The 56231-nt window shown below is 67.0% G+C and carries 50 protein-coding genes and 7 tRNA genes (1 of these 57 only partly in view); 32 read left to right on the forward strand and 25 right to left on the reverse strand.

Annotated elements, in window-relative coordinates; all coding sequences use genetic code 11:
- From dld to AC5P7E_RS16770, 6 genes are all read right to left on the reverse strand, one after another.
- Positions 1 to 1020, reverse strand: the 5' portion of a protein-coding gene (dld, locus tag AC5P7E_RS16745) for a D-lactate dehydrogenase (RefSeq protein WP_049475964.1). The gene continues 681 nt to the left of window position 1, outside the view; only the first 1020 of its 1701 coding nucleotides appear in the window; its start codon is at positions 1018 to 1020; the stop codon falls past the left edge of the window.
- Positions 1017 to 2156, reverse strand: a complete 1140-nt coding sequence (lldD, locus tag AC5P7E_RS16750; RefSeq protein WP_111174156.1) for an FMN-dependent L-lactate dehydrogenase LldD — start codon at positions 2154 to 2156, stop codon at positions 1017 to 1019. The genes dld and lldD overlap by 4 nt, the downstream gene beginning before the upstream one ends.
- 4 nt (positions 2157 to 2160) lie before the next feature.
- Positions 2161 to 2925, reverse strand: coding sequence for a transcriptional regulator LldR (lldR, locus tag AC5P7E_RS16755; RefSeq protein WP_005410034.1), 765 nt, complete (start codon positions 2923 to 2925; stop codon positions 2161 to 2163).
- Between the two features lie 53 nt (positions 2926 to 2978).
- Positions 2979 to 4637: an L-lactate permease gene (lldP, locus tag AC5P7E_RS16760; protein ID WP_114619061.1), complete on the reverse strand. Its 1659-nt coding sequence runs from the start codon at positions 4635 to 4637 to the stop codon at positions 2979 to 2981.
- A 224-nt stretch (positions 4638 to 4861) separates the two neighbouring features.
- Entirely contained in the window at positions 4862 to 5314 is a 453-nt protein-coding gene (locus tag AC5P7E_RS16765) for an MgtC/SapB family protein (RefSeq protein WP_005413774.1), read from the reverse strand.
- Between the two features lie 126 nt (positions 5315 to 5440).
- A complete protein-coding gene (locus tag AC5P7E_RS16770) occupies positions 5441 to 6199 on the reverse strand; it encodes an SDR family NAD(P)-dependent oxidoreductase (protein WP_114619060.1) in 759 nt (252 codons plus the stop codon).
- 447 nt (positions 6200 to 6646) lie between these two features.
- Here AC5P7E_RS16770 and AC5P7E_RS16775 point away from each other — a divergent pair, with 447 nt between their 5' ends.
- On the forward strand, positions 6647 to 7600 hold the full coding sequence (locus tag AC5P7E_RS16775) for a helix-turn-helix transcriptional regulator (protein WP_005413776.1): 954 nt from the start codon (positions 6647 to 6649) through the stop codon (positions 7598 to 7600).
- Between the two features lie 218 nt (positions 7601 to 7818).
- On the opposite strand, the gene AC5P7E_RS16780 is transcribed toward AC5P7E_RS16775, so the two are convergent.
- From AC5P7E_RS16780 to AC5P7E_RS16790, 3 genes are all read right to left on the reverse strand, one after another.
- Entirely contained in the window at positions 7819 to 9729 is a 1911-nt protein-coding gene (locus AC5P7E_RS16780; protein WP_062607261.1) for a CocE/NonD family hydrolase, read from the reverse strand.
- A gap of 221 nt (positions 9730 to 9950) precedes the next feature.
- A complete protein-coding gene (locus tag AC5P7E_RS16785; protein ID WP_088430775.1) occupies positions 9951 to 10337 on the reverse strand; it encodes a DUF4440 domain-containing protein in 387 nt (128 codons plus the stop codon).
- On the reverse strand, positions 10337 to 11695 hold the full coding sequence (locus AC5P7E_RS16790) for an MFS transporter (RefSeq protein ID WP_088430773.1): 1359 nt from the start codon (positions 11693 to 11695) through the stop codon (positions 10337 to 10339). Before AC5P7E_RS16790 ends, AC5P7E_RS16785 begins: the two co-directional genes overlap by 1 nt.
- Before the next feature lie 105 nt (positions 11696 to 11800).
- Here AC5P7E_RS16790 and AC5P7E_RS16795 point away from each other — a divergent pair, with 105 nt between their 5' ends.
- Positions 11801 to 12697: a LysR family transcriptional regulator gene (locus AC5P7E_RS16795; protein ID WP_062607268.1), complete on the forward strand. Its 897-nt coding sequence runs from the start codon at positions 11801 to 11803 to the stop codon at positions 12695 to 12697.
- A 101-nt stretch (positions 12698 to 12798) separates the two neighbouring features.
- Here AC5P7E_RS16795 and AC5P7E_RS16800 read toward each other — a convergent pair whose 3' ends face one another.
- Positions 12799 to 15594, reverse strand: coding sequence for a beta-glucosidase family protein (locus AC5P7E_RS16800; protein WP_114619059.1), 2796 nt, complete (start codon positions 15592 to 15594; stop codon positions 12799 to 12801).
- A 337-nt stretch (positions 15595 to 15931) separates the two neighbouring features.
- Between AC5P7E_RS16800 and AC5P7E_RS16805 the strand changes: the two genes are divergently transcribed.
- Together AC5P7E_RS16805 and AC5P7E_RS16810 are read left to right on the forward strand one after the other, a co-directional pair.
- Complete coding sequence (locus AC5P7E_RS16805) at positions 15932 to 16366, forward strand: VOC family protein (protein ID WP_005410044.1); 435 nt, start codon at positions 15932 to 15934, stop codon at positions 16364 to 16366.
- 287 nt (positions 16367 to 16653) lie between these two features.
- Positions 16654 to 17358: an AraC family transcriptional regulator gene (locus AC5P7E_RS16810; RefSeq protein ID WP_114619058.1), complete on the forward strand. Its 705-nt coding sequence runs from the start codon at positions 16654 to 16656 to the stop codon at positions 17356 to 17358.
- A gap of 9 nt (positions 17359 to 17367) precedes the next feature.
- Here AC5P7E_RS16810 and AC5P7E_RS16815 read toward each other — a convergent pair whose 3' ends face one another.
- Positions 17368 to 18246 carry a sterol desaturase family protein gene (locus AC5P7E_RS16815; RefSeq protein WP_223846425.1) on the reverse strand — a complete coding sequence of 293 codons (879 nt, stop codon included), beginning with the start codon at positions 18244 to 18246 and terminating at the stop codon, positions 17368 to 17370.
- Between the two features lie 142 nt (positions 18247 to 18388).
- On the opposite strand from AC5P7E_RS16815, the gene AC5P7E_RS16820 reads away from it, so the two are divergent.
- The 7 genes from AC5P7E_RS16820 to AC5P7E_RS16850 all read left to right on the forward strand — a co-directional run bounded on the left by AC5P7E_RS16820 (position 18389) and on the right by AC5P7E_RS16850 (position 27193).
- Positions 18389 to 19339 carry a LysR family transcriptional regulator gene (locus tag AC5P7E_RS16820; RefSeq protein ID WP_181453421.1) on the forward strand — a complete coding sequence of 317 codons (951 nt, stop codon included), beginning with the start codon at positions 18389 to 18391 and terminating at the stop codon, positions 19337 to 19339.
- A gap of 92 nt (positions 19340 to 19431) precedes the next feature.
- Positions 19432 to 20082 (forward strand): DsbA family oxidoreductase, encoded by a 651-nt coding sequence (locus AC5P7E_RS16825; protein ID WP_012480588.1) that lies wholly within the window; start codon positions 19432 to 19434, stop codon positions 20080 to 20082.
- 35 nt (positions 20083 to 20117) lie between these two features.
- Positions 20118 to 21125, forward strand: coding sequence for a cyclase family protein (locus AC5P7E_RS16830; RefSeq protein ID WP_005410050.1), 1008 nt, complete (start codon positions 20118 to 20120; stop codon positions 21123 to 21125).
- Between the two features lie 219 nt (positions 21126 to 21344).
- Positions 21345 to 21959, forward strand: coding sequence for a translesion DNA synthesis-associated protein ImuA (gene imuA, locus AC5P7E_RS16835; RefSeq protein WP_005413787.1), 615 nt, complete (start codon positions 21345 to 21347; stop codon positions 21957 to 21959).
- Between the two features lie 9 nt (positions 21960 to 21968).
- Positions 21969 to 23378 (forward strand): Y-family DNA polymerase, encoded by a 1410-nt coding sequence (locus tag AC5P7E_RS16840; protein WP_114619057.1) that lies wholly within the window; start codon positions 21969 to 21971, stop codon positions 23376 to 23378.
- 6 nt (positions 23379 to 23384) lie between these two features.
- Positions 23385 to 26495: an error-prone DNA polymerase gene (locus AC5P7E_RS16845; protein ID WP_114619056.1), complete on the forward strand. Its 3111-nt coding sequence runs from the start codon at positions 23385 to 23387 to the stop codon at positions 26493 to 26495.
- A gap of 191 nt (positions 26496 to 26686) precedes the next feature.
- The gene (locus AC5P7E_RS16850; protein WP_005410054.1) at positions 26687 to 27193 is read left to right on the forward strand and encodes a hypothetical protein; all 507 of its coding nucleotides are present in this window, start codon (positions 26687 to 26689) and stop codon (positions 27191 to 27193) included.
- Between the two features lie 32 nt (positions 27194 to 27225).
- Here the strand turns inward: AC5P7E_RS16850 and ptsJ are convergent, their stop codons facing one another.
- Positions 27226 to 28512: a MocR-like B6 salvage transcription factor PtsJ gene (gene ptsJ, locus AC5P7E_RS16855; RefSeq protein ID WP_005413790.1), complete on the reverse strand. Its 1287-nt coding sequence runs from the start codon at positions 28510 to 28512 to the stop codon at positions 27226 to 27228.
- A 76-nt stretch (positions 28513 to 28588) separates the two neighbouring features.
- Here ptsJ and AC5P7E_RS16860 point away from each other — a divergent pair, with 76 nt between their 5' ends.
- From AC5P7E_RS16860 to AC5P7E_RS16900, 9 genes are all read left to right on the forward strand, one after another.
- Positions 28589 to 29362, forward strand: coding sequence for a YggS family pyridoxal phosphate-dependent enzyme (locus tag AC5P7E_RS16860; RefSeq protein WP_005413791.1), 774 nt, complete (start codon positions 28589 to 28591; stop codon positions 29360 to 29362).
- On the forward strand, positions 29359 to 30060 hold the full coding sequence (locus AC5P7E_RS16865; protein ID WP_005410057.1) for a glutamine amidotransferase: 702 nt from the start codon (positions 29359 to 29361) through the stop codon (positions 30058 to 30060). The genes AC5P7E_RS16860 and AC5P7E_RS16865 overlap by 4 nt, the downstream gene beginning before the upstream one ends.
- Positions 30057 to 30281, forward strand: coding sequence for a hypothetical protein (locus tag AC5P7E_RS16870; RefSeq protein ID WP_005410058.1), 225 nt, complete (start codon positions 30057 to 30059; stop codon positions 30279 to 30281). Before AC5P7E_RS16865 ends, AC5P7E_RS16870 begins: the two co-directional genes overlap by 4 nt.
- A 94-nt stretch (positions 30282 to 30375) precedes the next feature.
- Positions 30376 to 30882, forward strand: a complete 507-nt coding sequence (locus tag AC5P7E_RS16875) for a hypothetical protein (protein WP_024956788.1) — start codon at positions 30376 to 30378, stop codon at positions 30880 to 30882.
- A gap of 124 nt (positions 30883 to 31006) precedes the next feature.
- Positions 31007 to 31516: an RNA polymerase sigma factor gene (locus AC5P7E_RS16880; protein WP_049460409.1), complete on the forward strand. Its 510-nt coding sequence runs from the start codon at positions 31007 to 31009 to the stop codon at positions 31514 to 31516.
- On the forward strand, positions 31513 to 32439 hold the full coding sequence (locus AC5P7E_RS16885; RefSeq protein WP_114619055.1) for a FecR family protein: 927 nt from the start codon (positions 31513 to 31515) through the stop codon (positions 32437 to 32439). Before AC5P7E_RS16880 ends, AC5P7E_RS16885 begins: the two co-directional genes overlap by 4 nt.
- 64 nt (positions 32440 to 32503) lie before the next feature.
- Positions 32504 to 34975: a TonB-dependent receptor gene (locus AC5P7E_RS16890; RefSeq protein WP_114619054.1), complete on the forward strand. Its 2472-nt coding sequence runs from the start codon at positions 32504 to 32506 to the stop codon at positions 34973 to 34975.
- Positions 34962 to 35762 (forward strand): ChaN family lipoprotein, encoded by an 801-nt coding sequence (locus AC5P7E_RS16895; RefSeq protein ID WP_197596221.1) that lies wholly within the window; start codon positions 34962 to 34964, stop codon positions 35760 to 35762. Before AC5P7E_RS16890 ends, AC5P7E_RS16895 begins: the two co-directional genes overlap by 14 nt.
- A complete protein-coding gene (locus AC5P7E_RS16900; protein ID WP_114619052.1) occupies positions 35755 to 36468 on the forward strand; it encodes an energy transducer TonB family protein in 714 nt (237 codons plus the stop codon). The genes AC5P7E_RS16895 and AC5P7E_RS16900 overlap by 8 nt, the downstream gene beginning before the upstream one ends.
- Here AC5P7E_RS16900 and AC5P7E_RS16905 read toward each other — a convergent pair.
- The 8 genes from AC5P7E_RS16905 to AC5P7E_RS16940 form a co-directional block, all read right to left on the reverse strand.
- Positions 36465 to 36899 carry a RidA family protein gene (locus AC5P7E_RS16905; RefSeq protein ID WP_114619051.1) on the reverse strand — a complete coding sequence of 145 codons (435 nt, stop codon included), beginning with the start codon at positions 36897 to 36899 and terminating at the stop codon, positions 36465 to 36467. The two genes, AC5P7E_RS16900 and AC5P7E_RS16905, sit on opposite strands and share 4 nt — an antisense overlap.
- A gap of 180 nt (positions 36900 to 37079) precedes the next feature.
- Complete coding sequence (locus AC5P7E_RS16910) at positions 37080 to 37982, reverse strand: cation diffusion facilitator family transporter (RefSeq protein WP_005410066.1); 903 nt, start codon at positions 37980 to 37982, stop codon at positions 37080 to 37082.
- A 28-nt stretch (positions 37983 to 38010) separates the two neighbouring features.
- The gene (locus AC5P7E_RS16915; RefSeq protein ID WP_114619050.1) at positions 38011 to 40299 is read right to left on the reverse strand and encodes an Orn/Lys/Arg family decarboxylase; all 2289 of its coding nucleotides are present in this window, start codon (positions 40297 to 40299) and stop codon (positions 38011 to 38013) included.
- Between the two features lie 20 nt (positions 40300 to 40319).
- Positions 40320 to 41672 carry an arginine/agmatine antiporter gene (adiC, locus tag AC5P7E_RS16920; RefSeq protein ID WP_005410068.1) on the reverse strand — a complete coding sequence of 451 codons (1353 nt, stop codon included), beginning with the start codon at positions 41670 to 41672 and terminating at the stop codon, positions 40320 to 40322.
- A gap of 76 nt (positions 41673 to 41748) precedes the next feature.
- Entirely contained in the window at positions 41749 to 43182 is a 1434-nt protein-coding gene (locus AC5P7E_RS16925) for a DcaP family trimeric outer membrane transporter (RefSeq protein WP_100438624.1), read from the reverse strand.
- A gap of 512 nt (positions 43183 to 43694) precedes the next feature.
- Entirely contained in the window at positions 43695 to 44537 is an 843-nt protein-coding gene (gene dsbG, locus AC5P7E_RS16930) for a thiol:disulfide interchange protein DsbG (RefSeq protein WP_005410070.1), read from the reverse strand.
- Positions 44538 to 44567: 30 nt separating this feature from the next.
- Positions 44568 to 45371: a TlpA disulfide reductase family protein gene (locus AC5P7E_RS16935; protein WP_329761722.1), complete on the reverse strand. Its 804-nt coding sequence runs from the start codon at positions 45369 to 45371 to the stop codon at positions 44568 to 44570.
- 80 nt (positions 45372 to 45451) lie between these two features.
- Positions 45452 to 46519: a GlxA family transcriptional regulator gene (locus AC5P7E_RS16940; RefSeq protein ID WP_114619070.1), complete on the reverse strand. Its 1068-nt coding sequence runs from the start codon at positions 46517 to 46519 to the stop codon at positions 45452 to 45454.
- Between the two features lie 187 nt (positions 46520 to 46706).
- Here AC5P7E_RS16940 and AC5P7E_RS16945 point away from each other — a divergent pair, with 187 nt between their 5' ends.
- The 7 genes from AC5P7E_RS16945 to AC5P7E_RS16975 all read left to right on the forward strand — a co-directional run bounded on the left by AC5P7E_RS16945 (position 46707) and on the right by AC5P7E_RS16975 (position 48041).
- On the forward strand, positions 46707 to 47117 hold the full coding sequence (locus tag AC5P7E_RS16945) for a heavy metal-responsive transcriptional regulator (protein WP_043034671.1): 411 nt from the start codon (positions 46707 to 46709) through the stop codon (positions 47115 to 47117).
- Positions 47118 to 47206: 89 nt separating this feature from the next.
- Positions 47207 to 47282: transfer RNA gene (locus tag AC5P7E_RS16950), tRNA-Ala, on the forward strand.
- Positions 47283 to 47336: 54 nt separating this feature from the next.
- Positions 47337 to 47412, forward strand: a tRNA-Glu gene (locus AC5P7E_RS16955).
- Positions 47413 to 47596: 184 nt separating this feature from the next.
- A tRNA-Ala gene (locus AC5P7E_RS16960) sits at positions 47597 to 47672 on the forward strand.
- 49 nt (positions 47673 to 47721) lie between these two features.
- Positions 47722 to 47797 (forward strand) — tRNA-Glu (locus AC5P7E_RS16965).
- A gap of 45 nt (positions 47798 to 47842) precedes the next feature.
- Positions 47843 to 47918 (forward strand) — tRNA-Ala (locus AC5P7E_RS16970).
- Between the two features lie 47 nt (positions 47919 to 47965).
- Positions 47966 to 48041, forward strand: a tRNA-Glu gene (locus tag AC5P7E_RS16975).
- Between the two features lie 165 nt (positions 48042 to 48206).
- On the opposite strand, the gene AC5P7E_RS16980 is transcribed toward AC5P7E_RS16975, so the two are convergent.
- Positions 48207 to 48623, reverse strand: a complete 417-nt coding sequence (locus AC5P7E_RS16980; RefSeq protein WP_005410074.1) for a GNAT family N-acetyltransferase — start codon at positions 48621 to 48623, stop codon at positions 48207 to 48209.
- A 77-nt stretch (positions 48624 to 48700) separates the two neighbouring features.
- On the opposite strand from AC5P7E_RS16980, the gene AC5P7E_RS16985 reads away from it, so the two are divergent.
- Positions 48701 to 49657, forward strand: coding sequence for an SOS response-associated peptidase family protein (locus AC5P7E_RS16985; RefSeq protein WP_049459243.1), 957 nt, complete (start codon positions 48701 to 48703; stop codon positions 49655 to 49657).
- 10 nt (positions 49658 to 49667) lie between these two features.
- Here the strand turns inward: AC5P7E_RS16985 and AC5P7E_RS16990 are convergent, their stop codons facing one another.
- Complete coding sequence (locus AC5P7E_RS16990) at positions 49668 to 50048, reverse strand: response regulator (RefSeq protein ID WP_005410076.1); 381 nt, start codon at positions 50046 to 50048, stop codon at positions 49668 to 49670.
- Positions 50049 to 50180: 132 nt separating this feature from the next.
- Between AC5P7E_RS16990 and AC5P7E_RS16995 the strand changes: the two genes are divergently transcribed.
- Positions 50181 to 50266: transfer RNA gene (locus tag AC5P7E_RS16995), tRNA-Leu, on the forward strand.
- Positions 50267 to 50466: 200 nt separating this feature from the next.
- Positions 50467 to 51900 (forward strand): GGDEF domain-containing protein, encoded by a 1434-nt coding sequence (locus AC5P7E_RS17000; protein WP_114619048.1) that lies wholly within the window; start codon positions 50467 to 50469, stop codon positions 51898 to 51900.
- Here AC5P7E_RS17000 and AC5P7E_RS17005 read toward each other — a convergent pair.
- Positions 51897 to 53723 (reverse strand): methyl-accepting chemotaxis protein, encoded by a 1827-nt coding sequence (locus tag AC5P7E_RS17005; RefSeq protein WP_033833936.1) that lies wholly within the window; start codon positions 53721 to 53723, stop codon positions 51897 to 51899. The two genes, AC5P7E_RS17000 and AC5P7E_RS17005, sit on opposite strands and share 4 nt — an antisense overlap.
- A 254-nt stretch (positions 53724 to 53977) precedes the next feature.
- Positions 53978 to 54283 (reverse strand): GNAT family N-acetyltransferase, encoded by a 306-nt coding sequence (locus AC5P7E_RS17010; protein WP_223846494.1) that lies wholly within the window; start codon positions 54281 to 54283, stop codon positions 53978 to 53980.
- A 228-nt stretch (positions 54284 to 54511) separates the two neighbouring features.
- On the opposite strand from AC5P7E_RS17010, the gene AC5P7E_RS17015 reads away from it, so the two are divergent.
- Complete coding sequence (locus AC5P7E_RS17015; protein WP_114619047.1) at positions 54512 to 55600, forward strand: DUF5694 domain-containing protein; 1089 nt, start codon at positions 54512 to 54514, stop codon at positions 55598 to 55600.
- 61 nt (positions 55601 to 55661) lie between these two features.
- Positions 55662 to 55952, forward strand: a complete 291-nt coding sequence (locus AC5P7E_RS17020; RefSeq protein WP_012480608.1) for a putative quinol monooxygenase — start codon at positions 55662 to 55664, stop codon at positions 55950 to 55952.
- Here the strand turns inward: AC5P7E_RS17020 and AC5P7E_RS17025 are convergent.
- The gene (locus AC5P7E_RS17025; RefSeq protein ID WP_012480609.1) at positions 55894 to 56196 is read right to left on the reverse strand and encodes a hypothetical protein; all 303 of its coding nucleotides are present in this window, start codon (positions 56194 to 56196) and stop codon (positions 55894 to 55896) included. The two genes, AC5P7E_RS17020 and AC5P7E_RS17025, sit on opposite strands and share 59 nt — an antisense overlap.
- Between the last annotated feature and the right edge of the window lie 35 nt (positions 56197 to 56231).

A 56231-nucleotide genomic window follows, 5' to 3' on the forward strand; every position in this document is an offset into this window, starting at 1 on the left:
GCTCTTCAATGCGAACGCGGCAGGTACACGTGCGGTGCCGAGGCGATCGATCAGCAGGAAGCTGTCCTTGCCGTAGCGCTCGCCGATGTCATAGGCATCGCGGTGGATGTACTCACCGGCAATCGGCACGCGCTCGAAGCCGGTCAGCAGCTCGCGACGGATCGCCGTGAGGCTGTCGGTGCGGTTGCTGCCGATGTAGAAGACTTCGGCGGCCTCCCTTTCGAAGGTATCCAGGCGCACCGCGAACACCGCCAGCTTGCCGGCCGAACCGGCAGCCTCGTAGTGGCGGCTGGGATCAGCATTGAAGCGCGCCGGGGTATCGGCGTCGACCTTGCGCACTTCGTCGGCGTAGCGCGGATCGGAGGCTGCGCGGCCGTCGCCGTCCCCCACATCCGACGCACTGTAGTCGCCGGCCTGCAGGCGCTGCAGGATCTGCTCGGGCGTATCGCCCAGCGCGATGCCGAGATGGTTGACCAGCTGCAGCTGGCCCTGCGCATCGACCCGCGCGTACAGCGCCAGCTCGGTGTAGGCCGGGCCACGGCGCACCAGCGCGCCGCCGGAGTTGTTGCAGATGCCGCCCAGCACCGAGGCGCCGATGCAGGACGAGCCGATCACCGAATGCGGTTCACGGCCCAGCGGTGCCAGCGTCTGCTCCAGGCGGTCGAGCGTGGCACCGGGCAGGCAGAGCACCTGGCGGCCTTCGTTCAACAGCTGGATGCCGGTCAGGCGCAGCGTGCTGACCAGCACGATCGGCCGGCCGTAGTCATCGCCGTCCGGGGTCGAGCCACCGGTCAGCCCGGTATTGGCCGCCTGCAGGATGATCGCCGCCCCACCCTGCACCGCTGCCTGCAGCACGCGCCACAGTTCCAGCAAGGTACCCGGGCGCACCACTGCCAGTACCGGGCCATCGCCGAAGCGGTAGCCGCGACGGAAGCGGCGCGTGGCCTTGTCGCCGGTCAGCACATGGCGGCTGCCGACGGCGTCGCGCAACTGTGCCAGCACGGCATCGTGGCCACTCATGGCAGGCTGACCAGCGAATCGCGGCCGATGTCGGCGATGCGACGCGCGCCGGTCAGTGTCATCGCCACGCGCATTTCCTTGGCGATCAGGTCCAGCAGGTTGGCAACGCCGGCCTCGCCCTGCGCGGCCAGCGCATAGACGAAGGCACGCCCCAGCAGCACGGTATCGGCACCGAGCGCCAGCATGCGCACCACGTCCAGGCCGGTACGGATGCCCGAATCGGCGAGAATCTCCAAATCACCCTGTACCGCGTCGGCAATCGCCGGCAGTGCGCGTGCGGTGGACAGCACGCCGTCCAGCTGGCGGCCACCGTGGTTGGAGACCACGATGCCATCGGCACCGAACCTGACCGCATCACGCGCGTCATCCGGGTCAAGGATGCCCTTGATCACCATCGGGCCCTTCCAGAATTCGCGGATCCACTCCAGGTCCTTCCAGGAAATGGAGGGATCGAAGTTGCTGCCCAGCCAGCCGATGTAATCCTCCAGCCCGGTCGGGTTGCCACGGTAGGTGGAGATGTTGCCCAGATCATGCGGACGGCCGAACAGTCCCACGTCCCACGCCCAGTGCGGATGGGTGATGGCCTGGCCGATACGGCGCAGCGAGGCATTCGGGCCGCTCATGCCGGAGTGTGCATCGCGGTAGCGCGCGCCCGGCACCGGCATGTCAACGGTGAACACCAGCGTGGTCACGCCGGCGGCCTGCGCCCGCTCCAGCGCATTGCGCATGAAGCCACGGTCGCGCAGCACATACAGCTGGAACCACATCGGCCGCTGGATGGCCGGTGCCACTTCCTCGATCGGGCACACCGATACGGTGGACAGGGTGAACGGGATGCCGCGGCTGTCGGCCGCGCGCGCCGCCTGTACTTCACCACGCCGGGCATACATGCCGGTCAGGCCGACCGGCGCCAGCGCCACCGGCATCGCCAGCTTTTCGCCGAACAGCTCGGTTTCCAGGCTCAGGTCGGACATGTTGCGCAGGATGCGCTGGCGCAGCGCGATGTCGGACAGGTCGGAAACGTTGCGCTTCAGCGTGTGCTCGGCATACGCGCCGCCATCGATGTAGTGGAACAGGAACGGCGGCAGCCGCCGTTCGGCAGCAGCACGGTAATCGGTGGAGGCGGAGATGATCATGGGGTCAACCGTGTGGGGAAGGTAGACGCGAGGCCCGCGCACGCCGGGCTTCGTTGTCATCGAGCGTGCGCAGCGTGGTGTGCACGAACTCGAGGTGGGCATGCGCGGCGGCGCGCGCGCGTTCGGGGTCGCCGGCCAGCACCGCGTCCATCATCTCGCGGTGCTGGTCGGACAACGGCGAGAAGGTCCTCGCCGAGGTATAGAGCTTCTCGCGGCTCTGCGAGATGTTGGTCTGCAGCAGCTCGAACAGTCCGCGCATCACCTGCAGCAGCACCAGGTTGTGCGAGGCCTCGGCAATGGACAAGTGGAAGGCCGCGTCGGCCTCCGCTTCACCGGTGGGGTCGTTCTTGCCGTGCGCGTCCATCATGGTCTGGAAGGCCTGCGCGATGCGCGTGCGGTCCTCGTCGGTGGCTCGCAGCGCCGCATGCCAGGCGGTGGCACCTTCCAGCGCGTGGCGGATCTCCAGCACGTCGAAGCGGTATTCCGGGTCGCCCTGGAACAGCGGCAGGTACGGCGCCAGCGGTTCATCCAGCGCCTGCCGCGCGCGCGCCGCCGGTTCGGCCACGTAGGTGCCGCCACCGACCCGTGCGGTCAGCAGGCCCTGGCTGGCCAGCTGCGCGATGGCCTCGCGCAACGCCGTTCGCGAGACCCCCAGCTGCACCGCCAGGGTGCGTTCGGCCGGCAGCCGGTCGCCCGGCTGCAGCCGCTGTTCCTGCACCAGGCCGCGCAGCTGTGCGGCCACCTTGTCCGAGATACGTTGCGTGCTCATGGCGCCATTGTGGCCCGAAGCGCGTAACAGGGGGTCAGGCCGCGCGGCATGGCTCAGGGAATCATCCATGTCAGCCAGTAGGCCTGGGCCAGGGTGATCAGGCCGACCATGGTGGTGAAGACCAGGCTGTGCTTGACCGTGAAACGGAACAGGTCCGATTCCTTGCCGGCCAGGCCAACCGCCGCGCAGGCAATGGCGATCGACTGCGGCGAGATCATCTTGCCGGTGACGCCGCCGGTGGTGTTGGCCGCCACCAGCAGCACGTCGGACACGCCGATCTGCTGTGCGGTGGTCGCCTGCAGCGCCGAGAACAGCGCATTGGACGAGGTGTCCGAGCCGGTCAGGAACACGCCCAGCCAGCCCAGGAACGGCGAGAAGAACGGAAAGGCGTCGCCGGTGTGCGCCAGTGCCAGCGCCAGCGTTGCCGACAGGCCCGAATAGTTGGCGATGAACGCGAAGGCCAGCACCATGCCGATCGAGTAGATCGGCATGCGCAGCTCACGCACGGTTTCGCCGAAGGTCTGCAGCGCCGACCGGGCCGGCATGCGCAGCGCGATGATCGCGATCACCGCCGCGAGGATGATCGAGGTGCCGGTGGCCGAGAACCAGTCGAACTTGTAGACCGCCTCATAGCTGAGCGGCGCGTCCACGATCGGCGGCATCTTCTGCACCCTCTGGTCCAGGCCCGGCACCGGGAGCTTCAGCACCCAGCTTTCCAGCGGGCCGCCTGCCGCGAACAGCGACTTGAACGGCTTGATGCTCCACAGCGTGACCATCGCGGTGAGGATCAGGAACGGCGACCACGCCTTGGCGATCTGGCCGACGCTGTAGCGCGGCGCCTCCAGTGCCTGTGCGGTCGCCTCGGCGCTGGTTTCGGTATCGAAGCGGAAGATCCGTACCGGCTTCCAGCGGCGCAGGAACAGGGTCAGGCAGACCAGCGACGCCAGCGAGGCGGTGATGTCCGGCAGTTCCGGACCGATGAAGTTGGAGGTCAGGTACTGCGCGATGGCGAAGGAGCCACCGGCCACCAGCACCGCCGGCCAGGTTTCCTTGATGCCACGCCAGCCATCCATGATCGCCATGATCCAGAACAGCACGATGACGGTCAGGAACGGCAGCTGGCGGCCGGCCATCTGGCCGATCTCGAAGGCATCCAGGCCGGTGACCTGCCCGGCCACGATGATCGGAATGCCCATTGCACCGAACGCCACCGGCGCGGTGTTGACGATCAGGCACAGGCCGGCGGCATACAGCGGCTTGAAGCCCAACCCGACCAGCAATGCCGCGGTGATCGCCACTGGCGCACCGAAACCGGCCGCGCCTTCCAGGAAGGCACCGAAGGCGAAGCCGACCATCAGCATCTGCAGGCGCTGGTCTTCGGTCACCGACAGGATCGAAGCGCGGATGATGTCGAACTGACCGGTCTTGACCGAGACCTTGTAGAGGAACACCGCGCCGATGATGATCCAGGCAATAGGCCAAAGGCCGTAGACGAAGCCGAAGCCGGCCGCACCCAGCGCCTGGCTCAGCGGCATGCGGTAGAACAGCAGGGCCACGCCAAGCGCGATGGCCACGGTGATCGTGCCGGCCAGCCAGCCTTTCATGCGCAGCACGGCCAGGGCAACGAAGAAGAACGCGATGGGCAGCAGCGCGATCAGGCTCGACAACCACAGGTTGCCGGCGGGGTCGTACAGGTGTTGCCAGGGCTGCATGAAGACTCTCGACTGGATGCGGAAGGTGCCCCACCGCAGGCGGTGGATCGCCGTGGCTGTCGATTATTGGTCGTACCAATAATGGTTTCGATCAGACCACTTACAGCGGATTTAACCGCCACTCCGGCGAGGAACCTATTAGACCATAGGGCTAGATGCCATATTGGTCCGACCATTTAGTCCGCATGGTAGTGCCGGCCGCTGGCCGGCAATTCGAGATTCCCCTACGAGATCCGTTTCTCCAGCCGCCGCATCACCGCCAGCACCAGCACGCACAGCACGCTCACCCCGATGGCGATCACGTACTTGCTGATCCCCACCGCAATCCCGATGGCCGCTGCCATGATCAGCGAGCTGGCCGTGGTCAGGCCGCTGACCTGGTCCTCGCGTGACCCACGCAGGATGGTGCCAGCGGCAACGAAGCCGACACAGGCCACCACCGCTTCGATCAGGCGCACCGGATCAACCTGCAGCAGGTCGCGGTAGCGCTCCTGCTGGAAATGCTCGGCCACCGAGTCGCCAAGGCCGACGATCAACGCGGCGGCCCCTGCGATCAGCATGTGCGTACGCAGGCCAGCGGCGTGCTTGCCCATCTCGCGCTCGACGCCGAGCACGCCGCCGAACAGCATCGCTGCGGCAACGCGCAGCAGGATCGAGACATCCTGGGTAAGTTCCATGGGAAAGCTCCGGAATTTTCCCGGAGCGTCGCGCGGCGATCGTGGGACGGCGGTGAAGGCGATGGCACGCCTTCTTCACCGCACGCATTCATCCACGCATGGCGTGGATCTACTGACCGCATTCGCTCACTGCGCCAGGTAGCCACCATCGATGGCGTAGTACGCGCCGGTCGCGAACGACGCATCGTCGCTGGCCAGCCAGGCCACCAGCGCCGCCACTTCCTCGGCCGTACCCAGCCGCTTCAAGGCGTGACGGCCTTCCAGCGTGGCGCGCACCTTCGGGTCCATCTTCTCCAGCAGCGGTGTGCTGATGAAGCCCGGGCCGACCGCGTTGACACGAACGCCGTCGGCGGCATGTTCCCAGGCGGCGGTCTGGGTCAGCCCGACCACGCCGTGCTTGGCCGCCGCATAAGCGGTGGAACCGGCATACCCCACCTGGCCCAGGATCGAGGCCATGTTGATGATGCTGCCGCCGCTTCCAGCGGCTCGCATTGCCCGGATCTGCGCACGCTGGCACAGGAACACGCTGGTCAGGTTGACGTCGATGACCCGCTGCCAGCCATCAATCGGATAGTCACCGCTGCTGGCGGCCGGCCCGCCGATACCGGCGTTGTTGACCGCCACATGCAGGCCGTCGAGTTCCTTGATCGTGCGCTGCACCGCCGCCTCCACCGCTGCGTCGTCGGTGACGTCCAGCGCGATGCCAATCGCCTGTGCACCGGCATCGCGCAACTGCGCCACGGTGGCATCCACCGCATCCTGCTTCAGGTCCCAGACCGAGATCCGCGCGCCGGACGCCGCCAGGGTCTGCGCCACGGCCAGACCAATGCCGGACACGCCGCCGGTCACGATCGCGGTCTTGCCGGTGAGTTGGTAATCAATCATCTGCGTTCTCCATCAGTGGGGGTATCGGAGTGGCCTGCAGCAGCCAACTACCCCACCCTACGCGCGTGCCTGTGATGGCCTGGCTGACACCGCGTCTACGGGTGATCGTTCCAGCCATGAAACCTCAACTCAAGTTGATGTATGGAATTACGTACGGATATGAATGCAAAACGCCGGCGTATGCTCGGCGGCATTCTCACTTTGGCCGTAATCGTCAATCGTTTTGACCCTATTGGAATCAAAAGCGCGCGAATCGAGGCGACAATGGGAAACGTTTCCAGTTTCTTCGACACACTCCATTCAACCTGGCGTTTCCCTAGCCATCCAGAGTGCCCACGCCACTGCTTCCCAGCATGCCTGCGCGGGTAACGACCGGATCCGCATCTGCGTTGCAGAGCGCGTGGGCGAGGTAGTGCCAGCGTCCACCTCCAAAGTACGTGCCGAGCGATGTCCCGATACTTCACTTTTGCCGATTACCGCCGCTTCGGCCACCGTCATGGCTTCGATTACCGCGCTGACCCGGAACACCTGCGCGACGACCAGTGGGCCGGCCATGGCGAGGTCAACGAGCAGTTCCTGCGCGGCGGCATGAGCCTGATCGCCTCCGACGTCCATAATCGCTTTCCTTATGTAGCGACCGCCCAGCAGAGTCCCGGCCTGGCCATCCGCGTGATGCTGCAGGGCCAGGTCGATGTGCGCATTCCGCGACGCGGTGGTTTCACCCTGCGCGCCGGCACCGCGATGACCGCGCACCACCGCGAGCAGGTCGAGATGACCGGTGCGCATCCCGGCGAAACGCGCATGCGCGGCGTCAGCGTCATGGTGCCAGGCCAGATCGATCCGGATCTGTTCCATCTGCCGCAGCTGGAGACCGCGCTCAACAGCCACCTGGAATGCCGCCACTGGGCCATTCCGCATACCCTGCTGCCGGTACTCGGCCAGTTGTTCGACAGCCCATGGGAAGATGGCATCGACGCCTTGTGGCGCGAGGGCGTTGCTCTGCAGCTGCTGGCCGTTGGCCTGAAGGCCGAGGATCTGCAGACCGACCCTGTACGAACGCTGCGGGCCGGCCAGCGCGAGCGCCTGGAGCGCGTGCGTGCCTACCTGCATGACGACCCCAGCCACGCCCACAGCCTGGTCGAGCTGGCCCAGCTGGCCTGCATGAGCCCCAGCTCGCTGCGCCGTCATTTCGCCCAGCAGTACGGCTGCTCGGTGTTCGACTACCTGCACGAGCAGCGCATGCGCCACGCCGAACAGGGCCTGCGCGAGGACGGCTGGACGGTCGAGCAGGCCGCCGCCGCCAGCGGCTACCGCCACCCCAGCAACTTCGCCGCGGCATTCCGCAAGCGTTTCGGCCTGGTCCCCAGCCGCTGGCGCACGGGCCCCTCGAAGGTGGGGTGAGGTGCCTTGGTAGGTGCCGACCTTGGTCGACACGCTCCCGCGCCATCGCGGATGCCGGCCAGCGGCCGGCACTACCGCAGCCGCCTGAATCGAAGTGCCATGGCCCAGCCTTGGTAGGTGTCGACCTTGGTCGACACGCTCCTGCGCCATCGCGGATGCCGGCCAGCGGCCGGCACTACACGTGCTGCCGGGCTATGCCCGGCGTCATCCTCTCCGCCTCAATACACCGGCAGATCGATGTAGCTCGCCTGCGCCGCGCTGTGCCAGACCCGCTGCGTGGCCTTCTGGTAATCGCCTGGCTTGGCCAGGTAGATGTTCGGCACGTAGGTCTGCGGGTTGCGGTCGTACAGCGGGAACAGGCTGGACTGCACCTGCACCATCACCCGGTGGCCCTTCTGGAACGTGTGGTTGGCATTGGGCAGGCCGAAGCGGTACGGCAGCACCTGGTTCGCCGCCAGCGGCTTCGGATCGCTGAAGCTTTCGCGGTAGCGGCCACGGAAGATCGCCAGCGACACAGGCAGCTCGTAGCCACCCATCTCCGGCGTCGACGCTTCCTGGTCCGGATACACGTCGATCAGCTTCACCACCCAGTCACTGTCGGTGCCACTGGTCGAGGCCTGCAGGTGCACTACCGGCGCGCCGCCGATGCGCAGCGGCGCGGTCAGCGGTTCGGTGATGAAGGTCAGCACGTCCGGGCGACCATCGACAAAGCGCTGGTCCTTGACCAGCCAGGTGGTCCACATGTCGCGGTCACCGAAGCGGACCGGACGCGGCACGAACGGCACCGGCTTGGCCGGGTCGGACACGTACTCCTCGAAGTCGCCCTCGCCCGCCGCCGGCGCCTGGAATGCCAGCTTGCCGCCGGCCCGCAGGTACAACGGCTTGCTGCTGGCAGCACAGCCCTTGTCGCAGCTGCGCGGCCAACCCTTCAGGCGATCCCAGTGGTTTTCGCCGGTGTTGTAGACCAGCACCGGCGGCGTGTCGGCCTTCGGCGCGCCATCCACCAGGTACTGGTCGAAGAACGGCTTGAGCACATCACGGCGGAACTGCAGCGCGGTATCGCCGTCGAACTTCAGCGCGCCCAGTTCGCTGCCGCTGTAGTTCACCTGGCTGTGCCGCCACGGCCCCATCACCAGGTAATTGCGGTTGTTGCCGCTGTCGCGCCCTTCCATTGCCTGGTAGGCGTGGTTGGCGCCCCACATGTCCTCTTGGTCCCACAGGCCCTGCAGCCACATGGTCGGCACCTTCAACGGTGTTTTCGCCATCACCGCGTCCAGCGCCTGACCCTGCCAGAAGCCGTCATAGGCCGGGTGCTCGACCAGCTTCTTCCACCAGGTCAGCTGGTCCACGCCGGTGAAGCGCGCGTAGTCGCCAGCCGAACCGATCCGCAGGAAAGTGCTGTAGTCGTCATAGCCGAGGCTGGGCAGCGGCGTACCCTTGCCGCGCTTCTCGGTCTGCATCGCGAAATAGTTGAAGTTGACCTGGCGGAACGCACCGTAGTTGAGCCAGTCGTCGCCCATCCAGCCATCGACCATCGGGCTCTGCGGTGCGGCCACCTTCAGCGCCGGATGCGGGTCGGTCAGCGCCATCACCACGGTGAAGCCCTCGTACGACGAGCCGAGCATGCCGACCTTGCCATTGCTCTCCGGCACGTTCTTCACCAGCCAGTCGATGGTGTCCCAGGCGTCGGTGGAGTGGTCGACTTTGGTGTTGTTCAACGGCCCGCGCAACGGCCGGGTCATCACGTAATCGCCTTCGGAGCCGTACTTGCCACGGATGTCCTGGAACACGCGGATGTAACCGCCGTCGACGAACACCTCGTCGCCCTGCGGCAGCAGGTCGCGCATGCGCGGCGAATCACTGCGGCTGGCGCGGCCAGCGGCATCGTAGGGCGTGCGGGTCAGCAGGATCGGGGCATTGCGGGCGCCCTTGGGCACCACGATCACCGTATACAGCTTGGTGCCATCACGCATCGGCACCATCACCACGCGCTTGTCGTAGTCACGACCGACATCGGGGGCAACGAAGGGCTTGCCGCTGATGTCCGGGGTCATCGGCGGGGTATCGGCGGCCAGCACGGTGCTGGACAGGCAAAGGGCAATGGCTACAGCGACGGCACGCACACGCATGGACAACCCCTCCCGGCAGGAAAGCCTCAAGCCTACTCCTGCCTCGAGCCGTGAGGTGTGGGCGGGCTTTGCATTCTGCGGCGGATGCAGGCAGGACTGATGGCACATGTGCCCGCGGTGCCGCCGCGCTCGCCAACGACCGGTAGTGCCGGCCGCTGGCCGGCAACTTCATGATCCTGGGGCGCGTTACGCGGTTGCCGGCCAGCGGCCGGCACTACCGGTCAGGCCATCGGCACTTCGTGCAGCGCCAACCAGCGCCAGCGACCCTGCTCCCGCCGCAGCACGGCCAACGATTCGCGCCATGTGAGCTGGCCGCTATCGAGCGAATGCCCTTCGCGATAACGCAGCACCGCCAGCGGTGACAGCGCATCCACCGCCTGCACGGCTTCGATGGAAATCTGCAGCCCTGGACGCGCGCCATGACCACCCGCGAACAGTGCCTGCACGGCATTCCGGTCCAGCCTGCGACCCGCGATGCCGACCATGCTGAAGTCCGCGCAGAAATGCGCCATCAGATCGTCCAGCGCATCGGCGCCGACATCGGCACGGAACCAGGCCTGCAGCTTGTCGTGCAGGTGGTGGACTTCATGTTCTGCGGTGGTAGCCATCAAGTGTTCTCCGGTTGCGAAAGGGTGAGCAACTGCGGCCAGCGCAGCAGCGCCATCGGCAGCAAGGTCAGTACCGCGGCCAGACCCAGCGCCATGCCGGTGGCGTGGGCCGGCAGCCATTGCATGGCCAATGCGAGCAACAGCGCAATGGCGGCAGTACCAAGGCAGAAACTGAGCTGACGGTTGAGGTTCCAAAGGGCACTGGCATCGCCCAGCGCTTCGCCCTCCACGCCGTGGAACGCCAGCGCCTGCGCGGTGCTGCTGCACAGGCTGCCGCCGGCGCCCATCAGCGCGAACAGCAGCCCGGCCAACGCGAAGGCCGGCTGCGGCAGCAGCGCCATCAACAGCAGGCCGCTGGCCTGCAGGAGCATGCCCGCACGCAGTACCGTGGCCGGGCCGAAGCGCGCCAGCAGGCGCTTGCTGGCCGTGATCGCAATGGCCGAGGCCAGCGCCCAGGGCAGCATCAACCCGCCGATGCGTGCCGCGCTGTAACCGGCCTGGTGCAGCTGCAGGGTACTGACCAGCTGACTGCCGATGAACACACCGGGCACTGCCAGATAGACCAGCATCGCCAGGCGCAGGCCCCGATGGGACAGCAGCGACCAGCGCAGCAGGGGCTGCGTCTGCTGCCGTGCATGCCGCAGGTGGGCCGCCGCCAACAGCATTGCGATCAACAGCATTACGGCACCGGCGGCCCGATGGCCGGGTTCACCCAGCCAGGTCAGCGCCAGCAGCAACGCGCCCAGCGCCAGCATCGCGGTAGACAGCGCATAGGCCTGCAGGCGCGGCGCACTGCGCGCGCCATCGGCCGGCATCCAGGCCAGCACCAGCCCGATCGCCACCACGGCCAGCGGCAGGCTGGCCCAGAGCACACCGCGCCAGGACAACCACTGCACCAGCAGCCCACCGAGCGCGGGCGCCAGTGCCGGCACCAGCAGCGCCACCAGCAGGATGCGGCGGGTCAGCGCGCCACGCTGGTCGGACGTGCATTGTCGGTACGCTGCCGCCTGTGCCACCGGAATCAGCAGGCCACCGGCCAGCCCCTGCAGCAGGCGCCAGCCCAGCAGCCAGCCGATACCCGGTGCGGCGCCGGCCAGCACAGCGGCAACCGCGAACAACAGCAACGCCACCAGCAGCAGGCGACGCTCACCACAGCGCGCGGCCAACCAAGGCGCCAGCGGAATCACCACGCTCAGGCCCAGCATGTAGGCGGTGCCCACCCAGGCCAGGGTACCGACATCAGCGTGCAGTTCCGCTGCCAGTGCCGGATAGGCCACCGTGGCGATGAACATGTTGACCAGATCCAGGGCGAACGCCAGCAGGAAGATCGCCTCATGGCGCAGGCGGGGGGACGGCATCGGCGGCGCTCCAGCAGGGAAGCGGCCAGCATGCCGTGCGGGCCTTGTTGGAAAAACACGACAGCAACTGCAACACTGTCAAATCCACTTTGACAATGAATTGCCATGGTCAGCCTCGATCGCTTCGATATCTTCCGCGCCGTGGTCGAGGCCGGCAGCCTCACCGCAGCAGCTGATCGGCTCGGCCTCAGCCGCGCGGTGGTCAGCTTCAACCTGAAGCGGCTGGAGCAGGAGCTGGGCGTGACCCTGCTGTTGCGAAGTACCCGCCACTTGGCCCTGACGGACGCTGGCGAGCAGTTCCTGCAGCACTGCGTGCAGGCGCTGGATGCCGCACAGGCAGCGATCGATGCCGCGCGCCGCGACCAGCACCAGCTTCAGGGCGTGCTGCGCCTGACCACCACCCCGGAGTACGCGCAGCTACGCTTGATTCCTGCGCTGGAGGCGTTCCGTGCGCGGCACCCGGCGCTGCAGCTGCACCTGTCCACGTCTCCCGCGCCGGCGGACCTGATTCCCGAGCGCTTCGACCTGGCGATCCGTCTTGGCCGTCTGCCCGATTCGGGCCTGCACGCCAGCGAACTGGAACGCCATCCACTGTGCCCCGTGGCGGCTCCGTCCCTACTGGCACGCCTGCCCTCTGCCGATGCTGCCGATGACCCCGTGCAGCTGGGCACCCTGCCCCGCCTGGGCTACCCACGCCTGGCCGACGTGCCGGTGGTGGCGCCGGATGGCAGCGACGCCCTGTTTGCCACCAACCCGGGCAATGCGGTGGTGCGCGTAGATGGTGCCAGCAGCCTGCGTGCCTTCGCCGTGGCCGGCGCCGGGGTCACCGTGCTGCCACGCTGGCTGATCGAGGACGACCTGGCCCAGGACCGGCTGCGCCCGGTGCTGCGCCAGCACCGCTTCCCGCAGCAGAGCGTATACGCGGTCTACCCGCACAGCACGCAGCCCTCACCGAAGGTGCGGCAGCTGATCGATTTCCTGCGCGGGTGGTTTGGCAAATGAAAAAAGGGGACGGAGGGGATTAAGTCGTTTGTGCATAAGCGACTTAATCCCCTCCGTCCCCTTTTTCAGACACGGCCCTGTGCGGGCCGTGTCTTCAGGCATCAGCGCAGCACCTGCTCCACCAGCCGCACGTCCACCGTCTGCAGCGGCTCGGCGGCGTTGCGCGACAGCTGCACCTGGTAGGTGCCGCCGTCGATCTTCCACTGGCGCGCCTGTGCATCGTAGTGGGCCAGGGTCTTCGGCTCGGCTTCGATGCGGATGCGGCGCTGTTCGCCCGGCTGCAGGTTCACCTTGTCATAGCCGATCAGGCGGATCGGCGTGGTGCTGCCGGCCGGCAGCTTCAGGTACAGCTGGGCCACGTCGGCACCGGCACGCTTGCCGGTGTTGCGGATGTCGACGCTGGCGACCAGGCGCGAGCCCTCCACGCTCACCTTCAGATTTTCATAGGTGAACGAGGTGTAGGACAGCCCGTGGCCGAAGGCGAAGGTCGGGGTCAGGCCCTTGGCCGCCATCCACTTGTAGCCGACGTTGGCGCCTTCGATATCGAAATCGAACACATCACCAAACGGCTTGGCCGGCATGAAGCCGAGGCCGTCGATATGCGGGCGTGGCAGCTGCGATTCATCCACCACCCAGGTCACCGGCAGGCGACCCGACGGATTGACCTGGCCGGTCAGCAGCGCGGCGATGCCTTCGCCACCGCGGATGCCCGGGTACCAGGCCTGCAGCATCGCCGGCACCTGCGCCAGCCACGGCGTGCGCACCGGGCCATTGGTTTCCAGCACCAGCACGGTCTTCGGGTTGGCCTTGGCCACTGCCGAGATCAAGGCATCCTGGTTGTCCGGCAGCTGCATGTCCGGCAGGTCCACCGATTCGGCGGCCCACTGGGTAGCGAACACGATGGCCACGTCGGCCTGCGCGGCGGCCTTGGCCGCAGCGGCGGCATTGGTCCCGTCCACATACGCAATGGTCGCGTCCGGGCGCGCCGCACGCAGCGATTCCAGCGGCGAGGACGGGTGGAAGATCACCGGGCCCGGCCAGGTGGTCGGCATCACGCCCGGCACCGCATTGGTGCCCTTGGCGGTGACACCCACCATCGACGAACCACCGCCGCCGATCACGCCCTTGTCGGCATGGCCGCCGATGATGACGATGCGCTTCACGCTGTCGGCCAGCGGCAGCAGGTTGCCCTCATTGCGCAGCAGCACGCTGCCCTCTTCCACCGTGCGCTGGGCAACGGCGAAGCCGGCCTCGGCATCCACCTTCTGGTGCTGCGGCGGGTTGTCGAAGTTGCCATGCAGGAACATCGTGCGCAGGATGCGCGCCACCATGTCGTTCAGGCGCGCCTGCGGCACTACGCCGCCGTGCACGGCCAGGCGCAGCGGTTCGTCGAAGAACACCGCCGCGTCGAACACTTCACCGGCCGACTGCTGATCGAGGCCAGCCAGCGCCGCCTTCGAACCACTGTGCACGCCGCCCCAGTCGGACATCACGAAACCGGGGAACTTCCATTCCTGCTTCAGCACCTGGTTCATCAGGTAGCCGTTCTCGCAACCGTAGGTGCCGTTGATCTTGTTGTACGAGCACATCGCCACGCCGGGGCGACCGGCTTCAAGCGCGATCTCGAAGGCCAGCAGGTCCGACTCGTGCATGGCCTGTTCGCCGATGCGCACGTCGTGAAAGTTGCGGCGGGTCTCCATGTCGTTCAGCGCGAAGTGCTTCATCGAGGAGATCACGTGCTGGCTCTGCACGCCCTGGATCAGCGCGCCAACCATCGAGCCGGCCAGCAGCGGATCTTCACCGGCATATTCGAAGTTGCGGCCGTTGCGCGGGTCGCGCTGCAGGTTGACGCTGCCCGACAGCAGGATGTTGAAGCGCTGCTGCCATGCCTCGCGGCCCATCGTGGCGCCACCGGCGAAGGCGACTTCACGGTTCCAGCTCGATGCGGTGGACGGGCCCGACGGCATCGCCGTGGCGAAATCGCCCGGGCGGATGCCACCCGGATTGGTCACGCCGACGCCGGCATCGGCCGACTGCTGCGACGGAATGCCCAGCCGTGCCACGCCCGGCACGAAACCGGCCGAACCGACCGCGCCTTCCGGCAACGGGCCACCGTCCTTGCCCAGCCCGAAGTAGCTGTGCAGCATCTGGAACTTCTCATCCTCGGTCATCGCCTTCAGCAGCAGCGCAGCGCGTGCATCGGCGTTGAGGGTGGTGTCCATCCACGGCGTGTCGCCGTGCTTGTCGGCGGCATAGGCCAGGGTCAGCAACGTGGCGCGCAGCGTGCTGCCGGCCACCTTGAACGGCGCACTGCTGGCGGCCTGGAAACCGTCGCTGAAATAGCTGACATCGGCTTCCAGCGCCACACGCGCCGGATCGAAGCCTGCGGCCTTGGCCGATTCACCAGCCACCGCGCCGAGCAGCACCGCCGGTGCACCCAGCCGCGAACGGGTGACCAGTGCCGGCAGCTGCGCTGCACCTGCACCGGCATCGGTATAGACCGCCACGGTGTGGCGGCCGTCGTCCAGGCGCAGGTAGTTCAGGCCCGGCTGGTCGGGGCCGGATTCAGCGGCGATCGGCAGCCGGGTCAGCACGGCCTGGCCGCGCTGGGTCTGGCCATCGTCCTTGCCCGCAGCAATGAAGCGGTACGCGTAGCCCAGGCCGTCGGCCAGCACCTGCAGCGGATCGACCTGGCCGATGCCGCGCTGCACCTGGCGCACGCTCACCGCGTCCACCTGCAGGGTCTTCAGCTGGGCGGCCAGGGCCGGCATCGCCTCGGCGGTCGGGGCCTGTTCCAGGGTCAGCACAGTGAACGCGGCGGGGTCGGCCCAGGCCGGGGCGGCCAGTACGGCAGACAGGGCCAAGGACAGTGCAAGCGGCTTTGTAAACGTTTTCATCGGCAGGCGTAATTCCGTTGCCAAGGCAATCGGTCCAGGGAAAGTGCCGCCGAAGGGTGCAGCGTTCATGCCGCGCAGGGGTTGCCAGGCAACGTCCCGCAGGCCGATGGACGAGCCGGTCTGCGCGCGGGACCCTCCTCCCGGCGTGACAACCTGCCTGCCCGGGCCGCGCAGGGCGACCCAATCCTGTGAAGATTGTGCGAGGGCGTTCACACCTGTCAACAGGACCTAAGTCACAGGGGCAACCCGGCCAGCGGTTATCAGGCCATCACCGGCGGTCATCAGCGCGCCGCGCGAGGCTGCCGATAATGAGGGTCCCTGGCCACGAACCGAGCCCATGACCGTCCATCGCGACTTCGACCATCTCTGGCGCGACCGCTGTGACACCTCCAGCCAGCGCGCGCCGCGCGTGCTGATCCGGGTGTTCGTGGCACCCGGTGAGCTGGAACGCAGTGTGGCCTTCTACGAGCAGCTGCAGGGCGTGGTGGCCGATGCGGGGTTCCCGTTTCCGGAGGCCGGGCTGCGTCTGGCGATGGTCGGTGCGTTCCTGTTGATCGAGGGCAGCGAGACGGCGCTGGCGCCGTTCACTTCGACCACGGGAACGCTGCTGGTCGACGATGTTCGGCCCTATCACGACAAGCTGGTGGCGGCGGGCGCCGAGATCATTTTCCCGTTGCAGGTGGTACCCACTGGGGCGGCGTTCAACGCGGTGCATCCCGATGGCACGGTGGTCGAGTACGTGCATCACCGGCCGGATCCGCACGGCCGGTGAGGGTGCGCACGGCCGGGCTGCGCCCGGCACCCGCAGAGGCAACGGCCAATGCAACAGCAGAAGCAAAAGCTGGGCTCCTGTGGGGTGGCGGGGTAGGTCCGGTTGCGGGGGACGGCGCAAGTACGTCCATGTAGCCTCGGTCGCGCCATCCATGGCGCTCACGCCCCCGCAACCGGACCCACCCCGCCTTCGACAATTCGCCGCAATCTGCAGTAGATCCACGCCATGCGTGGATGCTCTTCGATCAATCGTCGAATTAATCGATTTCGATGGAGATTCATCCATGTATGACGTGGATCTACAATCCCTCCATGTCCTCCCTCGCCCTGCCCTGGAATGGCACGCTGCTGCTGGATGCTCACGTGGCGGTGCTGCAGGGCCATGCCGGTGACAGCAGCGTACATGCGCACTACGCCCATCAACTGCTGCTGAGCGACGGTACGCCCTGGCAGGTCGAAGTCGATGGCGTACGGCAGCAGGGCCAACGGCTGTGGCTGCCGTCCTTCCAGCCGCACGCGATCCTGTCGGCGCCGGAAGCGGGCTGTACGGTGTTCCTTGAGCCGGCGCATGCCGACCTCGAACAGATCCAGCAGCACCTGCACTCGCTGCCCGGCACTGCGATGGAACTGCACGACTGGCTGCCACGGTTGAGCCGCCCACAGCCGCTGGACCGCCGCGTGCAGGCGGCGTTGGCCCGTATTGCCCAGCACCTGCCCGGCCCGGTGCCGGCTGCCGACATTGCCGAAGCCGCGCACCTCTCGACCAGCCAGCTGCACCGGCGTTTCCAGTCCGAGCTGGCGGTGACCCTGCGCGGCTGGGTGCTGTGGCAACGGTTGCGCCGCGCGCTGATGCATCATCTGAGCGGTCACAACCTGACCGACAGTGCGCATGCCGCTGGATTCGCCGATCTGGCCCATCTCTCGCGCAGCCTGCGCCGCATGTTCGGCATCGGTGCCGCGCAGCTGCAGGGCCTGCAGCTGCACGCGGCCTGACATGTTCAATCATTCGCGCCTGCGCAGGCCTTCCGGCAACTCCGGCACCTCGCCATGCGGCAGTTCGCGGAACGGCGCCAGCAGCTGCCCGGGATAATCGCGCGGATAGTCCGGCTGGCTGCCGATGCCAAGGTCGCGTTGCTGCAGCCGATAACCCGGCGCATCGAAGGCGGTCCCCAGCAGATGGTCCCAGGCGGTCAGGAACAGGCCGAAGTTGACGTCGCCCGCGGTGCCGTAACGCATGTGGTGGAAGCGGTGCAGCGGCGCCCAGGCCATCACCCGGCCGAGCACGCCGGGACGCATGTCCACGTTGGAGTGCTGCAGCAGCAGCTGGATGGCAATGGCGAAAGCCAGCACCGCAGCCACCGGCATCGGCAGGCCCAACAGCAGCAGCGGCAGCACGCCGCCCACCGCTTCGGCCGCCTGATGCAGCGGGTGTTTCATCAGCCCGTTGAAGCCGTACATGCGGGTGACGCTGTGATGCACCGCATGCAGCCGCCACAACCAGCCGATGCGATGGCTGGCGTAGTGCACCAGGGTGATGCCGAGATCAGCGCAGACGATGGCCAGCAGCACCTGCAGCGCGAATGGCCACTGCACCGGCCACAACTGCCACGGAATGATTGCCGCCAGCAGCGGCACCGCCGCGATCGACAGCAGGTTCAGGCTTTCGTTGACCAGTGCATGCAGGGTGTCACGCAGGCTGTCGCCGTGGTCGTGGTTGAACGCGGGGTCGTACGGCCAGGCACGCTCGGCGGCGAACGAGAGCGCGATGGCGGCCGCCAGCAAGGCCAGCAGCCACAACGGATCACCGTGGCAATGGCCGACCCAGACGACGGCAGTGGCAACGAAGCCCAGCAGGAACAGCGGGGCATACAGGCGGAGCATCCAGTGCTTCATGGGCAACCCGGAAAGTGAGGGGCCTGCATGCTGGCGTGGCATGCCGGTTACGGGCTTGAACAAACAGCGCAACCCGCGCGCACCGGGTAGACGCCGACCTTGGTCGGCGCCGCGTTTCCCACATCCACGCATGGCGCGGCTCTACAATGGCGCCCTCATCGCGCCCGGGGCCGGCATGGATTCCTTCAACCTGATGCGTGCCTTCCGCCGCATCGTCGAACGCGGCGGGCTGGCCCGCGCTGCCGAAGACCTGGGCATGTCGCCCGCCGGCCTGAGCAAGCAGCTGCGCACGCTGGAAGCGCATCTGGGCGTGGTACTGCTGCAGCGGACCACGCGGCGCATGAGCCTGACCGAGACCGGCCACGCCTATTACCGTGAATGCTGCCGCCTGCTCGACGAGCTGGACGCATTGGAACGTGGCATCGCCGAACAGCGCGGCGACGTAGCCGGGCGCCTGCGCGTCAATGCGCCGCAGTCGTTCGCACTGAGCACGCTGTCGCCGCTGCTGCCGCGCTTCCTGCAGCAGCATCCACAGCTGTCGCTGGACCTGGTGATGGAAGATCGCCTGCTCGATGCAGTCGGTGAGGGTTTCGATGTGTCGCTGCGGCTGCGTGCCGAGCTGGATGATTCACGCCTGGTGGCGCGCCGGCTGGCGTCGCTGCAGCAGGTGCTGTGCGCGGCCCCGTCCTACCTGCGGCAGCATCCGGCACCGCAGGCGGTGGACGATCTGCAGGCGCACAGCGTGCTGGCCTACAGCCTGTCCGACTCACCGGGCAGCTGGCCGCTGCTCGGCCCCGATGGCCAGGTGACGATCACCCTGCCAGCGCGCGTCACCGTCAACAACAGCCTGCTGCTGCGCGACCTGCTGGTGGCCGGCATGGGCATCGGCGCCCTGCCCTCGTTCCTGGCGGCACCCGCACTGGCCCGTGGCGAACTGCAGCAGGTGCTGCCCGACCACCGCTATCCGCCGCGCTTCGTGCATGCGGTCTACCCGACCTCGCGCCACCTGCAGCCCAAGGTGCGTGCCTTCATCGATTTCCTGCACGCCGAGCTGCCCGGCTGCGCCGGCCTGGATTCGTAACCGCCAGCGAAAACTGAGCTGCCCGCGGCGTGCTGTTTCGGCCACGCCGCGCTGCCTAATCTGCCGCCTCCCCTCTCACCGATGGCAGGCAGATGTCTTCCGTTCCTTCCCCCGCCACCGCCGCGCCGGTGGTCGATTTCTTCCACGACGTGGTCTGCGGCTGGTGCTTCGTGCTGGCCCCGCGCCTGCAGCAGGTCTCGGCCGAACTCGGCATCCAGGTGCGCCACCGCAGCTTCGTGCTGCAGGACTCGCGCGCGCAGATGGTCGAGGTGTTCGGCTCGATGGAGCGCGCCAAGGCGATCATCCTGCGCCACTGGACCGACTGCGCCGCGCATGAAGACACCGCGCGCATCGATATCGAAGGCATGCGCGCACAGGACTTCGAGTATCCGTCCGGCTGGCTCGGCGCACTGGCCTGCCAGGCCGCCGGCATGCTCGGTGGCAACGACGCCCATGGCGCGATGTTTGATGCCGTGCAATGGGCGCACCTGCACCAGCACCGCAACATCGGCGACGCCGAAGTACTGCTGGATATCGCCGAATCGCTGGGCCATCCACGTGGCGCCTTCGCTGACCACATGCGCAGCGACGCAGTACGCCAGCGCGTGCAGGCCGATCGTGCCGAAGCCGCTGCCCTCGGCATCCGTTCCATACCCACCGTGATCGGCGGCAACGGCCTGCGCCTGCAGACCCTGCCGCTGCCACACCTGCGCCAGGCCCTGGCGCCTTTGGTCGCGGCCTGAGCCGCACCCTCCCCCACCCTGCAAGGAGATTCCCCATGACCCCACGTACCCTGGCCACCGCGCTGGCCCTGCTGCTGGCCGGCACCGCCGCGTCCACCACCGTGTCCGCACACGAACGCGTTCCCTCCGGCCAGCAGGTCGGCACCAGCCCCTGGGGGCCGAAGGACGAGATCGGCCGCCTCAACCTGATCACCGAAGCCTCGCGTGCGGCGATCCTGTCACGGGTCAGTGGCGGCAAGGCCTATGACCTGGCCACCGAATACTACGTCGGCATGCCCAGCTGGCAGGATGCCGGCGACCCGCACTACCAGTTCTGGATGACCCACACCCCGCGCGGCACGGTGATGGACGACCCGATGGGCGTGGGCGAAACAATGAACCTCACCCGCAGCTACACCGGCACCGCATTCTCGATGTACAGCCACACCGGCACCCACATCGATGCGCTGAACCACTTCGGCATCCACGGGAAGATCTGGAACGGCTTCGAGGCCGACAAGCACCTCGGCGATCGTGGCTGGAATGTCACCGGCATCGAGAAGTTCCCGCCGCTGATCGCGCGTGGCGTGCTGATCGACGTGGCCGCCGCCAAGGGCGTGGACATGCTGCCTGACAGCTACCGCGTCACCCGCCAGGACCTGAAGGATGCGCTGGCACGCCAGAAGGTGAAACTGCAGCAGGGCGACGTGGTGCTGATCCGCACCGGCCGCATGCGCCTGTTCGAACAGCCCAAGGCCTACATGGCCAACCCGCCGGGCATGGGTCTGGACGCGGCACGCTTCCTGGTCGAGGACAGCGGCGCGATGATCGTCGGTGCCGACAACCTCAGCTTCGAGACCTTCCCCTCGGAGGTGTCCGACGACTACGTGCCGCTGCACACCTACCTGCTGGCCCAGCAGGGCGCGCCGATCATCGAGCTGGTGGCGCTGGACGAACTGGCCCGCGACAAGGTCTACGAGTTCGCCTTCATCGGCGGCCCGCTGAAGATCCGCGGCGGCGATGCCGCGCCGCTGCGCCCGGTGGCGCTGCCGGTACGCCCGTAACCAGGGCCTGTGGGTGCCGACCTTGGTCGGCACTCCTTTACCCCTTCAGCAACCTGAAACCGGACCCTCCGATTTCATTAGTAATTCTACTCACAAGACGAGTAGCATGTCTGGTCTCAGCCCCTGATACCGGCCCGTCGATACTCGCGCCATGCCCGCTGTTTCCGCCCGTTCCTGCCGTTTCCAGCCCGCCCGGCGCCTCCCCTGGAGGGCCGGCTGATGGGTGCCGTCGTCGCCCTCGACCGGCTGCTGGACGGGCGCCAGCTGTGGCGCGGCCCGGCCCGCCAGGGGCCGGCCAGCGACCACCTGGCCAGCGGCCACCCGGCACTGGACGCACGCCTGCCCGGCGGTGGCTGGCCCACCAGCGGGCTGTGCGAGGTACTGCAGGCGGCGCCCGGGGTGGGTGAGCTGGCGCTGGTCTGGCCGGCGCTGGCCAAGCTGAGCCTGCGCGACCGCCCGATCGTGCTGGTCGCCCCGCCCTATCGCCCGCATGCCCCGGCCTGGGCGGCAGCCGGGCTGGACCTGGCCCAGCTGCAGATCATCCACGCAGCGCCGAAACAGGCGCTCTGGGCCACCGAGCAGTGCCTGCGCTCTGCCGCCTGCGCGGCGGTGCTGTGCTGGCCGCACCAGGCCGACGACCGCGCCCTGCGCCGCCTGCAGGTGGCCGCCGACAGCGGCCAGTGCCTGGGCTTCGTGTTCCGCGAGGCGCAGGCGGCGCGCAATCCCTCTCCGGCCAGCCTGCGCCTGCAGCTCGACCACGGCCAGGTGCGGGTGCTGAAGTGCCGAGGCGGCCTGCCGCCGGCGCAGCCGTTGCCGCTGGCCATCGCCCACTGAGGCCGCGCCATGCACTGGGCCTGCCTGTTGTTGCCGCAGCTGGCGCTGGACAGCGTGCTGCGCCTGCAGCCGGATCCGCAGCGCCCACTGGTGCTGCTGCAGGGGCCGGCACAGCGTCGCGTACTGCGTGCGGTCAGCCCGTCGTCACGCGCAGCGGGGCTGCGCCCGGGCATGCTGCTGTCGGCTGCGCAGGTGCTGGTGCAGGACATGCACCTGCACGATTACGATCCCAACGCCGAACAGCACACCCGGCAGCTGCTGGCCAGCTGGGCCTACGCCTACAGCTCGCAGGTCAGCCTCGATTTCCCGCATGCACTGGTGCTGGAGATCGGCGCCAGCCGCGCCCTGTTCGGTGACTGGCTGACGATCCAGCAGCGGCTGCGCAACGAACTGCACGAACTCGGCTTCCGTCACCGTCTGGTGGCCGCACCTACCCCACATGCCGCGCGCGTGCTGGCCAACGTCCACGATGGCCTCGGCATCGATGCACAGCAACTGCCGGCGGCGCTGGCGCAGTTGCCCCTGCCGCGCTGCGGCCTGCCCAACGAAGCGGTGACGGTGCTCGGCCGCTCCGGCCTGCGCACGCTGGGCGCAGTGCTCGAGCTGCCGCGCGACAGCCTGGCCCGGCGCTTTGCCCCCGAGGTCCTGCAGCAGCTGGATGCACTGCGTGGGCTACCCACCGCGCCACTGCGCTACTACCAGCCACCGGACCGTTTCGATGCACGCATCGAATTTGAGTACGAGATCGAATCCAGCCAGGCCCTGTTGTTCCCGCTGCGTCGCCTGCTGCTGGACCTGGCCGCGTTCCTGTGTTCGCGCGATGGCGGCGTGCAGCGCTTCGACCTGCATTTCGAGCACGATCTGCTGCCGGCCAGCGTGCTGACCATCGGCCTGCTGGCACCGGAACGCGATCCCGCGTTGCTGTTCGAGATCGCGCGCAACCGCATGGAAGCGTTCGCCCTGCCGGCCGGCAGCCGCGCACTGCGCCTGCAGGCCGAACAGCTGCCACCGTTCGTGCCCGCCGCGCGTGACCTGTTCGATACCCGGCCGGCACAGGCGATGCCCTGGAACCAGCTGCGCGAGCGCCTGCGGGCGCGGCTGGGCGATGACGCCGTGCAACCGCTGGCGGTGCAGGCCGACCATCGCCCCGAACGCGCCAGTGGCACCCAGCCCGCGGCCAAGCCTCCGTCGTACTGGCCGCTGCGCCCCGGTTGGCTGCTGGATACCCCGCAACCGCTGCGTGATCCGCGGCTGCGCATCGTCACCGGGCCGGAGCGGATCGAATCGGGCTGGTGGGACCAGGCCGACGCGCGCCGCGACTACTACGTGGTGGAAACCGCACACGGCCAGCGCGGCTGGGCTTTCCGTGAGCGCAACGATCCGCATGCGCCGTGGATGCTGCACGGCTGGTTCGGCTGAGCCGCCATGCACAGCGAACTGCCCGGCTACGCCGAACTGCACTGCCTGTCGGCCTTCAGTTTCCAGCGTGGCGCTTCGATCGCCGAAGAGCTGTTCGCGCGCGCCGCCGGCCAGGGCTACCGCGCGTTGGCGATCACCGACGAATGCTCGCTGGCCGGCATCGTGCGTGCCTGGCAGGCGGCCAAGGCGCATGGCGTGGCGCTGATCGTCGGCGCCGAATTCCAGGTCGAGGACGGACCCAAGCTGGCCCTGCTGTGCACCGACCAGGCCGCCTATGCCGGGCTCTGCCAGTTGATCACTACCTGTCGGCGGCGCGCGGCCAAAGGCGAGTACCGTTTCCTGCGCGAGGACCTGCTCGGCCTGCCCGACGGCCTGCTGTGCCTGTGGCTGGACCGGCAACCGGCCGCCACCGACCTGGAACTGCTGCGCGCCGGCTTCAATGATCGGCTGTGGCTGGCGGTGGAACTGCACCACGAGCACGACGACGCACGCCGCCTGCAGCAGCTGCAGGCCTTCGGCGAACGCCACCGCCTGACGCTGGTCGCCAGTGGCGATGTGCACATGCACGTGCGACGCCGCCGCGCCCTGCAGGACACGCTGACCGCGATCCGCCACCGCTGCAGCGTGGCCGAAGCCGGCTGGCGCCTGTTCCCCAACGGCGAGCGCCACCTGCGCCCGCGTACCGCGCTGGCCCAGCTGTATCCGCCCGAACTGCTGGCCGAGACCCTGCGCATCGCCGAACGCTGCCACTTCACCCTGGAACAGCTGCAGTACACCTATCCACGCGAGCTGGTGCCGGAGGGGCATGACCCGGACAGCTGGCTGCGCGAGCTGGTCGAAGAAAAGATTCCCTGGCGTTGGCCAGAAGGGATCAAGGACGCACAGCGCAAGCAGATCGAACATGAGCTGGCGTTGATCCGGGAGAAAAACTACGCCTCCTACTTCCTTACCGTGCATGACATCGTGCGCTTCGCCCGCAGCCAGGACATCCTCTGCCAAGGGCGTGGCTCGGCGGCCAATTCGACGGTGTGCTTTGTGCTGGGCGTGACCGAGATCGATCCTGCGCGCAGCAATCTGTTGTTTGAACGCTTCATCTCCGCCGAGCGCAATGAGCCGCCGGACATCGACATCGACTTCGAGCACGAGCGCCGCGAGGAAGTGCTGCAGTACGTGTTCAAGCGCTATGGCCGAGAGCGCGCCGCACTGACCGCAGTAGCAATCAGCTACCGTGGCCGCAGCGCGATCCGCGACGTCGCCCGTGCGCTCGGCCTGCCGATGGACCAGGTCAACGAACTGGGCGCGGCAATGGATCATTGGGGCGGCAACATCCCATTGCCGGAAACCCTCCGCGAGCGCGGTTTCGATCCGGACACACCCTTGATGCGGCGGCTGCTGGCATTGACCGCCGAGCTGATCGACTTCCCACGCCACCTGTCTCAGCATCCGGGTGGTTTCGTCATCTCCGAGCATCCGCTGTCGACCCTGGTGCCGGTAGAAAACGCGGCGATGGCCGACCGCACCGTCATCCAGTGGGACAAGGACGATCTGGATGCCACCGGCCTGATGAAGGTCGACTGCCTGGCGCTGGGCATGCTCACCGCCATCCGCAAATGCCTGGCGATGTTGAAGCAGCACGGCCTGCATGAAGGACGCATGGATGCGATCCCGCCCAAGGATGCAAAGACCTTCGACATGATCTGCGCCGCCGACACCATCGGCGTGTTCCAGATCGAATCGCGCGCCCAGATGGCGATGCTGCCGCGCATGCAGCCACGCACGTTCTATGACCTGGTGATCGAGGTGGCGATCGTGCGCCCTGGCCCGATCCAGGGCGACATGGTGCACCCCTATCTGGAGCGGCGCCGGATCCTGCGCGAAAAGGGACCGGACGCGTTGAACGACCCGGACAACCCGCTCTACCCACCGCAGCTGGAACGCGTGTTCGCACGCACGCTGGGCGTGCCGCTGTTCCAGGAACAGGTGATGCAGCTGGCGGTGGAAGCGGCCGGCTACACGCCGGGCCAGGCCGATGCCCTGCGCCGCTCGATGGCGGCGTGGAAGCGCCGTGGCGGCCTGGAACCGCATCGCGAGAAGCTGCTGGCCGGCATGCTCAAGAACGGTTTCAGCCGCGAATACGGCGAGCACCTGTTCGAGCAGATCAAGGGTTTCGGTGATTACGGTTTCCCGGAAAGCCACGCCGCCAGCTTCGCCCTGCTGACCTATAACAGCTGCTGGCTGAAATGCCATCACCCCGCCGCGTTCACCGCCAGCCTGATCAACAGCCAGCCGCTGGGCTTCTACAGCCCCGACCAGCTGCTGCAGGACGCGCGCCGGCATGGCATCCGCGTGCTGCCGGTGGACGTGCGCCACAGCGACTGGGACTGCACCCTGGATTTCAGCAGGGGCGCGGCCGCGATCCGGCTCGGCCTGCGCCTGATCGATGGCTGCAACGAGCCCGCCGTGCAGGCCATCATGCGCGAACGTGCGCGGCGCCCGTTCGACGATGTCGGCGACCTGTGCCAGCGCACCGCCCTGGACCGCCGCCAGCAGGGCCTGCTGGCCGATGCCGGTGCGTTGCGTGGGCTCAGTGGCCATCGCCATCGTGCACGCTGGGATATCTCCGGCGTGGAAAACCGGCTGCCGCTGTTCGACCAGGCCCGCGCCACCGCCGAAGCCCGCGTGCCGTTGCCCCTGCCCAGCGCCTGGGAGGACATGCAGGCCGATTACCGCAGCACCGGCACCACCCTCGGCCGCCATCCGATCTCATTCCTGCGTGCGCAGCTGCGCAGCCGTGGCTGTCTGGATGCCGCACAGCTGGTGGACCACGGTCATGGCCGTCGCGTGCGTATCGCCGGCCTGGTACGCATGCGCCAGCGCCCGCAGACCGCCAGCGGCGTCACCTTCCTCACGCTCGAAGATGAGACTGGCATGGTCAACGCCGTGGTCTGGCGGCACGTGGCCGATCGCCAGCACCGGGTGCTGGTCGATACCCAGCTGATGCAGATCGATGGCCGCCTGGAACGCGTCGATGGTGTGCAGCATGTCATCGTGCAGCGCATGCACTGCCTGGATGAGCTGCTGCAAGGACTGCGCAGCCACAGCCGCGATTTCCACTGACGCCGGGAATCACCGCGTAACGGCCACTGGGTGATGTCGACCAGGTAGAGGTAGAGTCGACTGTCAGTCGACTTGCGCGCGCCAGCGCGGGAATCTCCGTGATCTGATCGAACAGCAGTCGACTGACAGTCGACTCTACCCATCCCCTTTTGCATCCGCTATCGTCGGCACATCCAAGGAAGGACCACCCGATGCCCCGTGCGCTGCTGCTGACCACCCTGGTGGTCTCCACCCTCGCCCTGCTTGTTTCCGGCTGGACCGCCTGGAACCTGCATCGCAGCCAATCGCCACAGCGCATCATCGAAGCACGCGGCCTGGTCATCCACGATGCAAGCGGCCAGCCGCGGGTGATCCTCGGCGCACCGGTCCCCGACCCGCTCAGCCAGGGCCGCACCCAGGGGCCGCGCGCCACCGCCCTGTCTGGCCTGATCCTGCTCGGCCCCGACGGTTCCGAGCGTGGTGGTTATGGCACCAGCGACCGCGGCGGCGAAGCCCTGCTCACCCTCGACGATGCCACCGGCACTACCGAAGTATTCAAGGTCGTCGCCAACCCGGATCGCGGCGCCAGCCTGATGGTCAAGCACCAGAACAACACCGGCGCCATGCTCACCTCCTGGCAGGGCAAGCCGGAGCTGATGTTCGTCGATGACAGCGGCCAGTCCTACTACGTGCGCCCTGGCGCCAACGCCGCGCCCTGATCGGCTTCTGTAGCGTCGAGCCATGCTCGACGCTACACCCCGCACACGGCCGCCAGGTCATCGGCCAGCTGCCGCAGCTGCGTCGTCCCCAGCGCCGCACAGGTGATGCGCAGGCCATGTCCCGGCGCCGCCACCGCGAACACTTCGCCCGCCCGCACATGCCATCCGCGCGAAGCCAGTGCCAGCACCTGAGGATGGCTGTCAGCCGACAACGGCAGCCACAGGTTCAATCCCTCCATTGGCAGCGGCGTCGGCATGCCACGCGCGCGCAGCAACTCCTGCAGCGACTGCAGGCGCTGCTGGTAACGCTCACCTGCCGAGGCGATCTTCGCCCGCTGCGTTGCCGACGCCAGCACCGACGTCGCCGCATCCTGCAGCAGATGACTGACCCAGCCGGTGCCGGACGCCAATCGCAGCCGCAACCGCATCGCGGTTTCTTCATCGCAGGCCAACCAGGCCAGGCGCAGGTCGGGGCCGAGCGGTTTGGACAACGAACGCAACAGCGCCCAGCGCCGGCCATCCAGCGGCAGTACCGAGTGGTAGGCCTGCTGCGAAAGCAGCGCGTAATGATCGTCGACCAGCACCGCCACCTGCGGGTAGGCCGCCAGCAGCTGGCGCAACGCCCGTGCCCGCTTCGCATCCAGGCTGGCCCCGGTCGGGTTGTGCGCACGCGGGGTCAGCAGCACCGCGCGTGCACCGGCCTCCAGCGCCTGCCGAAGTGATTCGACCTGCATGCCATGCGCGTCCACCGCCACCGGCAACGGCGCGTGGCCCACGGCATTGAGCACATTGAGGCTGCCGAGGAAGCACGGATCCTCCACCGCGATGCGATCCCCCGGCAGCAGCCAGGCCGCCAGCAGGCGTTCAATGCCATCGACCGCGCCATGGGTCAGCTCCAGCGCATAACCCGCCGGGCAGTCCGCATCCAGCGAGGCGCGCGCCAGCGCCTGCAACCTCGGGTCGACCGTGCCCACGCCATACAGCCGCGGTGCGGCCGGGGCCAGGCGCAGGTTCGGCAGCAGGCGCGGATCCGGATTGCCACCGGCCAGGTCCTGCAGCGCCAGCCCGGGCGTACTGCCCTCGCGCGCCAGCGGCGGCGGCAGGCCACGCACCACCGTGCCGCGGCGGCCCGCCGTGCTGGCCAGGCCCGCCGCATCCAGGCGCTTGTAGGCAGCGGCCACGGTGTTGCGGTTCACGCCCAGCTGCTCGGCCAGTTCACGCACCGGCGGCAGCACGCTGCCGGCCGGCAGGCGGCCCTCGCCGATGCCCTCACGGATGCTGTCGAAGATCGACTCGGCACTGTGCCCGGTGATTTTCATTTTGTCCTATGCCAAAATATATATTGTCCTGTGCCAGTGTATCCCACCCTGGCCGCCCTGCATTGGAGGTGCCCGCATGCCCCTTGCCGCTGCCGACTGGCCCGTCGCCCAGTCCGTTGAACAGATCGCCGCCAACCTGGTCACGGTGCGTCAACGCATCGCCGATGCCTGCGCCCGCGTCGGCCGGGACCCGGCCAGCGTGCGCCTGCTGCCGGTCAGCAAGACCGTCGATGAAGCCCGCATCCGCATGGCGGTGGCCGCAGGCTGCCACGAACTTGGCGAGAACAAGGTGCAGGAGGCACAACGCAAGGCCGAAGCGATGGCCGACCTGGGCGTGCACTGGTCGGTGATCGGCCATCTGCAGACCAACAAGGCGCGCTACGTGGCACGCTTTGCCAGCGAGTTCCAGGCGCTGGACAGCCTGCGCGTAGCCGAGGCCCTGCAGCAGCGCCTGCAACTGGAAGAGCGCACCCTGGATGTGTTCGTGCAGGTCAACACCTCGGCCGAACCCAGCAAGTACGGACTGGAACCCGACGCGGTCGAGGCCTTCGTGCAACAGCTGCCAGCCTTCGATCGCCTGCGCGTGCGCGGCCTGATGACCCTGGCCATCTTCACCCCCGACGTCGAGCGCGTGCGCGCCTGCTTCGTGCGCCTGCGCGAACTGCGCGACCAGCTGCAACGCACCGCCCCGCCCGACCTGGACCTGTCGCAGCTGTCGATGGGCATGTCCGGTGATTTCGAAGTGGCCATCGAGGAAGGTGCCACCGTGGTCCGCGTCGGCCAGGCCATTTTCGGCGCCCGCGCCACCCCGGACAGCTTCTACTGGCCGAACAGCGGAGCCCCGGCATGAAGCACGCGGTTGTCCTGCAGCACGTTGGCTTTGAAGACCTCGGCACCCTGCAGCCACTGCTGTTGGCGCAAGGCTGGCAGCTGCAGCTGCTGCAGGCCGGCGTCGATGCGCTCGATGACGCCGAAACCGCCGACCTGCTGGTCGTGCTGGGCGGTCCCATCAGTGCCAATGACACAGGGACCTACCCCTTCGTCAACGACAGCATTGCCCTGCTGCAGCGCCGGCTGCAGCGGCAGCGGCCGACCCTGGGCATCTGCCTGGGTGCACAGCTGATGGCGCGGGCACTCGGTGCCAGTGTCGCTCCCAGTGGTGGCAAGGAAATCGGCTTTGCGCCACTGCTGCTGACCGATGAAGGCCAGCGTTCTCCGCTGCAGTCCCTGCAGGGCATTCCGGTACTGCATTGGCATGGTGAGGCGTTCGAACTTCCGGCCGGTGCACGCCGCCTGGCCAGCACGCCGGCCTGCCGTCACCAGGCCTTCGCCATCGGCAGCCACGCACTGGCCCTGCAATGCCACCCGGAACTGGACGCCCGCCAGTTCGAGCGCTGGCTGATCGGCCACACGCTGGAGCTGGCCCAGGCCGGCATCGATCCCAACGACCTGCGCGCACAGGCGCGTCGCTATGGCGCACCGCTGGCAGCGGCCGCAACCGCGATGTTCGACCATTGGCTGCAGGACCTGCCGGAGACACCGCAATGAACTACCGATTGCAGATCCACCGCGATGGCGCCCACTGGGGCCACTTCGACTGCAGCGGCCCCGATGCCCTGCAACGCATGGACGCCATTGCCGCACAGCTGCCTGCCGATCAGGGCTTCCAGCTGAAACGGCAGAAAGGTGTCGGCGAAGAGCGCATCCTGTCCAGCAATGCCGATGGCCTGCGGGTACTGGCTTCGCAGATCCAGTACCGCGACATCTGACCCGATGGTAGTGCCGGCCGCTGGCCGGCATCCGGATCTGCCGGCCAGCGGCCGGCACTACCGCGGCTGTTCGCCCGCGTGCGAAGCTTCACGCATGTTGACCCTGCAACGCGGCAACCACCACGGACTGCTCATCGCTCCGCGCTGGCCCTCCACCCGCATCCAACTGGAAGAAGAGGTACTGCAACGCCTGCTCGACGCGCAGGCGATGCTGCCTGCCGGGTTGCGCCTGCTGCTCACCCGTGGCTTCGAACCCGGCCACAGCCGTCTCGGCGGCTTCCGCCGCGCGGTACGACGGCTCGGCATCGCAGCATTCCGCACCTGCTACCCGCAACGCCGCGATGAGATCGATGCCATTTTCGGTGCCAACGGCCACGACATCGATGGCCGTCATGTCGATGTCTCACTGGTACTGCACGGCAAGCGGCTGCGGCTGCTGCCCCTGGGCGTGTTCACCCCACCGCGCTGGCAGGATCGTCGCGTTGCCCGTCATTCCGAAGCCGTCGTGCAGGTGAAGCGCAGCCTGCAGCAGTGCGGCTTCGAGCTGCATCACAACGCCACCGAAGCCCTGCAGATCCACTGCGACTATCGCCCGCGCTGACGCCGCGGTGGCCCATGCGTGCCGTGCCTCGCGCCATGGATGCAAATGATTCTCTTTTGCTGTAAGGTGCAGCCGCTGCCCTTGCCGCCGCGGGCTGTTCCCTTTCCCAGTTGTCGCCCGCCCCGTGTCCACGCCTGTCGAACCGACGGATGTCGCGCAGCTGTGCGCGGCCCATTACCGGCCGCTGCACGCCCATGTCCGCCGCAAACTCCCGCAACGCAGCGACGCCGATGACGTCGTCCAGGAAACCTGGCTGCGTGTCGTCAAAGTCGCCGCCAGCGGCCTGCTGAGCAACGGCCGCGCCTATCTGTACCGCGTCGCCCACAACCTGATCGCGGATCACTACCGGCAGCGCCAGCGCCGTCGCGAAGAGGTACTGGATGACACGCAGTTGCAGGCCATCGCCGATCCTGCACCACTGCCCGAGCAGCGACTGCTCGACGCCGAACAGCTGCGTCATCTCGATGCGATCATCGCCGCGCTGCCACCGCGCTCGCGCCAGGTGTTCCTGCTGGCGCGTGTGGAACAGATGGCCCTGGCCGAGATCGGCCGTCAGCTGGGCATCAGCCGGCAGACCGCGCACGGCCATCTGCTGCGCGCCCTCGTCGCCCTGCAGCAGGTGCCCGGCGCATGAGCCAGGACGCGATCGCGCGCGAAGCCGCACGCTGGTGGCTGGATGGACACGATGGCACCCGCGACGAGAACGCGTTCGACCAGTGGTGCCAGGCCGACCCCCGACATGCCGCGCAGTACCAGTATCTGCAGCACCTGTGGCAGGCAGGCGCGACGCTGCCCAGCCTGCAGCGGCAACAGCAGCGCAGGCAACGCCGTCGCCTGCGCGAAGCCGGCATTGCGGTTCTGTTGCTGTGTGCGCTGGGTCTCTACAGCCGCCATGCCTCGCCGCCGGTGGCGCAGGTACTGCGTACGGCCGCTGGCGAGATCCGCGATGAGACCCTTCCGGATGGTTCGCATGTCCTGCTGTCACCCGGCAGCGAAGTGAAGGTGCGCATCGATGGGCAGCGCCGCCAGCTCCAGTTGCAGCGTGGCCAGGCCTGGTTCCAGGTCGCCGCCGATGCCGACCGGCCCTTCCAGGTACACACTCCGCAGGGCACCGTCACTGCACTGGGGACCGCATTCGATCTTGCCGTGCAGGGCACCAGCAGCGTGGTCACCGTTACCGAGCATCGCGTGCGCGTGGACAGCGGCAACGCCAGCATGCTGGCCAACGACGGCGAGCAGCTGCGCTTCGATGGGCAGTCAACAGCCCATGCAACAACCACCGCCCCGGGAACACTGGCCTGGCGCGAGCGGCGCCTGCACTGGGTCTCGGCCCCGCTGGCCGACGTCACGCAGGGCCTGGACCGCTGGCACGGCGGGCACACGTGGGTCATCGGCGAGCAGCTGCGCCAGCAGCCGGTCACCCTGCTTGGCAGTGCCGACGGCGCAGCCAGCAACCGCGACCAGTTGGCCACTCAGTTGCAGGTGCGCGTACTGCGCCTCGGCGACGGCATACAGGTGTGGCTGCCGCAACGCAGGGAACGGCGTGATGGACCCTGACATCCGGCCTGCGGCTGCGTCTACCCGGGATGACGACGCTCTGCGTCAGCCCCTGGAGCCCCCGATGCTGTGTCCCCGCCCCCTTGTCCTCGCCCTGTCGCTGGCCTGCGCCAGCACCGTTCCACTGCTGCCAGACAGCGCCCACGCGCAGGCCGCCACTCGAAGCTACGATCTGCCCGCCCAGCCACTGGCGGCCGCGCTGGACGCCTACAGCCGGCTGACCGGTGTCGATCTGGTGATCGGCGCGGCGCTTCCCGCTGGCCATGCCGCGCCCGCCCTTCGCGGCGACTTCGACGATGCGCAGGCCCTGACGCGCCTGCTGGCGGGCAGCGGCCTGCGCCCGCGCTTCATCGATGCGCGCCGCGCCACTCTGGAGCCGGCGCCGGCCGAGCGCGGCGATGGCAGCCGCCGCACCGGGCCCTTGCGGGTGCAGGGCAATACCGCGCACGGCCATTCCCCCGGTGCAGGTGCCAGCCAGTATGTACCAGCCACCCGCGATGGCTTTGCGCCTTCGATCGGCAGCGAGCGCGTGGCGATGGCTGAACGCCAGGAAGGCAACAGCCTGCTGCGCTCGATGCCTGGCACCCACAGCTTCCATTCGCGCAGCCAGCCGGGCCTGCAGGTCAACATCCGCGGCATGACCGGTGCTGGCCGGGTCAACACCATGATCGACGGTGTCACCCAGACCTTCCGCAACAATGCCGGGCATGGCTCGGGTGGTCCGTTCGCCTATGTCGATCCTTTCCTGCTGGCCGGCGTGGACGTGCAACGCGGTGCGGTCGCCGGTGGTGATGGTGCGGGTACGCTGGCCGGCAGTGCCAACTTCCGCACGCTGGATATCGACGATCTGCTTGGTGAGGGCCGTGACTGGGGCCTGCGTGCAGGCTATCGCCACGGCAACAACGGCTACGGCAGCGGCCGTACCTTCGCCGGTGCCTGGCGCCACAGTGAAGAGGGTGGCGACCGCCAGTTCGGCCTGCTGGCGGCTGCCAGCAGCAGCCGCAGCAGCGAATACGCAACCGCGCGTGGGCAGAAGAACAACGCCGACCCGGGCAGCCAGCAGCCCAGCAGCTGGCTGTTGAAAGCACGCCTGCAGCCCAGCGACCAGCACCGGCTGAACCTGAGCCACATGCGTTACGAAAACGGCTTCTACCACAACTATCCGTGGCAGATTTCCGCGCGCAACCAGCGCGCCAGCTACCACTACACACCCTATTCGCCGTGGATCGACCTGCGTGCAACCTTCGCCGGCAACAAGACCCGGCTGTTCTATCCGCCAGTGGAGGATTCCAGCTACATCGGTCGCCGCACCCACAGCAGCCTGAGCAGCTGGACCGTGGACAACACCAGCCGCTTCGACATCGGGGCACTGCAGGCGCGCTGGAACACCGGCATCAAGCACCAATCGGACATCTATGTGGCCGACACCCCCGTCCTGCGCGGTGCCAACCCGCAAGGTCGCAGCCAGCTGGACAGCGTGTTCAGCACTCTGGAGCTGCAGTACGACATCTACGCGCTGACCGCCGGCCTGCGCCAGGACCGCTTCGGCATCCGTGGCCACATCCCGGTGTGCTCGGATGTGCCCGGCCAGTGCGCGGAGATCAATGGCGGCGGCATCGACGTGCGTCGCACCGAGCGCGCACTCAGCCCCAGCCTGGCGGTATCCTGGCAAGCCACCGACTGGCTGCAACTGTTCGCAGAAGCCTCGCGTACTTCCCGCCCGCCGCGGGTGCAGGAGATGTTCTTCGAGAAGATCCCGCTGGAAGGCATGAGCGACGCCGATGGCGTGGGCGCCAACCCGTTCCTGCGCCGCGAGCGCTCGCGCAACCTGCAGTTCGGTGCCAACCTCAGCACCGACTCGCTGCTGGTCGACGGTGACCTGGCACAGCTGCGGATCACCCGCTTCGACAACCGCATCCGCGACTACATCAAGCCGCAGTATCTGCTGATCGTGCATCCGCCGGAAGTGGAACCGTTCGTGGTGCCGATCGACAGCGATCCGCAACTCACTGCCTGGACCGATGCGCTGGACGTGGACGACTTCAGCACCACCACGCGCTGGATGAACCACCCCGGCGTGGTGCGCATGCGCGGTATCGAACTGGAAGCGCATTACGCCAGCGAGCACTACCACGCCACGCTGAGCTGGACCCGCTCGCACACCAGTGCGCCGGCCATCGAGTTCGTCAACCTGGAAGACATCACCGCCCTGCCCGACCGCTACTGGACGCTGGACGTGGGCGGCCGCTGGTGGCAGCAGCGCGTGCAGGCCGGCCTGCGCGCCGAGTACTCCGGGCCGACCGAGGAAGGCTACGACTTCTTCCAGACCCGCAAGACCGGCGGCACCGGCGTGCTGCTCGACTTCTACGCCAGCTTCAAGCCCCAGGCCAACACCACGCTGTGGCTGAACATCGAAAACCTGCAGAACAAGGCCTATGACAACAATGCCTCGATCGACAGCATCTTCAGCCCGATCCTGGACCGCGGCAACGGCCGTGGCCGTACCGTCTCGATGGGCGTCAATGTGGCGTTCTAGCCGTCGCTGGCTGCCCGTATGCCTGCTCGCGCTGGCGACCGTGGCCAGCGCGCAGTCGATGCCTGGCTCAGTGATCGACCTGGCCAACGGCCGGCACCTGGACGAAGCCGCGTTCGTGGCGCGTGCGGCGGACGCCCGGAGGCTGATGCTGGGTGAGCGCCATGACCTCGCCGGAGACCACGCCGCCCAGCGCTGGCTGCTGCAGGCGCTGCAGCGGCGGCGCCCGCAGGGTTCGCTGGTGCTGGAAATGATCGCCAGCGAGCGCCAGCCACGCCTGCAGCGGGTGCAGCGCTGGCTGGCCAAGGGCAACCAGGCCGAAGGTGCACGCCTGCAGGAACTGCTGGACTGGGATACGCGTTGGCCGTGGGCCGCGTATGGCGGGCTGGTACAGGATGCTGCCGATGCAGGCACGCCGCTGTTCGGCGGCAACCTGTCGCGTGCCGAGGTCATCGCGCTGCTCGCGTCCACCAAGGGCGTACGGTTCCCGGTGGCCGCTGCCCGCCAGCGCCTGTCGGCGGTGGTGCTGGCCCAGCACGCAGACGCAGCACCGATGCTGGAAGGGATGCTGGCCGTGCAACAGGCCCGCGACACACGCATGGCACAGGTGCTGCTCGATGCGCCCGCGCCGGCGCTGCTGGTAGCGGGGCGCTGGCATGTACTGCGCGGTACCGGGGTACCGGGCTACCTGTCACCGGCTACGCCTGCGCTGGTGATCGCATTGGCTTCGCCGGGTGAAACCGTGGATGCGGCGGATGCCGATCTGCTGTGGGTGCTGGACGATGAGTGAGCGCGGCCAACACTGGCAGGCGATCGCGATCACCGCCGTCCTGCACCTGCTGCCCTTGCTGCTGTTGGTGCACTGGGTGGCAGCGCCGCCGATGCTGCCGCCGCCGGAGCAGGACGTGCGCATCAGCCTGCGCCTGCTGGCGCCGGCCACGCCGCCACAGCCCGTAGAGGAGCGCCAGGCCGACGCCCCCAGCCAGGCGCAGCAGGCGCGCGCATCGCAACCGGCAAAGTCGCCCTCGCCACCGAAACCCACCGCCGCGCGCGAGGGCGAGTTGGCCGCCAGCGAAACGGGCGGGACGGGTCGAACGCCGCTGCCGGTCGCCCCGCCGGCGGCCGCGACCGATGCCAGTCCCGCACCGGCATCGATCACGGCCGCTCCGCCCGCTCCAGACGCGCCACCGGCGGACTTCCAGGCCGGCGCCGCCAGCGACCAGTGGGAAGCCCGCCTGATGGCGCGGCTGGAGCGTTACCGCTATTACCCTGCCGCCGCACGCTCGCGCCGGCAGCAGGGCACTGCCTGGGTCAGGGCCAGCATCGACCGCGAAGGCCGCCTGCTGGCTCTGCGGCTGGAACAGTCCAGTGGCCAGCCGATGCTCGATGACGCCGCGCTGCAGACCTTCCGTCGCGCGCAGCCGCTACCGCCCATTCCCGATGAACTGAAGGCACCACAGGAACTGGTGGTGCCGGTGGAGTACTACCTGCGCTAGGCGGCGTAGGCCTCCGCCTCGATCTCGAACAGCATGCCGCCCAGCGCCAGTCGCGGCACCGGGATCAGCGTGCAGGTGGGCGCCGCACGGTTCGGCCAGCGTCGCCGCACCTGGTGGGCAATGATGCCCAGCCGGTCCTCATCGTGGCCGACCACCAGGATGCGCAACCGCGCCACATCAACCAGGCTTGCCTGCGCCGAGCGCAGCGCGGTCTGCAGGTTGTCCAGCGCCTGCCCGACCTGGTCTTCGAAGCTGGGCGAGAGACGGCCCTGCGCATCTTCACCGCCCTGCCCGGCCACGTGGATCACCCGTGCCGGCAGGCGCACCACCGCCACGTGTGAGTAGCCGCTGGCCGAAGGATCGTAGAGGCCCGGTGGATTGAACAGCTCCAGCAGGCCATGGCTGAAGTCCGGTGTGGTCAGCAGGTTCATGCCGCGCGCCTCGTGGGGGTTGCCGGCAGTCTGTGACCTCAACCCCGGTTGAGGTCAAACGGATCCGGTGCAACAGACCGGTCTGCCACGCGCAACGATCACGCGATCCCGTGGAATCGAGCCTGCTCGACTTCCGCTGACGAAAAGCAGTCGAGCTATCTCGACTCTACAGAAGCGTGGTCACGTCCACGCCGGATCTGCGGTGAAATCGATGGTCAGCCAGAACGTGCTGCCCCGAGCATCCAGCCTGACCGCGATCTCATCACGCATCGCATCGACCTCGCCCACCGAGCCCAAGGGCGTAGCCGGATCGGCCAGCACATGGATCTCGATGAAGCGCATCCGCCCCATCTTCGCCACGTGGCTGGTGAAACCGGCATAGCCACGCTCGGCCACGAATGCCTGCATGACCTGCTGCACGCGCCGGTCCAGATCATCCGGCGCCACCTGCAGTACTTCGCGCATGGCCTTCCACGCACTGCGCGCCGGTACCGGCAGTACCGCCAGGCTGATCAATGCCAGCACGATCGAATCCAGGTACGGCACCCAGTGGTGCCACTCACCGCCATGCAGGACCAGGGCCAGTACGAAGGCCAGCACTACCGCCAGGCTCATCAAGCCACCCAGCAGCCAGCCCCGTACATCCAGCCACAACAGCGCCGAGCGCAGGCGCCGCGCCCGCTGGGCGACGAACGCCGCCATCGCCAGGTTGCTGGCACTCAGCAGCGCCGCCCACCACAGCGCGGGCCCGAATTTCACCTCGTGTCCGCCCGTGGTCAAACCGATCACCGCGTTGGCCAGCGCATACACGCAGGCCAGCGACAGGATCACACCGCCAAGCGCCTCGACCATCGGCTCCAGGTGCCAGTAGCCGTACTGGAAGCGCGGGCTCTGTTCCCGCGCCACCAGCCGCAGCACCGACAACGACACCAGGGTCAGGGCAACGTCGACCAGGCTGTACACTCCGTCGAACAGGATGGCCTGCGATCCCACCAGCAGGCCACCGCTGAAGCCGACCACGCTGACCGCGATGGTGAACCCGATCGAGAACTTCAGGATGCGTTGCTCGCGCGCGGTATCCATCGTTCGCCGAAGGGCCGACCGTCGCCGGTCAGGCCTTCAGTACCTCCACCTTGTACGAGGTCACATCGCCGTCGTTCTCGATGATGAGCCCGTGCACGTCCGACTCGAAGCCCGGGAAGCGGGCATTCTGCTCACGGGCGATGCGCAGCGACTGGATGATCGGCTCATCGCTGTCGCCAAAGCGCTCGCCCGGCATGATGGTCGGAATGCCCGGCGGGTACGGCACCAGCATGGTCGCGGCGATGCGACCACTGACCTGCTCGATGTCGACCCGCTCGATCTCGCCCTTCACCAGGTGGTTGTAGGCATCGGCCGGGGTCATCACCGGGGTTGGCAGATCCACGTACATCTCGCGCATCACCTTGGCCACCGCGAATTCCTGGTTGAACGCATGCAGCGCGTCGCACAGGTCACGCAGGCCCCAACCGGCGTAGGCATTCGGATAGTCGGCGGCCAGCGTCGGCAGTGCCTGGCTGAGCGGCGCATTGCGGTCGTACAGTTCCTTGAACGCCATCAGTTCGGTGACCAGGGTGCTCCACTTGCCCTTGGTGATGCCCATCGAGAACAGGAACAGCACCGAGTACAGGTTGGTCTTCTCCACGGTGATGCCGCGGCCCCACAGGAACTTGCTCAGCACCGCCGCCGGAATGCCCAGCTTGCCCATGCTGCCGTCCATCGCCAGGCCCGGGGTCAGCAGGGTCACCTTGATCGGGTCGATCAGAACATAGTCATCCACCAGGTTCTCGAAGCCGTGCCAGTGCACATCCGGCTGCAGGTACCACTCCTCGCGCTTGGCCACCATCGGTGCCGGCGTATCGCCCTTGTCCAGGCTGCGCTCGACCTGGGTCGGCTGCCACACGCTGAACCACCAGTCGTCGCGCCCCAGGTCATCGCGGACGTGCAGCATCGCGCGGCGGAAGGCGATCGCCTCGTCGTGCATTTCCTGTACCAGCGAACGGCCGGCATCGCCTTCCATCATCTTCGAGGCCACATCACAGGCCGCGATCACTCCGTAATGCGGGCTGGTCGAGGTGTGCATCATGAACGATTCGTTGAAGCGCTCGGCATCCAGGTTGCGCTGCGCCGAGTTGCGCACGTGGATCATCGAGGCCTGCGAGAACGCGGCCAGCAGCTTGTGCGTGGAATGCGTGGTGAAGATGATCGCATCCTGCTCGCGCGGCTTGCCCTTGGCCATGCCGTAGTGGTTCTCGTAGAACGGATGGAACGCAGCGTAGGCGTACCAGGCTTCGTCGAAATGCAGGAAGTCCACCGCGCTGCCGATCTCGTCGGCGATCTTCTCGGCGTTGTAGCACAGGCCATCGTAGGTGGAGTTGGTCACCACTGCGATGCGCGGCTTGGAGCCGGCCTTGTAGGCCTTGCTGGCCAGCGGGTTGGCGGCGATACGCTGCTGCAGCGACTCCGGCGTGAACTGGTCCAGGCTGATCGGGCCGATGATGCCATGCGCGTTGCGGCTGGGGGTGAAGTACACCGGCACTGCGCCGGTCATGATCAGCGCGTGCAGCAGCGACTTGTGGCAGTTGCGGTCGACGAACACCACGTCGCCGCGGGCCACTGTGCCGTGCCAGACGATCTTGTTGGCGGTGGAAGTGCCGTTGGTGACGAAGAAGGTATGGTCGGCACCGAAGTTGCGTGCGGCCTCGTTCTCGGCGTCCTTGATCGGACCAGTATGGTCAAGCAGCGAACCCAGTTCCGGCACCGAGATCGACAGATCGCTGCGCAGCGTGTTCTCGCCATAGAACTGATGGAACGCGCGGCCGACCGGCGATTTGGTGAACGCCACGCCGCCCGCATGGCCAGGCGTATGCCAGGAATAGTTCGACTCGGCCGCGTGATGGATCAGCGCCTTGAAGAACGGCGGCAGCAGGTTCTTCATGTAGTCTTCGGCCGCGCGCATCACCTGTCGCGAGATGAAGCTCTTGGTGTCTTCGAACAGGAAGATGAAGCCATGAATGTACTTGAGCAGCTTGCTCGGCACCTTCTCGATGGTGCGGCGCTCGCCGTACAGGAACACCGGCAGGTTGGCGCGGCGCGCGCTCTGCTCGCGCAGGAAGGCGGTCAGGCGCTGGAACTCGCCATCCACCTCTTCGCTGCCATCGATCGAGATCAGCACCGCCGACGCCGCCACGTAGGTGCGGGCACCGGCACGGGCATCATCCAGGTTCAGGCCGCACAGCACGCGCTGGTCGTTGCTGCGCAGCTCTTCCACCAGGGCGCGGATCAGGATGCCGCCGATGCGCGGCGACTCGTAGTCGTTGTCGATGACAATGACCGGGTAGTCCAGGGACTTGAAGTACACGTTGATTCTCCTTGTCTAACTCAGGAACGCTGGGCGCCGGCGCTGATCGCCGAGGCCTCGCGGGCGCGCTGCCGCTGCTGGCGGCGCTCCTCGCTGAAGAAGGGATAGAACACGGTGATGAACAGCACGAACAGGAACGCGTACTGCACGATGGTTCCCGACGAGCCGTAGATCGCCCACAGGCAGTAAACGACGGTCAGGCTGGTCAGGGTCCAGAACGCACCGGTGTGGACCAGGGTGTGCGAGCGCTCGACCACGAAGTAGCAGGCCACGCACGAGTAGATGTAGGGCAGCAGGGTCAGCACCACCGCCGCCGATGTGATCACGTCGAACTGTGCCGACGCGGTTTCCGAGGTGGAGGTGACCAGCACCGCAAGGGTCATCAGCACGGCCACGATCAGCACACCCTTGACCGGCACGTCGTCCTTGTTGGTCTTGCTGAAGATGCTCGGGAACAGGCCGTCATCGGAGGCTGCCTTGGCGCTCTGCGCGGTCAGCAGGATCCAGCCGCCCAGCGAACCGGCGGCACCGATGAAGGCACACAGGCTGACCAGCGCACCACCCCAGCCACCGACGGCCTTGGCCGCAGCCAGTGCGAACGGCGCATCGGAAGTCTGCAGTTCGCCATTGGGCACCATCCCCATGATCACCGAGGAACTGGCGATATAGGCGATGGCGGCCAGGAACACACCCGCCAGGGTGGCGCGGGCCACGTTCTTTTCCGGGTTCTCGACCACACCAGCGGTGACCGAGGCCGACTCGACGCCAATGAAGGCCCACAGCGTCAGCGCCGCGGCGCTGGAGATCGCGCCGAAGTTCGATTCGCCGGACACGTTGTAGGCGCCCTTGAAAATGTCGGCATCGAAGAAGAACCAGCCGAAGATGGCGATGCCCAGGATCGGCACCAGCGCAAAACTGGTGGTGACGGTCTGCACCCGGCTGACGAACGCCGGACCGATCACGTTGGCGAAACTCAGCGCCCACACCAGGATCAGCACCGCGATGCAGCGCACCAGCGGCTCGGACAGGATCGGGAAGAAGTAGCTGAAATAGCCCACTGCGGCGATCGGAATGGCGACGTTGCCGATCCAGTTGGCGAACCAGTAGATGGTGTTGGTCTGGAAGCCCATGTAGGGCCCGAACCAGTCGCGCGCATAGGCGTACGGGCCGCCCGCCTTCGGTGCCAGCTTGCCCAGCTTGGCGAACACGAAGGCCAGCAACAGCGCACCGGCGGTGGTGATCAACCAGCCCCAGATCGAGGCGGTACCAATCTTGGCCAGGCTCGATGGCAGCAGGAACACGCCTGAGCCCATCATGTTGCCGGCGACGAGGAAGGTGGCTCCGACCACCCCGATCTTCTTTGCTTCTGCCATGACAATCTCCTGTACTGGCATGAGCCCGGTACAACCGGGCGTGGGGACGGTTACGCTGGCGTACGACCGCTGGCGCTTATTTGATGAAGTTGTATTGCAGGCTGCCCTGCACCCGGACCGTGTCGCCGCGTGCGCCGCCCTGCTGTTCCAGGCGGCCGTACAGCAGCTCCATGCCCATCGTCCACGACGGCGCGGGGCTCCAGATCAGGTTGAATACGCCGTACCGGCTCTGCCGGAAGGCATCGGCCGCCAGTGCGGCGTTCCGCTCCAGGGTCAGCTGGCCGAAGATCAGGTTCGATCGCCACAACTCGGACCAGTAGTGGGTATAGCCGACGAAGCCGCCGTGCAGGTCCAACGCGTCGAGGCGGCCATCGGCACCGACCACCGCGTCCAGCCCGGAGCCGGTCAGGTCGGCGGTATAGCGGCTGAGGCCGCGTCCTCCCAGCGCACCGAACAGCAGCAGGTCGCGCTCGCCCACCGAGGCCGAGCCACTCAGCTGCAGGCCGCCGGCCATTCGCCGGTCGCGCTCGCCATCGCCGTCATAGGCCAGGCTGCGCGCCACCGCGCCCACCTGCAGGTGGCCCCAGTCGCGCTCCATGCGCGCGGTCACGGTTACGTCCGGCAGACGGTTCACCGCAGCCCGCTCATCACTGGCACCGGCAAGTTCAGTCTTCGGGTCTTCGGCCGCCACGGTCAGCGTGTTGCCCTTGCCCATCGTGAAGCTGTGGTGGATGCCGGCCACCAGCAGATAGCCGGCGCCGCCCGGCCCGGCGAAGTCCAGCGTGTCGGGCAGGCTGTCCGGGTCCATGAAGCTGGAGTAGCCATAGCCGGCATAGGTATTGCCGAGCTGTCCATACGCATGCCGCAGGCGGAACTCGTAGCCATCGCTGCTGCCGAAGAAGTCGTTCTCCAGATAGAAGCGCAGGTTGCCGTGCGTGGTTGGACGCCGCGCCTCGAAGCTGAAGCGGGTCTGCTTGGCGTGGATGTTGAAGTTGGAGACATCGCGGTGGCTGCCGCCCACCGGCATCGACGAGGGAATGAACTGATCCTCGTCGCCGGCCGCGCGCGAATCGGCGATGGCATCCAGCTTGGCGTAACCGCCGATGCGGATCACCGTATCAGTGCCGGGTATGGCAAAGAACCCCTTCAGATCCGGGTCGGTCGGGCCCGCCGCACTGTCCGGTCGCGATGCCGCAGTGGACGGATCAGCGACCGAATCGCGCTGCGGCAGTACCGGCTGCGCCACACCCGGCACCTGGGTGCGATGGATCACGTCGGAAGGGGCGGCAGAGGCCATCGGCGCCATTGCAGGCGCGGCTGTTGCCTGCACAGGCGCAGCATCGCGCTGCTCAAGCCGGTCCAGCCGTTGCTGCATGCGTTCCAGCGCCTGGCGCATGGCGGCCATCTCGCGCCGCAATGCCTGCGCATCCTCTGCATCACCCTGTTGAGCGTACGCCGGCGTGATCGCCAGTGCCCCCAGGCATGCCAGACTCAGTACGGCCAAACGCATTGCATCCTCCCCTGACGAACACTCGCATCACGGTTCCGGAGCGCATGCATGCGCCGCCCTGGCTTCGCGTTGCCGTTGCTGGAAATGCGGGTACTGCGTCGACGACATCGGCCAGCCTGCGCACGGCAGGCAACAGGACGATGACACTGCCCCGCCTGCACCCATGTCGACTCCATCAAGGCCGCGCTGCCAGAGAGGTGGCGACCGCAGCGGTCTGGGTAACAAGCACAGAGTGAGAGTGTCGTGAATGGCTGTGCCGGCCGACCCTGATCAGGGCGTGGCGAGCGCGGCATCCATCGCGCATTGACGCTGTATTCCATGCGTCAAAGGCTAGTCTGTTTGTCGCTTTTGGCCTTGATTGGAATCAAGGCACGATGCTTGATCTCAGTCACGATTCAGACGTGACGACGAACAGACAATGCGCAAGCGGTTGTGTTCGCCTGGGGCAGGAACGCAACAGGCCCGCATGTCACCATGCGGGCCTGTGGTCTACATCATCATGCAGGCGTGGATCAGCGCGGACCAAGCACCGTCTGCAGGTCGTCGCCCTGCGGCAATCCGGCCCGGCGCTGCACCTGGCCCTGTGCATCCTGGAACAGGATGCCCGGGGTGCCCTGGAACCCCATCTCCAGCATCAACACCTGGTTGGCGTCGAGCTTGCCGGCGATCTCGCGGCTGATGTTCGGCAGCGCTTTGATGCCGCCACGGTCGAACTGGTGTTCGTTCTCCAGCAGCGCCGCGCTCGGATCACGTGCGGACAGGATGGCTGCGGCCTTGGCCGGACTGTCCTCGCGGATCACACCCACCATGATGTGGCGCAGCTGTACCTTGCCGGCGTCGACCCACGGACGGGCCGCCTCCCAGAACTTGTGGCAATACGGGCAGTTGGCATCGCTGAAGGTATAGACCACGCGGGGCGCGTCGGCCTTGCCATCACGTACCCAGGCGCTGGCTTCAAGCTTGGTCCACATTTTGGCCGACATCGGTGCGGCAACCAGCTTCTCGACCGCTTCGGCAGCCACATCATTACCTTCGGCATCGAACAGGCTGCCCACCAGTACGTGCTTGCCATCGGCCGTGACATAGGCCGCTGCAGGCTGCTGCCCTCCCACCACGCCAGCAAAACCGCGCAGGCCGTCCGGCGCATCGAATTCGGCAACGACCTCGAAGCCGTGCTTCTCGATGCCCTTCAGCACCGCTGGGCGGTCGCCCTTGGCGGCAGATGCCGGAGCAGTCGTCGCCGATGCCGTGGCGGCCTTGCCCGGCGGCGTCTGTGCCTGGCTGCAGGCGGCCAATGCCAGCATGACCGGCAGCAGGAGCACCGCCGGGGCGGTGCGCAGGGAAATCGACAACATGGGAACTCCGTAGTGAGATGCCCGCGCAGGCTACCGCAGCCGGCGCAGTTTGTGTTCAAGGCCGGCTGCGGTCAGTTCGCCCAGGTGCAGTTCACGCAGGCGCCCATCGGCACCGAAAAAGAGCGTGGAAGGATACGCCTGAATGCCGAGCACGGTGGAAGCAGCAGCGTCATCATCCAGCAGCACGTTGCCCAGCATCAGTCGTTCGCCGGCGAGGAAACCCTGGACCTCATCCAGGGCTTCACCCTGGTTGAGGAATACGAACTGCACGTCATCATGTGCCTGTTGTGCCGTCGCCAGCACCGGCATCTCACGGCGGCAGGGCCCGCACCATGTGGCCCACAGATTCAGCACCAGCGGCTTGCCGCGGAACTGCTGCAGATCGATACGATCGCCTTGAAGGTCCGCCACCTGCAGCGCCGGCAACGGCATCTGCCGCTCCTGCCATGCCGACAGCAACTGGCCACCAGCGACCCAGAACAACACGCCTACCAGTGCGCTCGTCAGCACCGGTGCACGCAACTGACGCCACGGCCGCAGACGCCATAATCCCCACGACAGCCCGGCCACCAGCACCACCATCAGGTGATAGCCACCATCGGTGACCTGCAGAATGCTCCAGGGCTCCGAACGATAGAGCGCGAAATTCAGCACAACAAAACTGACACGACCACACAGCAGGCCGATCAGCAGCATGTCCAGCACGATGCCTGCTGCCGACGGCAGCGGCATTCCCACTGCCCTGCGCGGCCAAAGACGGGCAACGGTCATGGCCAGCAACGTGCACATCAGGATCAACACCACCGGCATCGGTACCGGTCCAACACCCGACATCAGCCCACCTGTTCAAGTTCCACTGCCTGCATGGTCAAAGCGTCACGCCCAGGTTGCAAGCGCTCGCCCGCCACCCATGGTCAGGCCGCACTGCGCCCCAACTGCATTCCGGGGGGCGCCTGCAGGCCGCGCAGACTTCCGGCCACCGACGGCATCAACGGTCGCTCCCGCCGCTTGCAGTTGACGTGGCGGCGATAGTTGGCCGGTGTCATGCCCACGATGCGGAGGAACAGACGCCGGAACGCGCTCTGATCAGCGTAGCCCACCCCCCAGGCCACCTCCTCGATGCCTGCGCCCTGCTGCAGCAGGGTCTGCGCCTTGGCAATGCGCAGCCGTTGGCAGTATTCGATCGGCCGCAGACCGGTCGCCCGGAGGAAGCGCCGCTGCAGGGTGCGCGGTTCCAATCCGGAAACCTCGCAGATTGCGGCCAGAGTGGCTCCTCGTGCGGCAGTGGTATGCAGCCAGCGCTGGGCCTTCAGTACATCGCGGTCACCGTGGGCGAAGTTGGCACTGAAACGCTCAAGATCCTGCTGGATTCCTGCGGGCACGACGATCCCGAGCTGTTGCGCGACCGCGCTCGCCACGCCCTGCCCGTGCAGCCGGTACAGCAAACGCAGCCCGAGGAAACGCCATGCCTGCGATCCGCCAACCGTCAGCAGATCGCCATCGTCGACCAGCGCCCGCTCACTGGGCACCCAGCTCACCGCCTGCGCCTGCAACCCTGGATGTCGCCCCAGATCGGGGCCGCTGACCGTTCTTCCGGCCAGCAGTCCCGCACGGGCCAGTACACCGACCCCGTCGCTGGCAGCAGCCAGCAGGCTGCCCCCGTCATAATGGGCCCGCAACCAGTCCAGCAGGACCTCCTCGGCGCGCAGACAGGCTCCGGGGCTGATCTGGCCGGGAACCGCGATCACCGCGGGAATGGCGGCGTCGAGCATTTCAGCACCCGCGATGCGGTGTACACCGGTCTGGCTGGCGGGAACGATCCAGCGGGTGACAAGCACACGCTTGAAGGGTCGGCGCTGCTGTTGGGCCAGGCGGTTGGCGACGTGGGCCATTTCGGCCAGCACAGAGGCGGCGGAGGGGTCCCCTCCCGGATATTCGACCACCGCAACCTCTACGAATGCTTCGTTCCTGACTCCCTCCACAGACCACCTCCTCGGTTCGTTGCAGGCCATCGAACGGCCGGTTCAGGCGAAGGGTAGGAACAGGCCCATCTGCGGGGCTATGAAGAAAGTTGCAAAGTGGGCTGAATGCGCGCACCGAGCTGAAGCCTTGACTCTCGACCAGACTCCAGGCTTCACAATGGCCGGCAGGATCCGCAGGAAAGCTGCCATGAACATTGGACAACTGGCCCGTCAGGCGGGCGTGCCGATCGATACGGTCCGCTATTACGAACGGCAGCAGCTGCTGCCGACGGCGGCGCGCTCGGCCGGGGGTTACCGCATCTTCGGCGAGCCGGATCTGCGCCGGCTGCGCTTCATCCGCCGCGCCAAGACACTGGGCTTCAGCCTGGAGGAAATCGGAGAACTGCTCGCGCTCAGTGATCACCACCAGCAGGACATGGGCAGCGTGCGTGACACCGCGCAGGCCCGCCTGCAGGACATCGCACAACGGATGGCCGAACTGCAGCGCATGCACATCGCACTGTCGCAGCTGGTCGACGCCTGCCCCGGCCATGGCGCGCTGGACCAGTGCCCGATCCTGGCCGCTCTGACCGACGACACCACGGCCGCAGGCGACTGACATCGGCTTCGCAACACGCGTGAAGAAAAGTGCAACAAATGCTTGCCAACCCCCTGGGGCAAGGCTATTATTTCGCTCCTCAGCGACGTGGGGCCATAGCTCAGCTGGGAGAGCGCCTGCATGGCATGCAGGAGGTCAGCGGTTCGATCCCGCTTGGCTCCACCAATCTTTCGGCATTAGGCCGTCGAAAGGTCGCTAAAGAACATTGATGAGAATTGCGTCCCCATCGTCTAGAGGCCTAGGACATCACCCTTTCACGGTGGCGACCGGGGTTCGAATCCCCGTGGGGACGCCACTCATCACGAACAACGAGGACCCGGCCGATAACCGGGTCTTTTTTGTTCACCGCCTACCGGCATTCAGGGTGTGGCGTTGCGGTTCCCCTGCCCTCGTGGCTGCGGTTGAACCGGAACGAAAAAAGTTCAAAAAAGACTTCCACAAACGTGAACACGCAGGTATGATAGGCGGCTCGGTAACACGGGGCCATAGCTCAGCTGGGAGAGCGCCTGCATGGCATGCAGGAGGTCAGCGGTTCGATCCCGCTTGGCTCCACCACTTTCGACATTAGGCCGTCGAAGGTTCTACAACTTGAAGTTTTTCGTGCGTCCCCATCGTCTAGAGGCCTAGGACATCACCCTTTCACGGTGGCGACCGGGGTTCGAATCCCCGTGGGGACGCCAGTTTCAAAACGGACTCTGCTCCCGGCAGATCATCCGGAGTTTCATGGGGCCATAGCTCAGCTGGGAGAGCGCCTGCATGGCATGCAGGAGGTCAGCGGTTCGATCCCGCTTGGCTCCACCACTTCGACATTAGGCCGTCGAAGGATCTACAACTTGAAGTTTTCGTGCGTCCCCATCGTCTAGAGGCCTAGGACATCACCCTTTCACGGTGGCGACCGGGGTTCGAATCCCCGTGGGGACGCCAATTCTTGAAAACCCTGGCTTCGGCCGGGGTTTTTCTTTGCCTGAGATTCCCGGGAAAGCCCTGTCCACGCATGGCGTGGATCTACTGCAGGGCCGGGATGGATCCGGCGGCCGGTTGGCCCAGTAGATCCATGCCACGCATGGATGGCCTCAGCCTGAACACAGCTCAGAACCGGCGATACATCCCGATCGATGCAGGTGCGGTGGGTGCGAAACCAAACTGCGCGTACAACCGGTGCGCTTCACCATCGGCCAGAAGGCTGACGTATGCAGACGGCGGCAGGTTCGCCTGCATCCAGCCATCCAGGCGACGCATCACTTCCTTGCCCAGGCCCTGCCCCTGCAGGCGCGGCAGCACGGCGATATCACAGACCTGCAGGTGGCACCCACCATCGCCAACGATGCGGCCCATCGCTACCAGCTCATTGCCCTGGTAGGCGCACACGCCATACAGGGTATTGGGCAGCGCGCGTGCCGCCGCCTCCTGGCTCTTGGCACTGAGGCCCGCCAGCACACGCAGCTGGCAATAGTCTTCGACCGTGGGGACAGCCTCGCGGAACTGGCAGCTGACGGAATCATTCATGCGGTATCTCCCTGAAGGTCGGGCTATCCTGCCGCATCCACGTCGCAACGACTGCGACCCAGGCCTGCAGAGTTCCCATGTGCTATTCCGCCCTGATCCGCGCTGACTACGCCAAGCTGGTCCGCGAGTTCGGTGCCATCCTGTCGCTGGAGGAGTTCGCCGAACTGTACGCGCACGATCCCGGCAAGAAGCGGCCGAAAACCCCCAAGGCCATGGACGACGGCTTTGCCGGCGCGCGCACCGAACAGGGTCGCGACATCGTTGCGAAGATCCAGCAGTGGCATGCGCAGGAACGCCAGGCTCTGGAGGCGGAGCTGGCCCGCCAACGCGAGCGCCGCGATATCGCCCACGCGACGCTCGCCACCCGCCCCACCCAGAAGGCACGCAACGACCTGCGCGTGGCCGGCAACCGCATCGAGCGCGCCCAGGCCCGGCTTGAGGACCTGCACCGGGTACAACTACTGCCGCGCGACAACCGCATTTTTCCCGGCACCTACGCGCCGGTGATGGTCAGCGAGAGCGGCCGACGGGTGATCAAGCCGATGCGCTACCAATGCCGGCTGCCGGACAAGCCGGCACGCAACGACGTGCTCTACCCCGGCACCTACAACGCACGACGCGACAGCCTGGAAGGCTATTGGCGCGGCGCGTTCGGCCTTCGCCACGGCGTTGTCGTGGTGCAGGCGTTCTATGAGCACGTACCACGCCACGCGATCGCAGGGCGCGCGCTTGGCGCCAGTGAAAAGGAACAGGATGTGGTGCTGGAGTTTCGCCCCGACCCGCCCCGCGACCTGCTTCTGGCCTGCCTCTGGGCGGAATGGGAGGGACCGGAAGGACGCCTGCTCTCATTCGCCACGATCACCGACACCCCGCCACGCGATGTCGCCGCGGCAGGTCACGATCGCGGCGTGATACCGATCCGCGGGGAGCATCTCGATGCGTGGCTCAACCCCGATCCGGACAACCTGGCCGGGCAGTACAGCATCCTCGACGACCGCGAGGACATCCGTTACCTGTACGAGGAGGCCGGCTGAAGCGCCGTTCTCACGCCGTTGCGCTGGAACGGCCCACCGCACGGCTCAGCGCCCGGGTCAGGTCCGCCGACAGATACGGCTTGACCAGCAGTACTCCGGACAGCATAGACTCGGGCAGCTGCTCAGCCAGCATTCCGGTGGCAAGCACGAACGGTACGCCTCGCGCCGACAATGCTGCCGCCACCGGCTCGCTGGTCTCGTTGCGGGCCAGGCGATAGTCCAGCAGGGCCACATCGGGGACCGAGTCTTCCAGCACGCGCAATGCTTCAGCCACGCTCGCCGCCAACCCGACCACGGTCGCGCCGGCATGCACCAGCTGCATCTGCAGCAAGGCTGCGCTCATCTCGTCGTTCTCGACCACCAGCACCCTCAGGTCCTGCAACACTGTCATCGGCTATGGCTCCTGGAGGCATTCAAGCCGGCGCAGTATAGCCATCGCAGAGCCGATGCCGACAGGAAACGCCTCGATCTGCCTTGCCCCTATGAAAGCCCTGCCCTCCTCGGTTACACTCACACGCTGCCTGCCGGTGTGGCGGAATGGTATACGCAGCTGACTCAAAATCAGCCGGGGGTGACCCCATGAAGGTTCGAGTCCTTTCACCGGCACCACAGCATCAAAGGCCAGGTCCATGACCTGGCCTTTTGCTTTTCAGGCGATGCAGGCCCATATAGCCGCTCCGGTGTCACTGTGTTGACGCAAAACTGCGACCGCTGACAGGGTTGTCGCTAGACGTAGTGCACACTTTTCTTGCCAGCCTCACGTACATCTGCCTATCGTGATCCCGCCGGATCCGGGGGTGGGGGACTGCATGACGTTGCGTGCTGCACTGTTTTTTCTCGTCACGCACGCGCTCGTCATTGCCTTTGTCGGCCCGCAGGACCCGGTCGGCTCCTACCTGATGCTGATCACCGCCCCGCTGCTGGCTGCACTGGCCTGCGTACGGCGTGCACGTGTCAGCCAGGCGGCCTGCCAGTGGCGACTGCTCGGCGCGGCCGTCGGCCTGTTCTCTCTCGCGCTGCTGGCGCTGCTGTACCGCAATGTGGCCGGCCTCGCCCCTGCGCAGATGACCGCCTCAACACTGATCCTGTACGTGTTCTACCGGATCCCCCTGACCTACGTCGCTGCAAGCCCGGGCGGCGGGAACCGCTACATCCGTGCGGTGGACCTCGGGATCATTGCCCTGCTTTGGCTGCTGCACTACCTGCATGCGCGGGCCATGGCGCCGCTGAACACCGCCTTGTGGACGCAGTGCCTGAACACCATGAGCGGCGTGCAGAACAGCCTGGTGTTCTGCTTCGCACTGATCCGTTTCCTGGCCGAGGACGATCCGGACCGCCGCGTTTTTTTCCGGACGCTGACGATCTACGCGCTGGGCTACTTCCTGCTGGCCTTCTACATCAATACCTATCAGCCGCAGGTGCCCGACGGCAATTGGGGCGACCTGCTGATCAGTGGACTGTTCGTGCTGCTGGCCATCCTGGCGGGCAGCCATCGTCGCTGCCCGGCAGTGGAGGTATCCCGCAGCCTGCGGCGCATCGTCGATGCCGGCGTACCACTGATGCTGCCCTTGCTGCTGATGCTGGTGGCGCTTCTGGTCGCGCGCCTGCAGCCGACCCTGGCCACGGTCGGCTTCATCGGCTCCCTGCTCGGCTATGCGCTGCGCAGCGTGCTGAGCCAGGTCGAGATCCAGCGCCAGCGCGATGAACTGGAAACGCTGGCGCGGCGCGATCCGCTGACCGGACTGGGCAACCGGCGCAGCTTCGATGAGTCGCTGGATCGGGCCCACCGCCGCGCGCGCCGCCAGGGCCAGGGCCTGGCGGTACTGATGATCGACATCGACCACTTCAAACGGCTGAACGACACCTACGGCCATCCGGAAGGTGATCGGCGCCTGCGTGCCGTCGCCGGCATCCTCGATGGCTGCCTGCAACGGGGCGACGATCTGCTGGCCCGCTATGGCGGCGAAGAGTTCATCGCCGCCCTGCCCTCGCCCGATGCCACCCACGCCCTGGGCCTGGGCGAACGGCTGCGCGCTTCGGTCGAAGCCGCAGCCCTGCCCGCCCCCGTTTCCAGCGTCACCATCAGCATCGGCGTGGCCTGGCAGGCACCCGGCGAAGACGGCGATCCGCGCGGCCTGGTCGAACGCGCCGACCAGGCCCTGTATCGCGCCAAGCATGCCGGTCGCAACTGCGTACGCGGCGACACCGAAACCAAGGAAGAACAGTCCGGTCGCCGCGCCTAGACCGCATGCAGCGCCGCCGCTCCGTGCCGGTGCCCGGCGCCGCCCTGCAAGCGGAAGCTGGCCACCGTCTGCAGCAGCTGCGCCGACTGCTCTTCCATGCTGCGTGCCGCCGCCGACGCCTCCTCGACCAGGGCCGCGTTCTGCTGGGTGCCCTGGTCGATCAGATCGACGGCCTGGTTCATCTGCTGGATGTCGTCGCTCTGCTGCTGCGAGGCAGTGCTGATTTCGGTCATCAGGTCGCTCACCCGGCGCACGTTGGTCACGATCTCGTCCATGGTGCGGCCCGCGCTCTCAACCTGCGCCGTACCGGCACCCACATTGGCAACCGACTCATCGATCAGGTGCTTGATCTCCTTCGCTGCGCTGGCCGAACGCTGCGACAGCTCGCGGATCTCGGTGGCAACCACGGCAAATCCACGGCCGTGTTCACCGGCGCGCGCCGCCTCCACCGCTGCGTTCAGCGCGAGAATGTTGGTCTGGAAGGCGATGCCGTCGATCACCCCGATGATGTCGACGATGCGCCGCGACGAGGCATTGATCACCGCCATCGTTTCGACCACCTCATGCACCACACTGCCGCCGCGCGCAGCGACATCGGCGGCTCCACCGGCCAGCTGGCTCGCCTGGCGCGCGTTGGTGGCGGTGCGCTGCACGGTTTCGGCCAGGCCCTTCATCGACACCGCGGTTTCCTCGAGCGAAGCCGCCTGCTGCTCGGTGCGCTGCGAGAGGTCGCTGTTGCCCTGTGCGATTTCAGTCGCGCCGACTGCGATGGTGTCCGCGGCGAACTTGATCTGGCCGATGATCGCGGCCATCGCCTCGACCAGCGAATTCACGCCTTCGCACAGTTCGGCGATCGAGCCATTCTTGTCGGCGGTGGCCACGCGCTGGGTCAGATCGCCCTGCTTGGCCGCGGCCACCACCTCGCGGGTCTGCGCCACCGCGCGCTGCATGGCCTGGTTTTCATGCACCTGCGCGGTGATGTCGGTGGCGTACTTGACGACCTTGAACGGCTTGCCATTGAGGTCCAGGATCGGGTTGTAGGACGCTTGGATCCAGACCTCACGCCCGCCTTTGCCAAGACGCCGATACTGGCCGGCGTCATATTCGCCGCGCCCCAGTTTCTCCCAGAACTGGCGATATTCGATGCTGCTGCGATGCTCGGGCTCGACAAACAACGAATGGTGCTGCCCGCGCACTTCGTCCAGGCTGTAGCCGGTGGCGGCCAGGAAATTGTCATTGGCCGACAGGATGCGGCCATCCATGCTGAACTCGATCACCGCCTGCGACTTGGTGATCGCGGCCAGTTGCCCCGCCGAGTCGGCCGCCTGCAGCTTCTGCGCGGTGATGTCGGTCGCGAACTTGACCACCTTGTACGGCCGCCCCTGGCGGTCCAGTACCGGGTTGTACGAGGCCTGGATCCAGATCTCGCGCTGGCCCTTGCCGAAGCGGCGGTACTGTCCGGCGTCGTATTCGCCGCGCTCCAAGCGCGCCCAGAAGTCGCGGTATTCGGCGCTGCGCGCCAGCTCGGGGTCGACGAACAGGGAATGATGCTTGCCCTGGATCTCCTCCAGCCGGTAGCCCATCGCCTGCAGGAAATTGTCATTGGCCTGCAGGATGGTGCCGTCGAGCGCGAACTCGATGACGGCCTGCACGCGATGCAGCGCGGCCACCTGCGCTTCCAGCTCGGTGCGGTCGGTCATCGCCTTCTCTGTGCCGGTGCGTTGCTGCGGCGCCAGTACGCCAAGCAGCGCACGCCACGGCGACCAACGGGTGTGCAGCTCGGCCGGCGCCTGCGCGCCTGCCGTGAAGCCTGGAATGAGCATTGTCTGATCCTCGGTGTCCGGTAAGCGGTTGTGACCCGACGGGCGGGATGCCCGGCGGCAACATCAGTTGCCAGGGACTACAGGTGCCAACGGCACCTCTCGAGCGACTGCCAAGAACGTCTGCTGCGGGTGCGATCGGCATCTGGGAGCGGCGGAACACACTGCGCGGACCGCCCATCGGGGGCAGCCTGGGGTCCTGCGGCGGGTGACTGGAGCGGGATCCAGAGGGAGTATCGGCGATGCCGTCGGCCGCTTTAGCGGGATTCCGCGACGTCCGTCGCAACTCCGTGCATTGCAGCCGGAATGCGGTAGACGATTGCCGTGTACTTCACACCCTGCTCACGTGCTACAGGAAGTCCGCCGAGGGACTCAGCGAGGGAACGGCTGGACCGGCTCTGCTCGGCGACCGGATAGCGGAACGCAGCACAGCGCAGGCGCCCTGAGGCGGCCGACCACACCGCCGCCACGGCTTCGCGACCATAGCCGTGCCCATGCATCATTTCGGCGGTCCAGATGCCCAGTTCGGGTTCTGCGTCACGGGCTCGATGCAGGCCTGCCAGGCCAAGGAATACACCGGGGCGTGAATGGCCGGAGGTGCAGCCGCGGACTGTCGATGGTCCAGTCGTCGGACGTCATGTTCTGCATTGCCTGGGCGCTGGGTACAGCATCGCTCAGCAGAAGGATGCAGCTCAAGGCAAAAAGGTTTACATGACCAATGCGGGATTCCGCGGCAGGAGAATATGACCAGCATGAAGGTCCCGCAGGATGCTCATCGACATGGAGATCGCATGTTCCCTCGCTTTGCCAGCCTTCTCTTCCTGGCCGTGTGCAGCAGCAGCGCGCTGGCCAACGACACCGCCTATCGACCGGCCTTCCACCCGGACCAGCTGAAGGGACCGCCCGCGGGGCGCCCGAACGAAGTGCTGGTGCTGGGCAGCCCGCACCTGTCCAGCCTGCCGGAGACCTTCACGCCGGCGATGCTGGAACCTCTGCTGCAGCGTCTGGAAGCCTGGCGGCCCACCGCGATCGCAGTGGAGAACCTGTCCGGCCTGCAGTGTGACTTCATGCGCCGCAATCCGGCCCGATACGCGGACAGCGTAGCGGACTACTGCGTCGATCCGGCACCGGCGCAGGCCGCCACCGGCCTGGACGTGCCCAGCGCCAACGTGGAGATGGAACGCCTGCTTGCGGATTGGCCGAAGGCGCCAACCGCTGCCCAGCGACGCCGATTGGCCGCAGTGTTCCTGGCTGCGGGCGAGAGCAGCTCGGCAGTCGTCCAATGGCTGCGGCTGCCCAGGGAAGAGCGACGTGCCTCGGACAGCCTGACACCGGAGCTGGTGCAGTTCCTCGACACGCGCATGGCACGCCGCAACGAGGCCGGCCTGGTGGCCGGCGTCCTCGCCGCGCGCCTGGGGCTGGAGCGGCTGTGGGCGGTCGACGACCACACTGCGGATTCGCCTACACCGGAATCGCAGCAGAAGGCCTACGCTGCCGCCATACGCGGTGCCTGGGACAATTCCTTCGCCAAAGCGCGCAGGGCGGCCGATGAACGACTGGAAGCCAATCTTGCTCAACCGGATGGGTTGCTCGCGATGTATCGCGCCTACAACGCACCCGAGGCCGCGATGCTGGCCTTCAACAGCGATTTCGGCGCGACGCTCGTCGAACCCTCGCCGGAAGGCTTCGGCCGCAACTACGTGGGCTACTGGGAAACCCGCAACCTGCGCATGGTCGCCAACATGCGCGACGTGCTCGGCCAGCACCCGGGCACCCGCATGCTGACCATCGTCGGTGCCTCGCACAAGGGCTACTACGAGGCCTACCTCAACCAGATGCACGATGTGCAGCTGGTCAGTGCGGACGCAGTATTGCGTTGACGGGATGGGTGCCGGCCACCCGCCGGCACTATCCTGCAGGGCCCCATCCAGAGGTGCCTGCATGCTCAAGGTCATCGCCGAAGACTTCATCCATCCCGATGCCGTGGACACCGTGCTTCCGCTGTACCGGGAACTGGTCGCCTGCACGCAGCGCGAGCCGCTCTGCCTCGGCTATGAACTGTTCGTGGACCAGAAGGATCCCGGGCACTTCATCTTCATCGAGCAATGGCCTGACCGCGTCGCCCTGGACATCCACTGCGCCAGCGAACATTTCCAGCGGCTGGTGCCGCAGATCAATGCCTTCCAGCGCGCGCCATGCCGGTTCCTGCTGATGGATGCTGCGCCTCTGTAGTGCCGGCATCAACGCGACGGTGATCCCGGCGCCTGTGCCGCCACAGCACCAGGCTGGCCGCCACCGTGCACGCCAGGGTGAGGGCCAGCAGCGCCACCACGCTCGCCTGCAGCACCGGCAACATTGCCTGGGCGAGACGGTCCTCACGCACCTCCTCCAGCCGGAGCCCGGCCGCCAGGGCCAGGCACCAGCCGACCAGGGCCGGGGCGAAGGCACGCACCGCCATCGGGTTGCAGACATTCATGGGATCACCTGTAAGAGAGGAGGTGCGCGGAGTAT

The sequence above is a fragment of the Stenotrophomonas sp. YJH_SMC_25 genome, assembly GCF_059369595.1.

Excerpts from the sequence above, each read along its gene's own strand:
- lldD (WP_111174156.1), bottom strand. The coding sequence starts at position 2,156 with ATGATCATCTCCGCCTCCACCGATTACCGTGCTGCTGCCGAACGGCGG.
- lldR (WP_005410034.1), bottom strand. The coding sequence starts at position 2,925 with ATGAGCACGCAACGTATCTCGGACAAGGTGGCCGCACAGCTGCGCGGC.
- lldP (WP_114619061.1), bottom strand. The coding sequence starts at position 4,637 with ATGCAGCCCTGGCAACACCTGTACGACCCCGCCGGCAACCTGTGGTTG.
- AC5P7E_RS16765 (WP_005413774.1), bottom strand. The coding sequence starts at position 5,314 with ATGGAACTTACCCAGGATGTCTCGATCCTGCTGCGCGTTGCCGCAGCG.
- AC5P7E_RS16770 (WP_114619060.1), bottom strand. The coding sequence starts at position 6,199 with ATGATTGATTACCAACTCACCGGCAAGACCGCGATCGTGACCGGCGGC.
- AC5P7E_RS16775 (WP_005413776.1), top strand. The coding sequence starts at position 6,647 with ATGTCCCGATACTTCACTTTTGCCGATTACCGCCGCTTCGGCCACCGT.
- AC5P7E_RS16780 (WP_062607261.1), bottom strand. The coding sequence starts at position 9,729 with ATGCGTGTGCGTGCCGTCGCTGTAGCCATTGCCCTTTGCCTGTCCAGC.
- AC5P7E_RS16785 (WP_088430775.1), bottom strand. The coding sequence starts at position 10,337 with ATGGCTACCACCGCAGAACATGAAGTCCACCACCTGCACGACAAGCTG.
- AC5P7E_RS16790 (WP_088430773.1), bottom strand. The coding sequence starts at position 11,695 with ATGCCGTCCCCCCGCCTGCGCCATGAGGCGATCTTCCTGCTGGCGTTC.
- AC5P7E_RS16795 (WP_062607268.1), top strand. The coding sequence starts at position 11,801 with ATGGTCAGCCTCGATCGCTTCGATATCTTCCGCGCCGTGGTCGAGGCC.
- AC5P7E_RS16800 (WP_114619059.1), bottom strand. The coding sequence starts at position 15,594 with ATGAAAACGTTTACAAAGCCGCTTGCACTGTCCTTGGCCCTGTCTGCC.
- AC5P7E_RS16805 (WP_005410044.1), top strand. The coding sequence starts at position 15,932 with ATGACCGTCCATCGCGACTTCGACCATCTCTGGCGCGACCGCTGTGAC.
- AC5P7E_RS16810 (WP_114619058.1), top strand. The coding sequence starts at position 16,654 with ATGACGTGGATCTACAATCCCTCCATGTCCTCCCTCGCCCTGCCCTGG.
- AC5P7E_RS16815 (WP_223846425.1), bottom strand. The coding sequence starts at position 18,246 with ATGCTCCGCCTGTATGCCCCGCTGTTCCTGCTGGGCTTCGTTGCCACT.
- AC5P7E_RS16820 (WP_181453421.1), top strand. The coding sequence starts at position 18,389 with ATGGCGCGGCTCTACAATGGCGCCCTCATCGCGCCCGGGGCCGGCATG.
- AC5P7E_RS16825 (WP_012480588.1), top strand. The coding sequence starts at position 19,432 with ATGTCTTCCGTTCCTTCCCCCGCCACCGCCGCGCCGGTGGTCGATTTC.
- AC5P7E_RS16830 (WP_005410050.1), top strand. The coding sequence starts at position 20,118 with ATGACCCCACGTACCCTGGCCACCGCGCTGGCCCTGCTGCTGGCCGGC.
- imuA (WP_005413787.1), top strand. The coding sequence starts at position 21,345 with ATGGGTGCCGTCGTCGCCCTCGACCGGCTGCTGGACGGGCGCCAGCTG.
- AC5P7E_RS16840 (WP_114619057.1), top strand. The coding sequence starts at position 21,969 with ATGCACTGGGCCTGCCTGTTGTTGCCGCAGCTGGCGCTGGACAGCGTG.
- AC5P7E_RS16845 (WP_114619056.1), top strand. The coding sequence starts at position 23,385 with ATGCACAGCGAACTGCCCGGCTACGCCGAACTGCACTGCCTGTCGGCC.
- AC5P7E_RS16850 (WP_005410054.1), top strand. The coding sequence starts at position 26,687 with ATGCCCCGTGCGCTGCTGCTGACCACCCTGGTGGTCTCCACCCTCGCC.
- ptsJ (WP_005413790.1), bottom strand. The coding sequence starts at position 28,512 with ATGAAAATCACCGGGCACAGTGCCGAGTCGATCTTCGACAGCATCCGT.
- AC5P7E_RS16860 (WP_005413791.1), top strand. The coding sequence starts at position 28,589 with ATGCCCCTTGCCGCTGCCGACTGGCCCGTCGCCCAGTCCGTTGAACAG.
- AC5P7E_RS16865 (WP_005410057.1), top strand. The coding sequence starts at position 29,359 with ATGAAGCACGCGGTTGTCCTGCAGCACGTTGGCTTTGAAGACCTCGGC.
- AC5P7E_RS16870 (WP_005410058.1), top strand. The coding sequence starts at position 30,057 with ATGAACTACCGATTGCAGATCCACCGCGATGGCGCCCACTGGGGCCAC.
- AC5P7E_RS16875 (WP_024956788.1), top strand. The coding sequence starts at position 30,376 with ATGTTGACCCTGCAACGCGGCAACCACCACGGACTGCTCATCGCTCCG.
- AC5P7E_RS16885 (WP_114619055.1), top strand. The coding sequence starts at position 31,513 with ATGAGCCAGGACGCGATCGCGCGCGAAGCCGCACGCTGGTGGCTGGAT.
- AC5P7E_RS16890 (WP_114619054.1), top strand. The coding sequence starts at position 32,504 with ATGCTGTGTCCCCGCCCCCTTGTCCTCGCCCTGTCGCTGGCCTGCGCC.
- AC5P7E_RS16895 (WP_197596221.1), top strand. The coding sequence starts at position 34,962 with ATGTGGCGTTCTAGCCGTCGCTGGCTGCCCGTATGCCTGCTCGCGCTG.
- AC5P7E_RS16900 (WP_114619052.1), top strand. The coding sequence starts at position 35,755 with ATGAGTGAGCGCGGCCAACACTGGCAGGCGATCGCGATCACCGCCGTC.
- AC5P7E_RS16905 (WP_114619051.1), bottom strand. The coding sequence starts at position 36,899 with ATGAACCTGCTGACCACACCGGACTTCAGCCATGGCCTGCTGGAGCTG.
- AC5P7E_RS16910 (WP_005410066.1), bottom strand. The coding sequence starts at position 37,982 with ATGGATACCGCGCGCGAGCAACGCATCCTGAAGTTCTCGATCGGGTTC.
- adiC (WP_005410068.1), bottom strand. The coding sequence starts at position 41,672 with ATGGCAGAAGCAAAGAAGATCGGGGTGGTCGGAGCCACCTTCCTCGTC.
- AC5P7E_RS16925 (WP_100438624.1), bottom strand. The coding sequence starts at position 43,182 with ATGCGTTTGGCCGTACTGAGTCTGGCATGCCTGGGGGCACTGGCGATC.
- dsbG (WP_005410070.1), bottom strand. The coding sequence starts at position 44,537 with ATGTTGTCGATTTCCCTGCGCACCGCCCCGGCGGTGCTCCTGCTGCCG.
- AC5P7E_RS16935 (WP_329761722.1), bottom strand. The coding sequence starts at position 45,371 with ATGTCGGGTGTTGGACCGGTACCGATGCCGGTGGTGTTGATCCTGATG.
- AC5P7E_RS16945 (WP_043034671.1), top strand. The coding sequence starts at position 46,707 with ATGAACATTGGACAACTGGCCCGTCAGGCGGGCGTGCCGATCGATACG.
- AC5P7E_RS16980 (WP_005410074.1), bottom strand. The coding sequence starts at position 48,623 with ATGAATGATTCCGTCAGCTGCCAGTTCCGCGAGGCTGTCCCCACGGTC.
- AC5P7E_RS16985 (WP_049459243.1), top strand. The coding sequence starts at position 48,701 with ATGTGCTATTCCGCCCTGATCCGCGCTGACTACGCCAAGCTGGTCCGC.
- AC5P7E_RS16990 (WP_005410076.1), bottom strand. The coding sequence starts at position 50,048 with ATGACAGTGTTGCAGGACCTGAGGGTGCTGGTGGTCGAGAACGACGAG.
- AC5P7E_RS17000 (WP_114619048.1), top strand. The coding sequence starts at position 50,467 with ATGACGTTGCGTGCTGCACTGTTTTTTCTCGTCACGCACGCGCTCGTC.
- AC5P7E_RS17005 (WP_033833936.1), bottom strand. The coding sequence starts at position 53,723 with ATGCTCATTCCAGGCTTCACGGCAGGCGCGCAGGCGCCGGCCGAGCTG.
- AC5P7E_RS17015 (WP_114619047.1), top strand. The coding sequence starts at position 54,512 with ATGTTCCCTCGCTTTGCCAGCCTTCTCTTCCTGGCCGTGTGCAGCAGC.
- AC5P7E_RS17020 (WP_012480608.1), top strand. The coding sequence starts at position 55,662 with ATGCTCAAGGTCATCGCCGAAGACTTCATCCATCCCGATGCCGTGGAC.
- AC5P7E_RS17025 (WP_012480609.1), bottom strand. The coding sequence starts at position 56,196 with ATGAATGTCTGCAACCCGATGGCGGTGCGTGCCTTCGCCCCGGCCCTG.